This window comes from Fluoribacter dumoffii NY 23, from assembly GCF_000236165.1.
GTDB lineage: Bacteria > Pseudomonadota > Gammaproteobacteria > Legionellales > Legionellaceae > Legionella > Legionella dumoffii.
In genome coordinates this window covers 2,145,236-2,202,906 of the sequence record NZ_CM001373.1, presented here as the reverse complement: position 1 = coordinate 2,202,906, position 57,671 = coordinate 2,145,236, and the positions used below count along the sequence as shown (strand labels likewise).

The following is a 57,671-nucleotide window of genomic DNA, read 5'->3' as shown; positions in this document are numbered from 1 at the left end:
GAGGCATCCCTTGGGGGATAAAGATCATATCCCCTGCGGTAACAGTTGAATTTTTGCCATTGAGAATGGATTTAGCCTGACCTTCCACCACAAAAATGACTTGGTCAAATTTATGGGTTTCCATACCGATCTCATTTTTAGGGTTGGTCTTGGGGGTGATATTCATAAAAACAACTTGTGCTGCTTTCCCAGTCACAAGGGCTGCTTTCCAATATTCATTTTTTTTGGCCATCTCAAAAATTTTAGGAGAAATAACCGCATCAGGGCTATTTTCACTGGAGGTATCTTCAAGGGCAAATGAAGATGTAGCGATTGAAATGGACAAACCTAATGCAGCGATCAAAGATCCTTTTATTTTCATAACGTGCTCCCTAATTTTAGCTTTTTCTTTAAGAAAGATTTTTCTTTTGTACTGCACCTAATGCATATTTTTAATCTGTAATTCAACCCATCTTACCAGATCCTGAGATCCCATAACCCCGGCATTTCTCCCTATTTCCTTTCCACGATGAAAAAGAACTATCATGGGGATGCTTTGGATTGCATAACGGGAGGCTAAAGAAGAATGTGCTTCAATGTCGACTTTAGCTAACCTCATTTTGGGTTCCAGAAGACCTGCTGCAGATGCAAATTGTGGCGCCATCATTTTGCAAGGACCACACCATTCCGCCCAAAAATCCACAAGAACAGGGATATCATTATGTTCAAGGTAACGAGTAAATTGAGTGGTGTCGAGATTTACCGGTTTATTATTGAAAAGTGCTTGATGGCATTTTCCGCAGTTAGGGCGTTCCTCCAAACGGGAAGCAGGTAACTGATTAATGGTATTGCAATGAGGGCAGATGATATGAAGGCCTGTATTCATGAGCGAAGATTTCATAAAATGATGTAGGAAATGAATAACTTAACATAACCCATTTTATTGTTGCAACTTGATGGCTTATTAAGGTAGAGGTTACTCATTTTGTCCCTGCTAATTTATCCAATTAATTCTGTATTAATAAGAATTTTGGAGGTTAAAGTGCGATGTACAGGACACATGTTGGCAATTTCCAGCAATCTTGAACGCTGTTCTTCAGTGAGTTTTCCTCTAAGCTCAATCCTGCGCGTTATACGGTCAATTTTAGCACTTGCCTTCTCACAGCCAACACAATCCTCCACGTGAGTTTTTTCGTGGGTTAATTTCACGATTACTTGTTCCAGTGGAAATTTTTTATTCTCAGCATACATACGAATGGTCATAGAAGTACAAGAACCTAAGGCAGCAAGTAAAAAATCATAGGGTGACGGCCCCAAATCATTGCCGCCAAATGAAGTCGGTTCGTCGGCTATGAGATGGTGTTCTCCTATAATAATTTCCTGGGTAAATTTCCCCTTTTTTGATTCCTGCACGGTGGTTTCCAGCAGTTTATTGTTTGTTGATTCCATGATTACTCTCTTAAATCCATTTATGGGCCTGTGAATGCCAAGTCTATTTGAAATATTAGAAATTAGAATAAAAAATGCAAATGTTTATTGAGAATTTTAAAAAATAATGCCGTTTCCGAACAGCTTCAACTGCCCTTATTTTTAATCATCTTGTACAGTTCAGGAATTAAAAAAATAGGCAGGGCGCACAAGAGAATAACTCCCCAATGGCTAATAGATAAAGGTACTGTATGTAAAATGCGCTGAGGTCCAGGATTGTATATCGCCATGACGTGTAAACCCAACATGCTTAACAGCGCAATTAAAATCCATTTATTCGAGAACCAGCCTATTGTATAAATCGGTTTATAGAAGCTGCGGAAATTGAGTGTGTGGATATTAGCCAACACGACCAAGGAAGTAAAAGCAATGGTATTCGCTAATTCATACGATTGCGGAAAATACAATTGATATACTAAAAAGGTTACCATTCCAATATAAGCGCCGAAGGCAATAACCAGAATCAAAGACATGCGATCAAAAATGGGTTTGTCAGCTTGCCGTGGCGGCCTGTGCATGATTCCTTTTTCAGCACGTTCCACACTCAAAGAAAGGGCCGTTGCACTATCTGTGACCAGGTTTATCCAAAGGATTTGCACAGGAATGACAATTAATCCTCCACTTAAGAGCAGACTAATCAGGATAGCCAAAACTTCACCTAGATTTGAAGATGCCAAATAAAGGACAAATTTCCGCAGATTTGCATATTGGCGTCTCCCTTCCTCCACCGCATCAATAATGGAGGCAAAATTATCATCTGATAAAACGATATCAGCCACACTGCGGGCAACATCAGTTCCCCGTATTCCCATCGCAATTCCAATATCAGCTTGTTTTAAAGCGGGTGCATCATTGACCCCATCTCCCGTCATCGCTACCAATTGGCCTTGATCCTGGAACAGTTTCACGATCCGGAATTTGTCTTCAGGGATTGTTCTTGCAAATAAAACATTTTGCTTTAAAAGTTCCTTTAATTTGTGATCACTGAGTGTTTTTAATTCACTACTGGTTATCACTTTATCTACGTGCAAGCCAATCTGGTTGGCAATTGCTTTTGCGGTCACCGGGGAGTCCCCAGTAATCATAACGACTTTGATACCTGCATTTTTTGCTGTTGCTAATGCCCTGGGTATTTCTTCTCGTGGCGGATCCATGAAACCGACGAGTCCGATAAAGACTAAATTATTTTCAGCTTCTTTCCTGGATAGTTTAAGATGCTTGGGAACAATTTTCCTGGCTAGGGCCAGTGTACGAAGACCATTTTGAGCTAAATTAATGTAAGCATTTTCGATTTTGTTTCGCGAGTCGCTGTTTAGTTCGTTTTCCTGGGCTCCAAACAGATAATAAGTACACAAAGGCAAAATGACTTCTGGAGCCCCTTTGCTATGGATAATTTGAAAGTCCCCTGCATCTTCTATGACAGTCATCCGTTTTTTGATCGAATCGAATGTAAACTCTTTGACAAGAGCAGCGGGATGAGCGCAGCTGAGCCCGGATTTAACAGCAGCGACGAGCAGGGCTGCTTCGTCTGGGGAGCCAATGATTTTCCATTCCTCTCCCTCTTGATAGATGCGTGCATGATTGCATTGGTATCCTGTCTCTAACAATGTCATTAATTCTGGGAGGGATTGCGGATTAATCACCTCTCCATTGAGTATAAATTCTCCCTCGGGGGTATAACCGACTCCAGTGAGTTGCAGAGATTTTTCAAACAACCAAATTACCTGAACTTTCATTTCATTTTGAGTCAGGGTTCCTGTTTTATCCGTGCAAATGATTGAAACAGCACCCAATGTTTCTGCAGCCTGGAGATGCCGAAGGAGGGCCTTTTTTTTCGCCATGGCCCGGGCACCTAAAGCAAGGGCAATGGTCACCACCGCAGGCAGTCCCTCTGGAATAGCAGATACCGCAAGAGAAATGCCCGTCATTAGCATGCGGATGGGATCAAAACCCGCCAATACGCCAATTAAGATGACGCCAACCGAGGTAATAATCGCTAGCAATCCTAGGCGTTTCCCAATAAATGAAAGCTGCTTTTGAAGCTCTGTTTCTTCTTCATGAATTGAGCCTGTAAGCTCGGCGAGGCGGCCAAATTCAGTGTCCATACCAATAGCAACCACCAGGCCTTGCCCTTGTCCGCTCATCACATGGGTTCCCATGTAGGCCATATTTTTTCTATCTGTAATTAAAGTCTCTGCCGGCAAGCGCTCTGTTATTTTAGTGATGGGTTCCGACTCCCCTGTTAAAGTAGCTTCATTGATCATTAGATCGGCTACGGCGGTGATGCGGATATCTGCAGGTACTATGTCTCCGCCATCCATAAGCACACAATCACCAGGGACAAGTTTTTTTACATCAATAACTAGCTCTAGCCCATTACGAATAACCCGACATTGGCTAGTGAGCATGTTTTTTAAATTTTTAATGGCATTTTGCGCCTTCCACTCCTGGACAAAACCCAATAACCCATTAAATAGAACGATGGCAAGAATGGCCAGCGCATCAATAATATCGCCTAAAAAAAAAGAAAGCAGGGTAGCGATTAGGAGAACCAGAATAAGAATATTGGTAAATTGGCGCGCTAACAGGATAAACCAGCGTGAAGATTCCATATCTTTAATTTCGTTGACACTCAAATGTTCATTGTGTTTTGCAAGAACATTTTTAGTTTCCTCGATGGTTAAAGCATGCCATTGCTTCATATTTCTCCCAAGGCTATAACCATTTCAATAACAGCTGTTTTTCCATCTCATTTATTTATAGCAAGTTAGAAAGATTAAGCAAACATCCGGGCGGGGCATTTATTGTTTGCATCTTAAGCAGGAGCGCACAAGACCTGATATTCGTGCTCGCATTCCCTAAAAAATTTTAACAAAAAATAATAAACTCTTGCAAAAATGAAAGGGTCTGTATATGGTTTCATAACTATGCGCCCAGTTTAATTAAAAGGATGAATTTATGTGTCGCTTTAAGGAACTCCATTTCTACTTTTTTCTTTTGTTAATCATTCCGCTTCAATCCTTATGGGCTCAGGAATCACCCAAGACTAATGAAACAGCACAGTTAACCATAAGTGCAGGTAAGAAGGGATCCATTTGCTCGAAATCACTGCAAAATTGTTCCATACAGATTAGCCAGAATCTGCCCCAATGTATAGCCAGACCGGGTGCGATTACAATTACTAATAATTCCAAAATTGTGGCAAAGAATATACAGGCTTCATCTTCCGATGCTAATTTTAGGACTTATGTGGTGCAAAACAATGGTTGCCCTTCTTCATTATTGCCTGGGCGCAGTTGTACGATTACCTTTTCTACCAATACGTCAATCGCTTTTTTTATACCTAATGTAGTAGTCAAAGGTACAAACACTTCTTCGACTTTTTTTGATATGCAATCTTTAAGATGCGCCCCGCAAGCAACCATTAGTGCTCCTGCAAGGGCAATTATCCCTACTAATGATTCAGTAGGGATTGATATCACGGTACTCAATATAAGCAGCATCCCTGCCTCAAATGTTAGGGTCAGTCTCCCAACAACATGGACGAGCGTCACCAGCACCACATGTCCTGTTATTCCGGCCAACGGTTCGTGCACCATAACCCTGACTTCAAATTCTTCTATTCCATTCGCTCCCCGCGGCGGGATATTGGTTACAGGAGATAATGTCGCCTCCCCCCCTTCAATAGCGTTGGCTTTTTCCATCGAGGGGTATCTCGTGTTCTCGGTAAAAAATAGCACCTCATATGTGGTATCCGATAGCGAACCTGCTTTCCCGAGTTCCTGGAGCAGCGACAAGGTTAATGTCCCCGGAATCACGGAAACTTCGACCAGCCCTCCCGATAATTGTAACGGCGCTACCGATGGATACTGCAACACCAGTGAAATAACAAGCTTTGACCCAATGAGCCTTGCTGCCGGTTACTGCTTTTTTGAGTTGTTTCCTAGCGCCACCTGGTATTTGCCGTCTATTTGTGAGCTGGGAACTTCCGGAAGTGCAGGTTGCCCTGCCAATACCTCGAGCATTTACACTCTGTATAGCTTGGGATTTCTGACCGGTGTTTCAGGCCAATACTGGAGTTCTACGGAATCCAGTGCCAACCCTACGAATAATGCATGGTTTTTGAATTTTACCAATCAGGGCGCCCAAGGAATCAGTGACAAATTTACCTCGCTCAAAGTTCGCTGTGCACGTGCCTTTTAACCAGCTTGAGGTAGATAGCGCCTACAGCAAACAAGCAAATGGCACAAGTTTCAATAAATGCATCACCATTGCATGAAGTGGTGGTGCATTTTTTTAGTGGCCAGGGTTAATAGAGTAAACTATGGAAATTCTGCACTCCTCACGGTAGATCTAGCTTTATACCTTCCAGTATTTCAAGTCGGTACAACAATTATCCATCCCGTAGTAAATCTACCTTCGTTAGGAATTACAAAAGGTCTGAAAATTTGGAAGCGTAAGTGTTGCAATTGGAATGGGTGCTCATTTTTTTATCATTCTAGTTTTGACTATACTAGTATGAGTATTCTCTAAAAGGTTTAGATGAGTGTTCAAGGAGGATGGAACATGTTTAGAAATAATCGGGCTATGGTGTTAGCTTTAATTGTTGGTCTGGGTTTTCTTTTTTCAGAGGTGCAAGCAGAGACGGTAAATGTTGATAATCTATCCAAGTGCATGGCAAATTGTAAGGGAGATAAAACTTGTGTAGACAGTTGTGTTAATCGTTCAACAACTCGAGGTACAGCGAAAGAAGTTCTTCAATGTCTGGCAGGTTGTGGACTTGGAGTTACTTCAACACAGAGTACGGCCACTTTGAAAGAGCAAATCAAAGCGTGTTGCCAAGGCTGTTTAAAAGCCATGCATTAATTACGACACTCAATTCCTAATTCAATTAGTCTCAATACAACCTGGAGCGAAGAACCTTCCAGGTTGTTACTTATCAATACAGGTGGTTTTAGAGCAATCGATTGGAGCGATTGTTCCAGTCACCGCTTTGAAGAAGACTAGCCTTCATGCAGCAAGCGAAGAAGAGGATTATTCCCGCATCAAAATTATCACCTATTTAATTTCTTTTTATTATCAAAATTCCTCGCTTTGATAGTTTTCGTGTTGAGCAAATTTAGATCAAAGAGGAGAAAATTGTCTATAATATTTATAGATTTCCCTCAATGAGATCATATTATGTACACCGATCCAAATGCTAATCCATCCGCACCATACGATTTATTAATAGTGGGAATGGGCCCTGTCGGGCTGGCTGCCGCATATGAAACAGCAAAAAAAAATAAAAATAAGGACAATAAAAATAAGGTATTAATTATTGAAAAACGTTCAGAAAGTACGGCGGCAATTAGACCACAAGTAATCGTTCTGGAGCCAAGCAGAAAAGCACAATTAATGGATATGATTGGACAAGGAGAAAGCCTTGATGAGAGGGATATTGCTTTTCTAGATTCTTTGAGTACTTCTGCCGAGATAAAACTTTCCACCGTTCAACGATTCATTTTAAATCGAATTAAAAATCAGAGTCAAACTGGGGACATAGGACCGGTCGAGATTTTATATGAAACCACATTGAAAGAAGGAGTAAACCTTGGAGAGGGGGAAGCATCCATTATTACAAGAGGTCAGGAAAAACAGATTCGATTTACCCATCTGGTGGGCGCAGATGGCGCCAGTTCATCTACTTTGGACTTGGTTAATCCATCACTGGATGAGCCTGAAAGAATAGAGCGTACAACGCCCAGTGATATGCAACATTTGGAGAAAACTTTCCACTTAGGCGCCTATGTAAAAATATCATTAAAAAATGGTCAGGAGCTAGCATTACCAGAAAAGGAATTTGTATCATCTTTTTTGGAAAATGAAAATGATGCGCAAGTGACTGAAAGCCAGCTTTATTTTTTAAGATTTGATAAGAGTTCTCATGAAAAAAGCCAAAAAAAATCGGTAAAGCTGGGCTTTATTGGTGAAATACCCAAAGAAATATTTGATAAAATTCAAGGATTAAACCAGCAAATAAGCTTATTAGATAAACGGATTAAAAAGCTGCGGGAAACAATAAGCCCAGATCGGGCCAGTGAAAATTCGCTCGCTAATTTAGAAGTACAGCTAGCACGAACTAAGAACCAAAAACAAAATTTAGTTTTAAGCTATGTGAGAAGATCCGCCGCAGATTATTTAGGGATAAATGAAAACGAATTGGCTGTCACCATTACTGCAAGTAAAACGCGGGCTGAAAAAAACAACCTGAAAATTCTAACTTTCCAAGGGGGGAGTAAACAAGCAAATAAGGCCGCAACCCAAGCAAATGGACACGCTTTCTATTTAATTGGGGATGCCTATTTTACCCCAAACTATCCGGTTGGGCATGGGCTTAATAATGGTTTAGAGTCTGCAAAATTATTGGGAGAAGTTCCTACAGGTGGCTCTAGCGACTTACCAGCACATATGGCCCAATACGACAGCCTATGTTCCAAAAATGCCGCGTTCGCGCGTTTAGTCATGCAGGGTGTTCGCCGGTTCAGGAAATTGGATATAGGTCGCAATTTTGTAGCTGAACTGCTGGAAAATGCTGTGGAGAAACGTGAAAAAGGTGATAAAGTCGATTTGAAAAAAAATTTATCCCACACCATTTTTGCAGATGCTGCTAAACCGGAAGACAGTATTGAAATATTTCTAAAAGATAAATTTAATATATCCCATATTTCATCTTTAGTAGAAAAAGGTAACTTGAATTATGATATCGGGTTTATATCCGCGGATTGTCCTGAACTCAAAGGAAAAAGTGAGCCAGAAAAACTGCAATTTTTGCAAAAGCTATCTGAGCAAAATAACGGTATCCCAATTCTTATCAAGTCTTTGGATGCAGAAAATGCTCCAAAATATTCCTTATATCGGTTTAATAAAGAGTACTCCCAAAACGAGGCGGTAGATATTCTTAACGAAAGACTAGCCAAAGGACTTGATAATCTTTTGGAGAGGCATAAGGTTGCATTCACGAATGAATTAAATATCATTAACAATAAAACGGTCACCCAGGATTTAATTACTAAGATTTTCTCTAGTACTGTTAACAATGCCGATATACCGCTTCATTTTCTTCCTGCCGACAATGAAATCGAGCAAAAGATTCAAGAATGGGGGCGGTTTTTAACAAAGAATCCATCCATAGTAAAACAATATCGAGTAGAAATATCAGAGCAGCTAAAAGCGATTCAGGAAGTTTTCAGTAATTATAAAAACGAATCTGTAAATTTAAAATTTAAGGGACTCTATGAGAGATTCAATAGTATTGTCGAGAAACATAACAATGAATTAATTACTTTGGCTAAAAAAGGTCCGAATAAATGGGATGCTTCGGGTCGTAGCCCTTTATACCATGTGTTACAATATGGTGATCTCGATACCATAAAAACCATTCTGGGGTTTGGCGCTAATCCGAATAAAGCCTGCAAATACAGCTGTGAGACCATCTTTACCCGAAGGGTGCTGGAAAAGCCTGAGATTGCCCGAGTACTCCTTGTTCATGGGGCTAATCCATTTAATGATGCTAAATCTTCTTATTTTATAGCTTCCTTTCTTGGAGATAGACAATCCCCTTACTTTTGTCCTAAATTCGGTGTTGAATGCCTTTTAGCCCTGGCTGATCCGAATTGTAAAATAAAAAAGTCAGATGTTACCAAAATAGCCGAATCACAAATTGTACAGTTAAAGAAAACTCTTCAGGATAAGGCGTTATATGAACTTTACTTGGATAAACCCTATCTTCGGACAGCAGTGGCAAGAATAGCTGAGTTAAAAAATATTCCTGCTCCAGAGGATCAAGACGCTCAAATTGATTTAGTCAAAGAATTTGTTGATGAATCTCTAGATAAAATTCTTAAGGCCAAAAAAGCCATCTTTTCCAAGAATAGCTTCTTCCCTTCGCCAAAAGATACAGGTAGGGCGGAGACAACGCCAGAGATAGTTCTATCAGAGCAAACTTTAAAAGGGTAGATCGATCTTCATAATCAATAAAGGCGCCCAAATGGTGATTAAGCCTCGCTGCACTTAGCCTATGGTTCTCAGAATTACCGCCCATGTCCAGAATATTCTCGATGCAATTTCGAAAGCTGCCTCGTGTGATTTTTAAAAATACACGCCTGCATGAAAGACTTGTAAGGTAGCCTGGTTACTTGCAACCGTGATTAAAACAGTTGTTGTCTTACTAGATATAAAGGAAATAACTTAAAATGATTTGGGAAGGCAGGATGAAAAATTGTATTTAAAAAGCATTTTCCCGGTTGTACGCAACCGGGCTACGCTTGCTGCATTCTTATAACGTGGATGATGTGACAAGGGTTTCTCCGTCTAAAGTAGAGCTACAATTAGACTCAAATGTATCCTCACTATTCTGACTCGCAGCAAAAAACTTTATCCCCTTGCGCGATTTGTGAGAGTGTTCTGATGTTGGTAAAAGAGTATATTTGGGAAGTGCATCTGGGGTATGGTTTTGATCCCTTTTGTCTATCAAGGGCTTCTCCATTGAAGGATCTTGAGACGATTTTTTACTCTGAAAAACGGCAGGCCAAGTAAAAGCGACCGATACGAATACCAAAACGACTGGAGACAATATTGCCATAGTAATAGTTAATGCAAGCCTTGCCCCAATAGCTTCTCCCAGCGTTTCCCCAATATGAATTCCGCTTCGGATTCCTCCAGCTACAGAATAAGCAAGAGAATCTCCAATCAAAGCAAATAATTTGAGCATATTGAGGGCTACATGCTTTATCTTTTGCGCTTTGGTTTGGGATTCTTCCGGTGGTTGCTTTATTGATTCAAATTTTTCTTTCAGATCCACATACGTTTTCGGGTTAAAGACCTTATATACTTGTGAAAAAGTATTAACAACCATGGTTGTGGTAGTACATATCATGGCCAGGACATGTGCTAAAAAGGTATCAGGTTTCGCACCTAAAGCATTAAAAAGCTTGTTAACCCCTGAAACGGTAGTGAACCAGGTTAGCGTCGCATAGACAGCTAAAAAAACCGTACTTACTGCTCCTAATAAGACGCATCGCCAAAGACCATAAGGTTTTTTATAATCTTCAATAAAGAGATTTTTAAATTTTGTATAGTTTTCCCGTATGCCCACAGCTTGAAATGAATAAAAGGAGACAGCTGCAACCAAAGACAGCCCCACCGTAGCGGTTAAAACTAGCGGGTTGGAGGCAAGCATCCCAAGCCCCAGAAAAGAGAGGAGTCCTACGAGACCTGCATATCCGGAAATACCGGCAGAAATACAGGCCAGCAAGGTTACGATACCAAAAAATAATTTCTGACCCCTATCGTATATCGTTTTTTGTTCTAGGTTCTCTTCAAGGGTTTTAAACGTTTTTTGTTTTTGCGGTTGAAAGCCTGCACTATCAAGCATGGCTTTCCCACGGCTTAATAAACAAACTACTCCGTTGCATAAGGAAAGTACTATCGCCAAGGCAAGGCTTAGGGCAAAAGGAGCTCCTAAAGTACTTAATAATCCCAGACAAAATACCATACAAAGTGCCATGGAAGTAACGACCTTGCCAATGACTAATGGCACCCCTTTTATCAGCCTGTTTCTATTTTGGATCGGGGTTCTGGTAAATTCCTGGCCCTTGCTGGAACAGGTAGCAATTTGCAAGACTTCTTCCTTAGATAATCTTTTTCCACCCGCAAGAATTTCCCCCCACTTAAAGGTGAGGAAACTCCAAAAATAGTGGGAAAACGGGCGCTCCAGAAGATCGGTTACGCGAAGGTCCCCATTTAAAATGGCATGTTTGACTTTTGATAATTCTTTTTCATCAAAATCATATTGGGCGATAGAAGCAATAATCCACTCTTTTTGAGTACGAAATTTTCTTCTTAAAACCATTAAGACTTCAGGACGTTTGTAATTATCAAAGTCGATTTGATCTTGTTCTAATAAGTTAACTAGTTCTTTCATTTCAACAAATCCCTTTCACACAAATCGAGTAGCTTATTTATAATTACTCAATATTTCCATTGAAATTTTTAAAAAATTTATGATCAATAGGTCTAATCCCGCTATCTTTTTTTGTTAAAAAGATTTGACATACTGTGCGAGTTACATTCTAATCTTATTTTTTTCCGTGATATGGAAATCATGCCAGTGTTGAAATTTCTAAAGCCTGCTCCTTATCTTGATACCATTGAGGATAAAGCCATTGTTAACCGGCAATATCGTTATTGGCGTATCCGTACCTTTTATGCAATGTACATAGGCTATGCTCTGTTTTATTTCACCCGCAAAAGTTTTACCTTCGCGATGCCTGCATTACAAAGCACTTTGGGGATGACCAAAACTGAATTGGGAATGATTGCCAGCATTTTGAGTTTAAGTTATGGGATCAGCAAATTTTTGAGTGGAATTCTTGGCGATAAATCCAATCCCCGTTATTTAATGGCGATTGGGCTGATTCTGACAGGTATTTTTAATATTTTGTTTGGATTGTCTTCCACCTGGTGGTTATTTGCTATTTTCTGGGGATTGAATGGTTGGTTTCAAGGCTGGGGTTGGCCAGGGTGTACTAAATTATTAACCCATTGGTATTCTCAAAACGAACGGGGGCGTTGGTGGAGTATTTGGAATACATCGCATAACGTAGGTGGTGCCTTAATTCCCTTGATTGTTGCTATGTGCGCGCAATATTTCGGCTGGCGTTCAGCCATGTTTGTGCCAGGAATTATTTGCATTTTAGGGGGTATTTTTTTAATTAACCGTTTAAGAGATACCCCGCAGTCTCTAGGCTTGCCTGCCGTAGAACAATACCGGGAAGATTTTTCCGGTTCACATCACCACCAGGAAAAAACAGAGCTCTCAATTAAAGAAATTCTTTGGAATTATGTACTAAGCAATCCATATATTTGGATCTTGTCCGTTTCTTATTTATTTATTTATATTGTCCGCACGGCCCTTAATGACTGGAGTATGTTGTATCTGACAGAAGTGAAGGAATACTCCTTAATCACTGCCGGTAGTTGCATCATATGGTTTGAGGTTGGCGGCTTTTTTGGAAATCTCGTTGCCGGCTGGCTTTCTGATAAAGTCTATCAAGGAAAACGCAACCCGATTAATATTCTCTTTACAGCAGGGGTATTTGTCACTTTGTTACTCTTTACATTGACCAAATCCTATACACCATTCCTTGATTCCTTGTTCCTTTTTTTCTTTGGTTTTTTTATTTTTGGACCACAAATGATGATCGGTATGGCCTGTGCGGAGTTATCACATAAGAAAGCGGCGGCAACTGCAACAGGTTTTGCCGGATTCTTCGCTTACTGCTTAGGTGCTGTTCTGGCTGGTGCTCCTTTGGGTGCAATTATCAAAAATTACGGCTGGGATAATTTCTTCCTCACCTTGTTTATTTGCTGTTTAATTCCATTTTTTATGATGCTGCCGCTCTGGAATGTGAAATCCCGTCCAGGGTCTAGTAAACCAGAATTTTCAGGCAAATCCGAGTTTGCCTAGTTAATTGGCTTGCCTTGATAAGCCAATACAGATAAAGTTAGTGCAAGTAATAAAGCCGCCAGTCTGGGGCGATTTAGTAAATCCAGGGAATAAAAGAAAATTCCCTCACAAAATGCAACTCTTTCTCCAAGGAAAGCCCGGTTGCTCGCAACCGGGATTAGAGTTGCCTCTGTCTTGTATGCTGAAGTTCTTTATTAGAGTATATGGATCCCGCTGACAAGCAGTGGGACACAGGCACCGAGGAGAGCAGGGATGTATAGACTATACCCTCAACGGCTGGATACCTGATTGCGAATTAAGCCATGAAAAATCCTTGCCCAAAAACATCACGACTTGAAAACAGCAATCATAGCCTGGTTGCCAACATCGGCTACGCTTACTACCTATAATTGCGGTATTCAGAAGTGATATAATAAAATCTGGATATAAATTTTTTGCATGTCATTAAATGATCAAAAAACCCTTTACCCATGATTATCGTTTTGTCTTTAAACCAGTAAATAAATCACAAATGGCTCTTGTCCTTGAGTGGATTCATCAACCTCATATTAATGAATGGCTCCATGGAGAAGGGTTAAGTAATACTATCAAAGATCTCAATGAGTTTTTGAATGAAGGAGAACCTTGGGCAACTCATTGGATAGCCTATGATAAGGAGATCCCATTTGCTTATTTAATAACATCTGAATTAGAACGATCAGAGGAATTTCCAGAGGGAGGAATTACTCTGGATTTATTTATTTGCAGATTGGATTATATAGGGAAAGGGTTATCAGTTCGGATGATTCATGAATTTATCTTAAGCCAATTCTGGGATGCAAAGATAATATTCATTGATCCAGAAATTTCTAACACACGTGCCGTGCATGTCTATCAGAAAGCTGGCTTTGAAATTACTAGGGAATTTATAGCCTCGTGGCATCCGGTACCCCATTATAAGATGAGATTGACGGTTGATGAGTTAAAGAAAAAGCAAGGTAGCTCGGTTCCATGCAACCTGGATTAGAGTTGCTTCTGCCATTTATATCTGCTTATCATGTAATTCGGAAATAACAAATAAAAGAGGCTTTGTTCTTTCTTTATTTAATTGTTCCTGAATAAATGATTTAAGCCGTTTCATATAAGCTTCAGGAAGAACATATGGGTTATCATTAAATACAAATAAAGGCTGTATTTGACGTTCATCAAATATTTAGGCTGATTGTCATCCCACTCATTCAAAAGCATGTAGAATAGGACATGCTTCAGAAGTAGTTGTTCTGCATTCATCTATCAATTGATGCAGAAAATCGCGCGCCTCTTTTAATTCAGCCATTTTTTTATCGAGCATGGCAATGCGTTTTTGAGAAACCTCCCTTATATATGCACGATCATTTTTAGCATCACAGTCTAACAAGGCTTTGATTTCTTTAAGGGTAAATCCTGCTTTCTTCGCGGACAGAATAAATTTTAGACGTTGTGTGTCCTGTTCGCCATAACGCCTAATACCACTTGCGTCCTTTTTATGTTCTGGAATTTGTAGCAGTCCTTGTCGTTGATAGTAGCGTATGGTTTCTACACCCACACCAAACATCTTAGCGAATTCCCCAATTTTTTTATCAATCACCACTCACCTCACTTGACACCGTACTATAGTACGTACTCTATAGTATTACTATAGTTCATGATTAAGAGAGAATAAAATGAATCGAGCAATCGTTAAGAAAGCAGTGTTATACCGCATGGTCATGGGCAATCATGTCTGTCCCTATGGGCTTAAAGCCAAGGATTTACTGATGCGTCAAGGTTATGAGGTCGAAGATAAATGGCTCACCACGCGCGAACAAGTCGATGCCTTTAAAGAAAAGTACCACGTTAAAACCACACCACAAACCTTCATTAACGATGAGCGAATAGGTGGTTATGATGATTTGCGTCGTCACTTTGGGAAAACAATTAGAGACCCTAAGCAAAAAAGTTATCGCCCTGTTGCTGCTCTTTTTACAATGACAGCCCTTATGGCGATGGCAACCAGTTATGCCTTTTCTGGTAATCCATTCACGCCACAGGCTTTAGGATGGTTCATCGCCTTGAGCATGGCAGTCCTTGCGCTATTGAAACTTCAAAACATTGAGAGTTTCTCAACGATGTTTCTCAATTATGACCTTCTGGCGAAACGCTGGGTTCCTTACAGTTACATCTATCCTTTTGCCGAAGGATTGGCAGGGGTATTAATGATTTCAGGGGCACTTAATTGGGTATCCATTCCCATTGCCTTATTCATAGGAACAGTCGGTGCGCTCTCTGTATTTAAAGCCGTTTACATCGATAAACGTGAACTGAAATGTGCTTGTGTAGGTGGTGACAGTAATGTGCCTTTAGGCTTTATTTCACTTACTGAAAACTTAATGATGATAGGCATGGCGTTATTTATGTTGGTTATGTAATTCAATAAACTCAGAAAAATCCACAATGCGGTATTTATCAATGGTGTTACTATTAGGACTAATGACGCATCACGCTTATGCCAATGCGGCAAAAAATTATATTAAAAATCCCAACGATGTAGTTGTTGGGGACTTATGGTTAATCGTTAAATCCCAGCACAGAAATGGATATGAATTGATTGATTCTTGTGAGAAGGTAGATATTGGAATGGGAGCAAGCGTAGGTCGGGCGAGGCCTCCGACCTACGCTTGCTGAACTATTTAACAAATACAGGTTGAGGCGCATCAAAATTATAAATTATCCCAAAAGCCACTTGAGCTGTATTTGGATAAATTCTGGTACTCTTAGAAACTCCTCCAAAAGGCTCAAATACAAAACTTTTTATCTTGCTATAATTGATTTGACTGTAATCCATCATCAAAGTCCATCGCGAGAACATATTGTAACGAACGCCAGCCCCATAACGAACACCGCTACGATTTGATGTGGAGCTCTGAATTGTTGGATCGGATTCATTTATTTTGACCCGACCATTGGCATAACCGACTCTTCCATAGACTAAAAAAAGGTCTGAAAGAAAAAATCCAGGCAATAAACTGACGCCTTCACTGCTTTTTACGGAAAATGTGGTTTTGGAAAAATTCCTATGTAGGAGTTCGTCATTAACCAGTTTATATTCAACTGAGCTGAGATTCCCATTGATTTCTCCTGCCAGATAATACCGGTTATGGCGCCAACCATATCCTCCAAATAAAGTTCCAAATACTCCTATGCCGGAAAAGTGCTGTGTATCATAAACATTAAAAGTACCGGGCCTAACCACATGAGCCTTTTGGGTGAAATGAGCCCCTTCAGGACCAAATCCCGCACCAACATAAAACCCAGAAAAACAGGGACTCGCTAGTAATAAAGACGCTATGCCGAGCAGGTTTGCTTTCCTTAACATGATATTCCTTTAAAATTAAAAATCGCTACGCACTTAAGATTGACAATGCGTTTTCACAAAAAAGGCATCATAACAAGTATAATTATTTATGCATAGCATTCATTTAAATTGGAAGCAAAAAGGGAATAGTTTAGAAGATTTAGAAAATTTAGTATGGGGTTTTAGAGAAAGTTAAAAACCCAAAATTAGAAATTTTAAAAAAATTGGGCTTTTAAATAAGATTTCCGTATTTCAGGTTTTTTTAATTTGAGAATTTGATTCCATACCCATTTCTGTAAAATGCCGCTGTTCTTCTAAATAAAAGCTTTATAATCGTAGGGTTCGACAGATGAGGCCGCATTGGCTTATGAGATAATAAAAAGACCTATCGATAGGGATGAATCCTGGTATAAAAAATTGTGGAATATTAATCCCCCTGATGTGGTTGATGGACATGCACTTCGAATAACAATAATTGAGTTTCATTAATCAAAAACTCTTTAAATTTATCTTTCTTTAGAGTTCTTTCCTGAACATCTAAAGGAATAAAGCGTGATAGCTCATTATGGAATGCTTCGCTGTAGATGATTTTTTCAATATTTACTTATGGCGATTATTTTAATTAAGTATACGGTAATCCTATATTTATATAGCATTTCTGTATACTCGAATTTTTACGGCTGATTTCAGTTAATCAAAAAAATTGAATCGCTTGCATCGCTCATCCAGCAATTCGATATATTTCTCCTGCATCTGTTGAGATAAGAAACTGAAACCAATTAGTTTTCGCCATTCAGGTATTATTTGATGGAACTCTTGTACGATCCCATTGATGACGTTCTGATTTAATCCTAATTTTTCAACGGCAAAATATTTAAGAAAATCACTCTTTGTTAAATTATTTTTTTTCCCTTTTAGAGGTAAAGCTAGTTCTTCTTTGGTATTTTTTTGAGCGATGGTTGAGTTAAGTAAATCGTAGGCTGGTGATATGGAAATTTTTCTATCCTTAGTAATTAAGGAAAAATTTTTTAGATGCATATCTTCATTGCCGACCAGAAAGTTAAACAACGTCAGCTTAAATAATTTCACGAATTCAATTCTTGGGAATGTACAAAACTGCTGTATGACTGTAATTACTTTTTCCATAGAGCTTTTATATTTTGTATGTCGATCTTCACCTGATAGCTGTGCAAAATCTTCTAAAGCTAACTTTTTATTATGGCCTATTCTATCAAAGCGTTTAATGAAGTAGGTCAAACTGTTGTCTTTAGAATAAACCAAACCATGAACCGGAACTTCGAGGCCTATAGTTTTTGCAAGGGTCATAGTAATGGCTTCATTTTCAGGCAATTCTGGATAAATATCACTTTGTGGTTTTAAAATATACTGACCATATTGATCAACGATTTCAAAACCTCCCTCTTTAATCTTTAGTTTGGCACTTAGTTTCTTTTGGACGCCTTGAATAGACATCTTTCCTACACGAGCAATTGCTTCCTGTCGCTGCTCATCAGCACTTAAATCTAATGGGCTAAGATTTTTTAATTGAGGGGAAAGCAAATGTAATCCACGTTGCGAATAGTTTTCTTGGTCACTAATTACGTCATAAGTAATAGGGCAGCGTTTCATCTTAGTTCCTCAATAGTCACTGCACCAACGACATCTTGGCCAACTAGTATCAATTGACCAAAATAATCATTTTTATCGATTTTATATTTACGTAATAATGCTTCAAGCATAATGCCTTCAGGGAGTAATCCTTCAAAAAAGGGTGGAAATACGTCAAATTCATAGACCTTATTTTTCAACGGCATAGTGAGTGAAACAGGTGCGCCGTGATAATCCTCAAAGTAGGTAAATTGATAGGTTCCACCTTGTAATTCCTCTAATATTCCAGCCTTAATGCCATTCACTGATATGTATGCTTTTCTCATTAATTATTATCCGTTGTTTGAGGAAAAGGCGTTTCAAATTTCATTTGAATATTTAACACATCTAATACTTTTAGCAATGTATTTAGCCGCACCGATTCTTTCCCTTTTTCAATATCATAGATAACCGTCTTACCGACCCCCGCTAACCGGGCTAATTCTTGTTGTGATAAGCCGCTTTGTTTGCGGTAATAATGGATTAAATTGGCAATTTCGTGTTTGGGCATGGAACACCAAAAATTAATTATATATTACTGTTATAGCAGTAAAAATGATAAAAATAAATTTATTATTGCTTTTCTTTGCATTAATTCACCATAAATTACTGTTATGGCGGCAAATTTGATTGATTTCCTGATTTTCCCATATTTATTTATTATAAATTCCTAAAAATTACTGTTATCGCGGTAAATTCAAGGGGGGGGGAAGAACAAAAAGTCATGTTTAGCCTCAAAAATACGTCCATTATGGATTAAAGGTTCGTCCAAAATGGATTATATGTCCGTCTAATATGGAATAGAGCTTCGTCCAAAATGGAATGCAAATGAATTTTTCCGATTATTTAATGCTCATTGGTAGACGTATAAAAATATCCGGGACTAATGGGACACGGATAATTCTTGCACTTAAGTAATAAAACTAAAAGTTATGGTAAATTCGCGAATTGCGAATTTATGACGTGTTATATTTCATTTTCAGTATCAATCAATATCCTTCGATAACACATCTTTGAAATTGTTTTGTGCTTGACATTCTTTGAGGGAATACGAAATACTTTATCCAAGCTTAAGGAGTAAGCCCGATGTTCCAACAAAATGTAGGCAGTTGGAAGTCAAAGGATTAGGAGAAAAGAATATCAATCAATTGTTCAGGGTGATACTGGATGATGCATCGAGTTCTGTTCAAGGAAGATACATCTCGGCATTTGGCTGAGGTGTAAATAACTGAGGAATTTCCTATGACTTTAAAAACACCATCCCGTTTACATCTATTAAACGAATTTGAATCTGCGCCACATTCTGCGCTTTTTAATCAACAAACGATTGCTGCGGTATTAAGCTGCTCCACCCAGTTACTTGAACGTAACCGCTGGGCGGGTGGTGGTGTTCCCTATTTAAAAATCGGTCGTAAAGTGTTGTATCGAAAAAGTGATGTGTTGAATTTTCTTCAACAACAAAAAATTTATTACTCAACCAGTGACGAAGGTCAGTTACAGCTCGTTGAGAATGCATAAATTTAAATTCGTCAGAATGAATTTGCTTCATTCCGACGGTTTGACTGTTGTTTGGAGAATGAATTATGTCACAAAATCATGTTATTGAATTACCCAATACATCAAAGTAGCGTCCAGTTTTTTGCGATTATGCGGGTAAAAGGTATGAAGTAAGAGGTATCTCCTTTCTTAGTCAAGAGGACTTTCGTAAATTAAACTGTCAAAATTTGGAGGGAGTGAGCGATTCTTCAGAAAGAGAGATGTTAATTAAGAAAGCTAAGGAGTTTGCTCTTATTGCTGTTGCAACCTATAAAAATCCTTTTATTGCACTGAAGACCCATGGTTTTATTGTCAACATAGTTATTGCCTTTACTGCTCTATTTCACGCTGTTTTTGACAAAAGCTCAATTGCTTATCTTTATAAAGATAAGCAAGGAAATCAAATGTTCAAAGATGGTGAAGCTAAAGCTTGGGAACTTAGTAAATGTTGCGAACAGTATTGGAGTGGGCAATCGCCAGAAAAGTCTAATTTAAAATTCTTAATTAGTTTGCGTAACAAAATTGAGCATAGAAGTTTACCTTACTTGGATCTTATAGTCGCTGGATATTGTCAAGCTGCACTGTTAAATTTTGAAGAAATATTAGTTAATGAATTTGGTAATAAACATGCACTAATGGCTAATTTAGCTATGGCAATGCAAATGACTCGAGTGGCTAATGAACAACAAACTGAAGCAATGAAATGCTTCCAAAGAGAAAATTATAAAGTCATAAGAGAGTATATGCAGACTTTTAGTGATGACTTGAGTAATGAAATTATCGAAAGTCAAAAATATCGTCTAAGTGTATTTCTTGTGCCAAAGATAGGTTCCCGAGCTAGTGCGACAGATTTAGCTATAGAATTTGTAAATGTAACTAATCTAGATGGGGAAGAGCTAAGCTTACAATCACGCCATCGCTTTGATCAAAGGTGTGGAATCACAATATAAGTTGAGGCCAGGAAAAGTTGTTGAACAGGTTAAAATAAAAATCCCAGAATTTAACATGACTCATCATACTAAACTTTGGAAGAAGTATAAGGCAAGACCTTCCAAAAAAATGCCTAAATATAAAGGCAAATATTCAGGATATGTTGAGGGATTTGATGGTTATTTATATTCGCAAGATTGGGTAAACTTTATAATTGGAGAATTAAGCTAATAAAAGTAGAAAAAAGCTGTTATATACATAGCGTCTGTATTAGACGCAATCGTTTGCTCTAGCGAATGAAATGAGTTAATTATTTGGGATCTTAGATAAAACTGATTCTAACCAACTCCACGCTTCATCAATATCAAATGACTTGCTCCCATAATTAAGAGCACGTAATTCTTGTGACAAATAATGATCGTGCTTTTCAATCTTGGTATTAGCTACTGTATTGGCTAACGCACTAGTCGAAGGTTTTTTGCCATTTAGTATTTTAGTAATAGTTCCTTTTAAATCGCTTATTGAACACTTAGCTATTTCTATAACACCACCAGTACATCCAACTGTGAGATTTTGATTTCGAAGCAAGACTGAAATGGTATTTATTGTTCTATCACCTTTCCACGGAAATAGAAAGGTTGTAGCTCCATCCTGTATGATATTGCGCCCATCTAATTTCATAGTATGAAAAAAATCTACGCCTTCTTCAAATAGTCTTATTCCATTTGAATTCAAGTAAACTGGCAGTTCTTTGGTTGTGTAAATTCGATACATTTCTTTTCTAATAATGGCATGCACCATTTGTCCACCTCCATGGAAAATAGGAGGTTCTCCACCGCTGGATGGTGTCAATATAATTAATTTTTTTTCAGCATTTATATCAAGTATTTTCCAGCGTTTACCTGCAAAAATGATGAGTTGACCCTCAATCAACATATCATCTAGTGGTACTGTTCCTAAAGTTCTTCCTTCGCATTCCAATCGGTACTCTTGGGTTGTGTTAAATGCAGTATAAAAAGAATAGTGTTCAATAAGCTGCTCTCCTTTGGAGCCTAAAATAATTTCACCATCTTGCGTTTGCGAAATAAGATGTTCCTTTCCTAGATCTTTTAGAAATTTTCCATAGGTGGTGGCGTCAACAAGATGAAATGGTCCATTTTTACAGAGTAATGTCCAAAGTTGATTCGCACGTACACCGCCATATTGTCCAATCACTGATATTGTTTGCTGAATCAAAGTAGATAAATGGTATTGTTGCTTCTCGGGTGGTTCATACCATTTTTTAAGTAACAAATTAATCATGGCAATTGTTTGAATTGTTTCTAACCTTAATTTATCAACAAGATGAGTTTTGGCTGATATTTCTTTTTCTAATAGAAACACTCTAAGTATTGCTGGCTCTCCTCTACGCCCTGATCGTCCTAGACGTTGACGTAAGCTAGCAACGGAGTTTGGAGCAGTAACTTGGGCAATAGAGTCTACATTTCCAATATCAATTCCTAGTTCAAGTGTCATAGTACAAATTGCAGTAGTAGGAAATTGGGCATCTTGCAGCCTTTTTTCCAAACTTTCTCGAATTTCTTTGGAGAGATTTCCATGATGTGGAAAAAATTCGTTAGGTACACCATTTTTATTACAACGGTCAGTTAAACTAGCTGTAATTTCTTCTGTGAGGCCACGACTATTAGCAAAAACCAAGTTAGATTTGCCTCGAAGAATTTTATAAAGATCTTCGGTAAGTAAATTAAATGCAGACGGGGTATTTTCCTTAAAATGAGCTGGGTATAAGTAACCTCTCAATTGAATTTTTAAATCGGATCTGGATGTTGATGATTCAATAATTTTACAAGGAAAATTTTGTTGGGGGCGTAAATACTTTGCAACTTGTTGCATATCCCCGAGTGTAGCACTGAGTGCAATTCTTGGAACTAAACGTTGAGTTAAAAATTCTAGCCTATGCATCAGGGAAAGAAGCTGCATGCCTCTTTCTGTGCCAATGAAAGAATGAAACTCATCAATAATAATATGATTTAAATTAGCAAATGCTTGTGTGCACCAACCAGAGTGATGAAGTACAAGGGACTCTAGTGATTCCGGAGTAATTAAAAGAATTCCTTCTGGTTTTTTCCGCAAATTATTTTTTTTTGATTCAAGGGCATCACCATGCCATGAGGTTATAGAAATGCCAAGTATTTCTCCAAGTGATTCTAATCGGCGCTGTTGATCGTTAATTAAGGCTTTTAAAGGACTTATATACAAAATCCCAATGCCTAGTGACAAATTTTCAACTAATCGAGAGCATGCTGGGAGAAATGCGGCTTCTGTCTTACCAGATGCAGTAGTGGCACCAATGACAACATCGCAATTCCTTTTTAGTACAAAAGGGATAGCTTGTTCCTGAATATCTCGAAGGGCTGTCCAATTTTGTTTCCAGATCCATTGTTGGATCTTTTGATCTAATAAAGCAAACCCTTGAGAATTACTCATAAAAATCCTTATAGATTAAATGTAGCTAATCCATCATCTTCATCCTGAATCTCAATGTGGGGCATATCTGAATTATTTTCTTTTGTAATGGTTACTTGGGTAATTAATTGTTCCCATTTGATTTCAGGATTTTGTTCTAATACAGATAATAATTCTATGAATGCTTTAATTGTGTTACGTGGTGTTTTGAAATATGCATCGCCGATATTTTTGGAGCAATGGGCTAAAAAAGCCGATAAAGCTTCATCTGGAACAAGATATTTTTGAGGGTTTTCTCCAGCATAAACATGACGTAAGTTACGCAATAATATATACAATTCTTCTGGAGCAAGATTTGTTAGGTTTAAAGAAGTTGCTGAGTAATCAACTACACCAGCTTGATTAGCAAAAGAATTTGTAGCTAGTCTGGAGTGTAGTGCTTCGTAGCTATATAGTCCCTTACGTGGATCATAAAGGAAGTCCGGTGTTCCCCCTAATAAAAAACCAATATTTTCAGCACTTCCTTGCAGGCAATCATTCAATATACGCAAGATTTGTTCGTAATTAGAAAAACGAGCTTTTTGACTGGCTAACTTATAGAGATTAACCATCTCATCTATATTAACTAGAAGTCCTGTATAGCCAGCTTGTCTTACAAACAGACACATAAGTTTCAAATAATCATAAACGTTAGCATCATCTACAATTGACCTGACTCCTAAAGCGAGGCGGGCATCTGTTTTTGTAGTACACTCTCCTCGTAGCCAGCGAATAGCATCTAATTTCAATTGTTCATTATCTTCGCTATATCCACGCCAGTAGGCTGCAATAACATTTGCAAAATCATAGCCACCAACCATTTCAGTCAGATGAACCAAACGATCTTTTATTATTTGTTCTACACCCTGACTAGTTTGTTCAGATTGTTTACGAGCTTCTGTAATAAATTTTTCCACCACACTCCCAAGAGCATTACCTTCTGGTTTTGTTCGTGTAGATATATTTCTCATTAACTCCGCAAATAGATTTCTTGCATGCCCGCCAGTAGAATGTAATCTTCGATCAGGTGAAAGATCAGCGTGAATTGTAACTAATCCTTTTTCAAGCGCTATCGTGCGGATTAATTGCAGGAAAAAAGTTTTACCCGATCCAAACTCTCCAATAATAAGACGAAAAGTCGAGCCACCTTGAGTAATTCGTTCAATATCTTGTATTAAAGCAGCAACTTCTTTTGCTCTTCCAACTTGAATATGTTGTAATCCTGTGCGAGGTGTTACTCCTGCTCGTAAGGATTGAATTATGGCATCACGTTCTCTGGGTCGGAGCGAAGGCCTATGTTCGTTGTACATTCAATATCTCCTCAGCAAGATTAATATCAACATAGATAACTTCACCATCTTCAAGTAGCGGGGCATTGGTGAGGTTAAAAGCCCATTCATTAAGAATTTCCATGGCTCCATCGGTCATTAATCCCAGTTTTTTACAAACATCATGAACTTCGTTTTTATTCCAGTTTTCTTTAACTATTAATTGATTAAAAAGTGACTGATGATTTTGATCTAATAATAGTAATGGGTTGTTTTTACTGACATCTGTTGGGGGTGGAGCTTGATAAAAAGACACATCTTCTCGTTCAGTGAAGATTTCTTCTAAAATTCCTTTAACCTGTCTTGTCTCTTCCTCGCGTATTTTGACTAAATTTTCATTTAAAGAAAAAGATCCATGGAGTGTTTCATCAATTTGAGCTGAGGGTATTTGATAATGTATTTCTTTTTCACGAAATCCTACTGTAACTGGCTCATTTGCAGTAGTTAGTTGATGTATGTCACTAGATACAAGCTTTTTATCTAATCCTAAGGTGGTATATAATTTTTCAAGTTGTTTGATTTCTTCAGATTCTATTCGGCCATCAGCAAGTGCAACAGAAATTAAAATACTACTTATTGCTTGCTTCTCATATGTATTGGCAACTTCTAATTTTTTCTGAAGGCCAGCTGTAGTTTGGGGAGTTCTAAGGCACCAATATAGAAATATCATAAGAGATACTCTCTCAATACTACTTAATTGATTGTTTTCTCGAATAATTTTTTGCAGGGTGTTTTCTTCTTTTGAAGAAATTCCTTCACCAACTTGGGCTACAATAGAACCAAGTCTTATGATTGTGCCAATTATGTGAAATTCCCTCGAAGGAGTGAAGTCTTGTCCGTGCCCGCCTGTAAAAATAATGATTTTGCTATTTTCATTAAAACTAATATTGTAAAAACGAGAATCAGGTATTATGCCGAATCCTAAACCTTCAAGAGCTATAGCGAGGCTCTCAGTATCTTTAATGCTCATCTTAGCAGGCTTTGTTTCTCCAAAAATTTCATAAATTGTATTTATAGAAATGAACTCTATTTTTCCGCTGGTAATATCGGTAAGTTTATTTTGAATTTGCTTCAAAGGGGAAATTTGGCTTATAAGAATATTAGGTAACAAGGCTAAAGCATTAACCGAGAGGGGATTGGTGTTTTTTCGACTTAAGTATCTACTATACTGTTCTAGCTCATTTGTACATTCTTCAATCAAATCATATATACTTTTCGCTGGGGTAGTTAGAATAAAAGGGTTCGGAAGATTTATGTTTTCAAATCTGAGCATACGTAAAGAAGGGCTAGCGGCGCGATACTCTAGAATTAGTCGTGTTTTGTTGGGGGCTATTTTTAATCCATCCCCAAATTTTTCTCGATATTTATAACAAAATAAAGTTAGAAATTCTTTGGGGCAACGTCGAGCAGGGGTCTTAATACTGAAATCTGGATGTAAAATTAACCACTGAAGTGCAATATCTGCTGGAATTGATTTTCCTACAGCAACATATTGGGCAAGTAGAAATTGAAAAGCATGTAAACAATACCGATCGTTGAAGTCGATATAACTTGGGGGTGGCTTATCTCTATGATAGAGAATCCACTCTGTTGCTAGGAAATTATTAGCATAGCCTTTGAAAGAGCGATTATTGCCATAAACTGTTAAGAGACGTTTGACTTCATCAATAATATGATTTCGCTCCACATCATCAAGTTTATATTTTTGACCATCAATAAATATGCGGCGCTCAAGGCCATAGAAAAATAAAAATACATACCCTATATTGGCCTCTGGTTCTGAACGATTTGTGGTAAGCCAGTTAAGATATGCGCCCCGGCACTGTTCTGGGATTTGAGAATAACGCGGCCAATACCCTAATAACTCTCCATGCTCCCAAGATTTTGCAGGCAAAATGCCTAGTTTCGGGTTTATCAGGCTGGCATCATTCTCGTACTCATCTATATCAAGAAGCACTTCTCCAACATAAATTAAACCATCTTTAATGTTAATGTTATTAACAGTTATATCTTCTTTAAAACCATACCACTTAGCTGGTTTTCCTGACGGACGAGTTTGAATTATTTCGAACTGAAATTCGGTTAAATTCTCTTTTGAGTATGTTTTTTTATCTGTAGCAGTTTGTTTTTTATAAACAATATAGATAATGAAACATATTAATATTCCACCCAACAATTCCATAAGTTATCTCAAATGATAGTCCATTAGATTATTTAGAGTTTAGTTTATCTATTATTGTATCGACTAAAAAATTAAAAAATTAACCAAAATTTATACTTTCTTTGAGTATTCAACAAACCGAAAAGGCTTTTTCTCTGGGCTACAGAGATATTGTAAAGAATGATTATGAAACCAAGAGGAAAAACCACCTTCCCAATCTCCATTGCGTTGTTTATCGCAGTTCCAAACGCAGTCCTCTTCATTTTGTAACTTTGTAAGCCTAGGGCGTTTGATATGAAATGAGCACTAAAGAGCATCCAGCTAAATTATACAAAAATGTAGAAAGATATTACTTCTACCCCTTTTTTTATTACCTATAAATTCCTACTAAACTTAGAGGATTAAGGAAGAAAATCAATTATAAAGGGATTTTTATGATTCAATATATGACTAAGTCAAAATTCAAACTTTTGATGGAGTGCCCCACCAAGCTTTATTATGCCGATAAACAAGAATATTCAAATAAAAAAAGGGAGGATTCATTTCTTAAAGCTTTGGCTGAAGGGGGGTATCAAGTAGAGGCATTAGCTCAATGCTATTATCCAAACGGAATATTAATCCCATCTGATAATAATGAAGAAGCAGTGAGTTTAACAAAAGAATATTTAGATAATGAGCAAGTAACCTTATTTCAAGCCGCTATTCAACATGAGGGATATTTTATTCGTACCGATATACTTATAAAAAATAAAAATCATTTGAAATTAATTGAGGTAAAAGCTAAGTCGATCAATAAAGAACAGCACTTGAAAATTGAAAAAAAGGATGGCTTTATAAATTCTGAATGGAAGCCATATATCGCTGATGTTGCTTTCCAAAAATTGGTAATTCAGAAAGCTTATCCAGCTTATTCAATTTCTTCATTTCTTATGCTGGTAGATAAGGATAGCATTTGTCCCACTGATGGGTTAAACCAGAAATTTTTAATTAAGCGTGATAGTAATGGAAGAGTTAAAGTAGAAAAATCAATGTCATTATCAGCTGATGATTTATCTGTGCATATTTTAAAGGAAATAAATACTGATCTTTACATTGAAAAAATTTGGGGTGAGTGTGATGAAAATGGAGTAACTTTTAAAGATTTATTTAATCAATACTGTTTACATTATTTTGAAAACAAAAAGATAAAGCCTGTATTAACAAAAGAATGTGCTATTTGCCAATTTAAGACTGATCAATTTGATTTAGATTCTGGATTAAAGTCAGGTTTTAAAGAGTGTTGGCAAGAAATTCTCAATTATAACGATCGTGATTTTGATGAGCCAAACGTCCTTGAGTTATGGAATTATAGAAAAAAAGATCAATGTTTAAAATTGGGACTCATAAAACTTAAGGATTTTCATGAGGATGACTTGTCCGTAAAAGGAGACGGCAAACCTGGGATTTCAGCTAGTCAGCGTCAATGGCTGCAAATTACTAAAGCAAAAGAGAAAGATTCCAATTTTTGGATTGATATAGAAAACTTACAAAGTGAATTATCCTCTTGGATTTATCCTCTCCATTTTATTGATTTTGAAACAGCTATGCTTCCAATACCTTTTAAAAAAGGAGCTCATCCCTATCAAGGAATTGCTTTTCAATTTTCGCACCATATTCTGGATGAAAATGGTAAAGTTGAACATCGCGGCCAATTTCTTAACGCTAACCCCGGCGTTGATCCAACTATTGATTTCATTCGAGCTTTAAAAATGGAGTTATCATCTGATGCTGGTACTATTTTTCGTTATAGTGATCATGAGAACACATACCTTAATATGATATTAAAACAACTTGATTCATTAAGTCTTTTAGAGACTGAGAGGAATGAATTATCTGCATTTATTAAAACAATAACAAAATCTACCAATGATTCCCACGATAAATGGTATGGCGCAAGATGTATGGTTGATTTATTAGAGTTAGTTAAACGGTATTATTATGATCCAGTTATGAAGGGCTCAAATTCGATTAAAAAGGTATTACCTGCAATTTTACAAAGGTCGAAGTTTTTACAAAATAAATATGGAAGAGCGATTTATGGCGTAGAAAATGAGATTCCTAGTAAGAATTATGAAAATTATCAATGGATAATAATGAAAAATGGGGAAGTTAAAGATCCTTACACTCTTCTTCCGCCCTTAAATAAAGAGGCTACTAATGAGGAAATTGAATTCTTATTTGAGGATGAGCATTTAAAAGAGGGGGGAGCCGCAACAATAGCTTATGCAAAGATGCAATGCATGGAAATGAGTGAATTTGAACGAGAAGATATCAGAAAAGCTTTATTAAAATATTGTGAGTTAGATACTTTAGCAATGGTAATGATAGTTGAGGCTTGGATAGATATGCTTCAAAAGCAGTATGGAGATTAAAAAGCAAGCTATTCACATTGTAGGTACCTGAGAAATTATTTACAGCTTCTGATCGTTTTGCTTTTGAGGCAGAATATATGGTTGGATTGAAAGAAACCTCCTATTAGAGGGTATTCTTTTGTTAATAGGGCATCAAATACATCTCTTTTAAATAAGATTATTCTGGCAATAATATCGTGTCCATTCTGAAAGATACTAACTTGATGTTGACCAAAATTATCATTATGCAAAGTGTCAATATTTTCATTTATAGGGTATTTATTGAGAGTGACTAACTTGTAATTGGGTTTTAAGCCATACCTGATAAAATGTCTAAGATCATTGAAATAGTCTTTAATTGCATATCCATGTCCAAAAATATATGTGAAATAATTAAACCCAATTTTTGATACAACACGTATAATCCCTTCATCAACATAGGAGCTGAAAAGTAAAGGGCTATTTTGATCTAATGGGGGCTGTTTATTTATTCTTCCTCGTCCTATGAATTTTTGTATTTCTGCTGCCTGGAGAGCTTTTTCAATTTTTGATGTTTTTAATTGAAATTCATTGGGATTGATTTCCCGTCCAAGGAAGCTAAAAATAGGTGGGCGCATTGGAAGCCCAAGTGCATCTAATTGGCTTTTATGTGGTAATTGATCTACTGGATAATGAACACTTACTCCTTTAGTAGAGTTTAGAAAAATAAACTGGTCAGCTAAGCTGACCTCAAACAACGTATCTGGCGTTAATTCTAAATTAACCAAGACATGTCCATACTCAACGTGGTTATTCAGAATGTTACAAATTAGAGTATCAGCCAATTGTAGCAATTCCGACTTATTATAATCGCCTCAATCCTAAACCGGTTTATTATTCTCTTCAGCATCCATCTCTGTGCAGTTATTCACCCAAAGCAAGAAATGCATCAACTACTCTTTCAGATCTAATTGCTTTAATAGATGTTGTTCATAAATACCAAAAGGATTTTTCTTCACCAATTAGAGAATGTAAAAATACTATTCTTGAAGAAGTTTCTAAAATAACCAAGTTTAATTTTTATCATTCTATTACTGAAGAAAATAGCATTATCAAGTCACCGGAAATTATTCCGATTCAGGATGAGCGCTTCAGAGGTGAAATGAAATTTCCAATTAATGCATCATTTTTTAAGGGGTGCATTTCAATGATTTCAAATAGTATTTAGTGATTTTTCTTGGAAAAAAAATAAAATAAATAAGAAAAAGCCAAGAATGCCAGCCAAGATCCAACAGGCATTATAGCTATAATACTCCATTAGGAAGCCTGATAGGGTAGGGCCAACAACCAGACCAGACGAATAGGCGCTTCTCCATGCGCCAGTTGCCATCCCTTTACGCTTGTTTCCTGCGGATTCATAGCATTGCACAAAAGAAGTTGGCATAAATAACATTTCTCCTAAAATGAAGGTCAAACAGGCCAGAATTGCTCCTCCCACGCGGCTTACTACCGTCAAAGTAAATAAGCCTGTGCCTAATAATAATCCACCAATTGCTAACTGATGATGGATTTTCAATGCTGATACAATTTTTGTTATTTTGACTTGAAAGAAAGAAACAATAATAGGATCTAACCAGAAAAGGATTGCGGTGATTATAAAACTCGAGAACTTTTCATTTAAAAAAAGTGGATAGGCAATACGTTGCTGGGCATAGATAATTCCTGCTATAAACACTGCGCTGAGAGTAATATAAAGACGTTTATTATTCTCTTGCTGATTTGTTTCTTTTCCTTCGTTAGGTGAGTGTTCCAAGGGAGCTTTCCTTACACTCAGATATTTCATGGCATTCAGCGCAAAAAAAAGGAAAAACAGTCCTATCACTTCGAAAATTTGCCCATAGTATTGTGCCGCAAAGAACATAATCAATAGTATTGAACAGCTATTACCAAGGTTTTCACTGACCACTTTCATACTTTGTACCAAACGAAGGCTGTTTTGATCTTGAGGAGCTTTTTGCAACAAGAGGGTATTGTTCGTGGTGAGAAACATGCTTGTTGCAATGCCTATTATGAATGCACAGCCTGATATCGCCAGAAAATTAGCACTTTGAGGTAGGCAAAAAAAACTTAAGCCTAGAAAGAGCAAACTGATGACAATAATATTTTTACTATTCAGTCTGTCTGTTATGTATGTAGAGCATAGCGCGCCTGATAATGCCCCAAATCCAACAATTGAACCAACTTGGCCAATTTGCAATTTTGTTAATGGGGTAGATGTGCCTAAATATAATGATAAATAGTAGGCAATTCCACCTGCAGCACATTCCAGGAATGAAAAAAGAAGAAGTAAATAGCAAGTTTTTGATAGTTTGGGTAGTAAATTTAATCGATGAGATAACAGAGCAAACATATTTTTCCTTAAATATTAGTGCGTTAATTCTATGAAGTTATTTGATGCAGAATTTCTAAATCAGGGTTTCTCTGGGGAAGTGGAGGAATATATAGTGTAGAAAGTGTTGCAATAGTTTGATCTTCAATTTCATATAATGGGAATTGATGTATTCTTGGTTCCACGCTGGGGTACATCGACGCCTCATAAATGATACATATATGATCTTCTGGATAATATTTTTTTAATTTATGTTTTAGTAAGTTTAAATGCTTACTTTTTTGGTTTGATTGGGGAACCGAGCGGTTGCCAATCATTCCGGGCTGCCAAATGCAAAGGTGAGCTGTGGGGTCAATGATTTTGTTATACAGTAATAACTCGGTTGCTTCTACATGGAAACACCCGAATTGTCCCGGATCTATTTTAAGATCAGCATAAAGGCAATTTTCGATGGAAATACCTGGTAAAATAATTGTTTCAATCGAATTCATTGCAGCTGCAATTACAGATTGTAAACCTGGATCTGCGAAAATTGTAGGATGCCCATAAAGAACTACAGTGATAAAATCATAAGTTTCAAACTCAGCAAGAATTTTATCTTTTATTTTATCATATGAATTCTGCCGATCATTTTCAGAAAAATATATCGGCTCGAGGGATTCTGACAACCTGGAATAGCGTTCTATCCATTGTTTGGTAACAGGTTCGTTCACTAAATATAAAACTTTATCAGCACTGGTAGTGTACGTGCTAAATTCAGTTGTAAAATGAGATATAGATTTGATGCCTGAGCCAACTAAAGCTAATTTCTTAATGATAAATCCTATTACTATTTAACTACTCTGGTCATATCAGCAAATTGTTCAGAACCATTAGATAAAGCCATTCTTATTTTTTGATTATTTTTGGATTTAAATGTATCAGTCAGGCCAATTGATCGGAGAATGTTATTTTTATTACTGGAGAATATGGCCTGTTTAGCCAAGTTTTCAAATTTATTCAATACGCTCACAATATTCACCTTTATATGGCATGTTGCCAAGAGTATAAGTAATATGCAATAAAAAAACTATAGCTAAAAGTTAAAGTACTATTACATTTTTGTGCGCAGGTGGGCTTATTGTGAATTTTAATCTAGACCTCATCTTGATGCTGTCCTAGAGTAGGTGTAATCAGCAGGCCAGCCTTTGTGGATGCAGATAATAGAAGAGCAAATTCGACTGAGGTACTTACGCCGGGCTTGGTATTTTTTTCACATGTTATTCCCAATTTATTATCATGAGTCATTTTTTAATATCTTAAAAAATGCTCGAAAATAAGATAATCAAACAGGAACCAATTAAAATAACTGTTGATGACAACAATGCAAACCAAGTTAGTTTTCGGACCTGTTGTGCCATATCGCGAGCCTCTGCTAGGGAGGAAGACATCATTATTTTCATGGTCTGTATGGATTCATTGGTAGAATCTTGCATTAATCTGGCTATAGCTTCTTTACTGGAAAAGTATCTCGCCAGGCGCCTCGAAGAAATAAGACAGGCAACAGTCTATGGTGTTACGCCCTAAAAGAACATTCAAAGAAGCCGCGACTAAATTTCTGATGGAAAACCAACACAAACGTAGTATCAGTGATGATGCTGGCCGCTTGCGAGAATTGGTGAAGTACATTGGAGACATGTCTATTGAAGCAATTCATATTGGTAGTTTGCAATCCTTTATTGAAGGTCGAAAAAAGGATGGTGTAAGTATGCGAACTATCAATCATGGCTTGAAAATTGTTAGGCGTATATTAAATTTAGCGGCTAGTGAATGGATGGATGAGTTTGGTTTAACCTGGTTGAATTCAGCACCGAAGATAAAACTTTTACCTGAACCAGATTTAAGGAAACCTTATCCATTAAGTTGGGATGAACAGCACAAGCTGTTTCAGCTGCTACCTGAGCATCTGAAAAATATGGCATTGTTTGCTGTTAACACAGGATGTCGGGATCGTGAAATATGTGAGTTGCGATGGGATTGGGAAATACAGATTCCAGAACTACCTCATATCATCGTTTTTATTGTAGGTGAAGAGCGGTTGATTGTTTGTAATGAAACAGTTCGGGAGGTGATAGAAGGGGAGAGGGGTAAACATCCGACCCATGTCTTTAGTTTTAAAGGTCGACCATTAAGTCGTATGTTATCGACGGGCTAGCGACAGGCTAGAGAGAAGGCGAAATTGCCTGAAGTAAGAGTGCATGATTTAAAACATACGTTCGGTAGAAGATTGAGAGCTGCAGGGGTAAGTTTTGAAGACAGACAAGATTTACTTGGACATCGTTCAGGAAGGATTACAACCCACTATTCTTCAGCTGAGTTACAAAGTTTATATCAAGCTGCGAACAAGGTTTGTGAAAATCGTAAAAGTGGGGGTGATATTAACGTTATTGAGAAACCCAAAGAGTAGACCGGCCAGTCAAAATCCTCTAAGGGATAATCAGGTAAGTTTGTAAGTGCGTGATCTAATAACTTATTGATTTTGTTATAATTTATATCGTAGGAAACCACTACAAATTTCCTACGATGTATAACAGTGTAGTACTCAAATACGCAAATTCCCCACAATGCATTTTGGCTGATTTTGAAAATTACAAATACAGAATTATAATGACCGCATTGCAAATATCTCAAAATGAGATATAATTGTGTTAAATAAAGGATATTTTTTGTAATGCATATTATCACAAGAAGAAGAATTACAGAGGCAAAATCATCTTTTCCTCAGTGTGCATCAGCTCTCTCAGGGTGGTTGAAAATTGTTGAAGAGAACGAGTTTAAAAATTTTTCTGCGTTAAAAGCTACTTTTGGTAGTATTGATAAAGTAGGTGATTTGTATGTTTTTGATATTGGAGGTAACAAACTGCGCTTAATTTGCAGCATCCATTTTAATAGACAAAAATTATACATACGTCATATCTTGAGCCATCAAGAATATGACAAAAATAAGTGGAAGGAGTGAACTATGACCGCTTTAGCACGTAATCATTTAGAAGAGACAATCCAACATTGGAAGCATATCTCTCCTGTTATCCATGATCCGCAAAATGAAGATGAGTATGAAAAGCTAGCCAACATGCTCGATCAGTTGTTGGATATTGTAGGCGACAATGAATCTCATGAGTTAATGGGTTTAGTTGATGTGATTAGTTATATGATCTCTATGTACGATGAACAGCATACTGATCAGCTCAAAAAAGGAACCGCAACAGAAGCGTTACAATTTCTTATGGATCAGCATGGTTTAGATCAAAGTGATCTTAAAAATGAAATTGGAAGCCAAGGTGTTGTTTCTGAAATACTAAATGGAAAACGACAACTTAATATTTCCCATATCAAGAAATTAGCCGAACGGTTTCATGTTACCCCGGCTACTTTTATTGATTAATTTTAAAGTTACATATCTGCTTCAAAAGGATTTAGGGGCAAAAGCAAAAGGCAAGATCTGACCCCTTTGTGCTAGCGCTGGTTCTGACAAGAGTCGTTAGCCCTTTAGTCAATCTGATAGACGTGGCTGGAAGTGTTTATAATACGTTTACAACTGACTATGATTTCAATGATGGCAATGACTGTTTATTTAATATGATTTTAACATCTAGATGTTTGTTGGGTGGAATTCACCCAACAAGCCACACCCTCGCTTAAAAGAGGATTGAAGCCTATAATACTAGCAATACGATTTGAGTATTAAAAGATGACTTCCTCCGAAATAAACTCCAATACCTTGTATCTCATTTATGATGACGAATGTCCTCTATGTCGCAATACTGCTCACGCTTTAAATATCAAAAAAGCAGTCGGAGATCTGGTATTGCTCAATGCCCGCGAATCTCATCCCATGGTAGCCGCAGCCTATGCCAAAGGCTTTGATCCTGATGTAGGTATCGTTGTCATTTATGGCGATAGTTATTATTTTGGTGCCGATGCCGCGCATTTTCTTGCCTTGCTAAATTCATCATCTAGCACTTTAAATTCCATCGGCGCTTCTCTTTTCAAAGTAAAACCATTCGCCAAATTACTGTATCCCGTTGTTAAAACCCTGAGACGCCTGTTCATAAAAATAAAAGGGGTTGGAGCTATCGAGCAAAACCAAGGTCAGCCATTATTTGCCAGGGTACTCGGTGATGACTGGCAAAAACTATCTCCTTTTATGCAAAAACGCTTTGCAAATCGACCTTACACCAGTGATATGGTTTTAGTGAAAGGTGCGATGACTATAAGAAGCTCAAAGTGGATGAACCTGGTCAAACCCTCATTAAAAATGTCTGGCGCTTTAATCCAACAAGATGGAGAAAATATCCCAGTCACCGTACAATTTAAAAGCGAGCCCAATTCCGCAAGATATTGGTTGTTCGCGATTTCCAATTCCAACCACTGATTCATTTCAAATCCTACATGATGCCTGTTAAAAAAAATATTGTGATTGAATACATGCGATTCAATGTGGGATGGCGGGCCAAATTTTCGGTGAAGGGTGATAAACTCTTAATGTCGCATCATGGGTATGTGTTTCGTCTGTTTAATATCTATATACCGCTACCTATCGCATTAATTCTCGGTAAATGTAATGCGGTAGAGCGCCAAATAGCAGAAGATACCTTCAGTATGGAAATGAAACTAACCCATTTTCTTTTCGGCACGATTTATGAGTATCAAGGCACATTTAAAATGATTGAGGGCATTAATGAATAGGGTAATGATTCTGGGAGGCTATGGTCACTTCGGGGTAAAAATATCCGAGGCCTTATTAAAAAGTCAGATACCGGTGATTATTGTCGGTAGACATTTCGATAAACTAAATAACATGGTCGAACTTTTAAAACAAAAATATCCCGCAGATCTAATCTTTGGATCCTGTTTCGATATTTATGAAGATCTAAACGATAAACTTAGAGAATTAAAACCCAGCATTGTTATACACACCAGTGGGCCTTTTCAAAATCAAAACTACATCATTCCCCGATTGTGCATAGAAAATCAGGTACATTATATAGATATTGCTGATGCCAGAGATTATGTTCGCGATATATCAAGCTTAAATGATCAAGCGATACAAAATAAAGTAACGGTAATAAGTGGTGCAAGCTCAGTACCTGGCCTGACGTCTGCGGTTATTCAACACTACAAACCTGAATTTTCAAAATTAGATCATCTCAAGTTTGGCATCAGTTCCGGACAACAAACTCCAGGCGGAGTAGCAACCACCGAGGCGATTCTGAGTTATACCGGCAAAGAAATCCCAACTTATAAAGGTGCCAAAAGTCGAGTGATTGGTTGGCAGGGGTTACATCGCGTCGAGCTTCCAGTGTGTGGCAAACGATGGCAATCCAACTGCAGCATTCCCGATTTGGATTTATTTCCAGAGCACTATGGATTAAAGTCTATTGAGTTTTCCGGGGGAGTAGAGAGTAGTTTTCTGCATTTGAGCTTATGGTTGATATCCTGGCTGATTCGCTGGGGCCTGCCATTGCAATTAAATAATAATTCTAATTTATTTCACACGGTCGCCAAAAAATTTGAAGGCTTTGGTTCCGATGCGGGTGGTTTATATATTTTTCTAAGTGGAAAGGATTTAGCCGATAAGTCAAAAACAGTGAAATGGTTTATCATCGCGAGAAAAAATCATGGTCTATATATACCCACGATTCCTGCGATCGTATTGGCAAAAAGAATATATCGCGGAGAATACCAGGATATTGGGGCTAAACCCTGTGTAGAGTTAGTTTCTCTCGATGAATTACTAGCTGAAATGAAAGATTATGATATCTCTGTTTTTGATTAGGGATGGCTTGCCCACTTGAATGGATCCCTTGATGAAGCGCAGCGTAATCAAGGGATCCGTTATCATGGTAGCCTGATACGGTTTTACCTTAATTAGGCATGATGGGGTTAGAATTACCTAACATCGCTGAGTGCAGTCGATGGCTATTAACAAATTGCCTTAGCTGAGTAAAATGATCCACTGGTGAATAAAAAGCGCATAAATATCATGCTGTGTGCTCATCAAAAATCCTTGTCTAAAAAATCAGAATATTAATCGAATTAATGCAAATATCTAATTAGAGATAAGCAAATGTCATATAAAACAATAAGTTATAGTTATCAAAATACAGAAAATTGTGATTTTGTGGCTCTACCCCAAATAAGGGGGCACTTTAATCAAGTTAGTCTAGACTAACTAATTGATTTCGCGATCAAATTGGAGATTAAAGTGCCTAAGCATAATCTTATCTTAAATTTACTTGGTTTTACTATAGAAAAAGTGAGTGGTTACCAACCACTTATATTAGATATTTCGTATCATCGATTACCTCGTTGTGCCCATTGCTATAGTAAAGTGGTGCGTAAAAAGTCTTCGTATATACGAACAGTGGCTCATGAGTTAATTGGTAACCGTCGGACTTTATTGCGTTTTAAAGCATATAAACTTTATTGCAATACGTGCAAGCGATACGGTAATCAACAATTTCCTGGCATTAATAAGTATCAGCGCTCGACCTGGCGTTTACAAGCTGCTGTATTTCGTGACCATACTCGAGGCATTTCTCAAAAAGACCTTGCCCAACAATTTAATAAAGGAAAAGCCACTATAGAGCGTTGGTATCATCGCCATTATCAGGAGCAAGCACGAGAACTCATGAACACACCATGTCCCGTAGTGCTTGGTATCGATGAGCATTTTTTTAGTCGAAAGCAGGGGTTTGCAACAACGCTCTGTGACCTGAAAAAGCATAAGATTTTTGATATCGTTAAAGGACGAAGTGAGACAGACCTTTCCCATTATCTGGCCTCCTTGGTAGGGAGAGAACGCGTTAAAGTGGTCTGTATGGATTTAAGTAGCACGTACCGTTCTATTGTTAAAAAGCACTTTCCCAATGCAAAAATAGTGGCTGACCGCTTTCATGTCATTCGCTTACTTCAACATCAATGTATGATGACCTATCGTGAACTATCGAGCCAAATAAAAAGTAACCGAGGTATCTTGGCTCTACTACGTACACGACCTGACAGATTGACACCTCAACGAAAGCTTAAGCGTGATGCATTCCTTGAAGACAATCCAGCTATAAACGCCATATATCAGTTCCAGCAACAAGTTCATGCATTGCTCTTACACAAATCTATGAATAAAGATTGGTGTAAAAAAATGATTCCTCAGTTTTTAAATATGCTCGATGACCTGAAGAGTAGTCCATTTAAAGCATTGGCGGCTCTTGGAAAAACATTCTGTCAATGGAAAGAAGAAATAGTACGTATGTGGCGTTTTAGGAAGTCTAATGGCATTACAGAAGGGTTTCATAGAAAGATGAAGTTGATACAAAGAAGAGCTTATGGCTTTCGTAACTTTGAAAATTATAGAACCCGTGTTAGGGTGCTGTGTTGTTAACTGGTGAGTGCCCCCGTAATTGGGAAAGAGCCAATTTTTTTCGAACTACACGTAACTACTTGATTTAATTGGTGGGCCCACTAGGACTTGAACCTAGGACCAACGGATTATGAGTCCGCTGCTCTGACCAACTGAGCTATGGGCCCGGAAGTGGAGGTCATTTTAAACTTAATTGGCTTAATGTGCCAGTTTTTTTTGAGTTTTTTTGAATTTTCTGAGAGCGGTTAAAGAGGATGGGAGTTTGGGGGAGTGAAAAGGGCCCGTATTTATGTTGCGTTAATACGCGCCCCTTTAAGTCACTTTAACTGCAATTTTAGCCTTCGTCACCTTCCAGGAAGCTTCTCAGTTTTTCTGAGCGGGAAGGGTGGCGCAGCTTGCGGAGGGCTTTGGCTTCGATCTGACGAATCCGTTCACGGGTTACGTCAAATTGTTTGCCCACTTCTTCCAGGGTATGGTCGGTATTCATTTCGATACCAAAACGCATACGCAGTACCTTGGCTTCCCTTGGGGTTAAAGTTTCCAGGATTTCAAGAGTTGCTTCGCGTAAACCTTCGGCGGTGGCCATGTCAATTGGGGACTCGATGTTGTTGTCTTCAATAAAGTCGCCCAAGTGTGAATCGTCATCGTCACCAACAGGGGTTTCCATGGAAATGGGTTCTTTAGCAATTTTCAGGACTTTGCGGATTTTGTCTTCGCTCAATTCCATCTTTTCTGCCAATTCTTCAGGGGTGGCTTCACGGCCGGTTTCCTGAAGGATTTGTCTGGAAATGCGGTTGAGCTTGTTAATCGTTTCGATCATGTGTACCGGAATACGGATGGTACGCGCCTGATCGGCAATAGATCGAGTGATTGCTTGTCTAATCCACCAGGTGGCATAAGTAGAGAATTTGTAACCTCGGCGGTATTCAAATTTATCTACTGCTTTCATCAAGCCGATGTTGCCTTCCTGAATTAAATCAAGGAATTGCAAACCTCGGTTGGTGTATTTTTTCGCAATGGAAATTACCAGACGCAAATTCGCTTCGACCATTTCTTTTTTGGCACGGCGGGCTTTGGCTTCGCCAATGGACATTTTTCGGTTGATGTCTTTAATTTCGGCAATGGTTAAACCGTATTCGATTTCGAAAGCAACCAAACGGGATTGGATGCGTAAAATTTCCTCGGTGTATTCCTGGATTCGATTCAAATCAAGTTTTTTGCCGTGCTTGGCAATAATGCCATTGAGCCATTCCATATCCGTTTCTTGACCGGGGAAGGTATCAATAAACAGTTTTCGCGGAATACGCGCTTTTTCAATACAAAGGCGCATAATACTGCGCTCATATTCCCTAATATGGTTACGTAATTGACGGAAATGACGTGTTAAGCGGTCTACTTGTCTGGAAGTGAGCTTAAGCTTCAGGAACGATTCAGACATTGCTTCCAGGCACTTAAGTGTTTTAGCATGTTCCCTGCCATGCTCTTTCAAGGATACTACTGCAGTGTCATACGTATTACGCAAGTCATCAAAATAGATTTTTGCTTGTTCGGGGTTTGGACCGTCATCCACTTCACCTATGCCGCCTTCGCCTTCTTCATCTTCTTCATCTTCAGAAAGCAACAGGTCATCCATTTGCGCTTCATCCAGCATGGAGCCAATGTTTGCAGCAGGGGCTATTTCATCTTCAACATCAGAGAAACCACTGATAATCTCATTAAGACGAATTTCCTGGGCATTGAATCGATCATAATCATCAAGTACGAGCTGGACAGTTTCCGGGTAATGCGCCAAGGATTTAAGTACCTGGTAAATTCCTTCTTCAATGCGTTTAGCAATGCGGATTTCGCCTTCCCGGGTTAACAGTTCTACTGTACCCATTTCACGCATGTACATGCGGACCGGATCAGTTGTTCGGCCAGTTTCCTTGTCCACAGAGGCAAGTACCATTGCGGCTTCTTCGATGTCGGGTACTTCTTCTGTATTAAGCAGAAGCGCCAATTCATCATCACCAGGCGGTAATTCAAATACTTTGATGTTCATGCCTTCGAGCATGCTTATAATTACATCAAAATGTTCTGTGTCAACTATATTAGGCAACAGGTCATTGATTTGGCTGTAAGTCAAGTAACCCTGCTCCTTTCCCAAGCTAATGACTTTGGTTATTTGTGAGCTTTGCTGTTCTTGATCGTTCATGGTCATAGGCACTTCTCTAGGGACAATTGGACACAATCCTAAAAAATAAGCAATTGTACAGCATCTAACACTAGTTGGATAATAATTGCTTCTTTAGGATTACAAAATCTTATAATTATAAACCGAGAGTTTGCAACATACTAGTAATTTTTAATTGCTTCTTTTGGAACATCCTATTTATGAGGTTTTGACCTGGTTAGTCCAAGTCTCCATGTTTATATTTTAAGCAAAATATGCAAAAAAATCCATTAATTGCAAGTTCGCTCGCGGGTGCAACAAGGTGCTGCGAGGATCAGCTCAGATTCTATTAGTTTCCCATATGCCGTTCTTTGAGCATTTCCTGCAATTTTATTTTTTCCGCTTCAGTCAATCCTTGTTGGCGAGATTTATTAATCAACTGGCGTATGGTCAAATCACGATTTTGTTTTTGTAAAAAAACGATAATATCAATAAATTCCTTGACGAGCTCCTGCTCAGGAACCAGATGCTCCCAGGCAGCAAGTTTATTCAGGGAATCAAAATATGCATGGTTGCGCCATGATTCGATAAGTGTTGCTGTAGTTGCTTGCGGGTTTGCGGCCAATTGCTGCAACACGCTCAGTAAAATTTCATGTTCTTTGGCATCCAGTAGCTCAAGATTGATTTGCTGTTTGACTTGCTTGTAAATTTCTGGATTTTGTAAAAGCAGGGCCACGGCGATCCGCATGGGGGTGCGGGCAATGGTCATAGTCTGTTCTGGTTGGGTGTTTTTTACTTCCTCTGCAAGCAGTTGGCTTAAACGGTGAGTTTCAATATGGGTTAAACGAGCCAGATCTTCAATGAGGAGTTGTTTATAAGAGCCCTCATCCATTTTTTGTAAAAACGGTTTGACTAAATTAATGAGCTGGGTTTTTCCTGCTGGCCGCAACAAATTAAGATCTTTAGCCAAAGTGTCAAAAAGGAAACGATGTAATGGTGTGGCTTGTTTTATACGATTTAAAAATTGGTCTTTACCTTCTGCTCGCACCAGACTGTCAGGATCTTGTCCATCCGGCAAGAACATAAAACTGGCATCGAGGCCTAAATTTAAATGCGGCAAACTGCTTTCCAGGGCACGCCATGCTGCTTGTCTGCCGGCATTATCGCCATCAAAACAGAAAATTAACGATTTTGTATGTTTGGCAAGAAGTTGGATATGGTAGGTACTGGTCGCAGTCCCCAGGGTTGCTACCGCATTCATAATTCCATGCTGGGCTAATGCAATTACATCCATATATCCTTCAACGACAATGATGTACTCCACATTTTTTTGTTGGCTAAGAATTTGATGCAAACCATACAATTCCCTGCTTTTTTGAAAAATCACCGTTTCCGGGGAGTTGAGGTATTTGGGCTTTTGTTCCTTGTCCAATACGCGTCCACCAAAGCCTATGATACGCCCGTGGCGGTCATGAATAGGAAACATCACGCGGTTACGGTACCGGTCATAGATTTTCCCATCCTCATTTTTAATCAACATTCCTGTGGCAAGCAGTTCACGCTGATTACGGGGGAAAGCTTTTTCAAGATGGTGCCATCCATCGCTTGCAAAGCCTAATTGGTAGAGTTTAGCAATTTCACCGCTTAAGCCTCTGCTTCGCAAATACTCAATAGCAGCTTGCCCCTCATGTTTTAATTGTTTTTGATAATAGAGGCTCACTGCGGACAAGAGTTTGTAAAGATCCTGCGAGGGGTTATTTTTCTCAGGTTGTTTGTCGCGGGGAATGGTTAAGCCTGCGCGGGTAGCCAGGGTTTCAACTGCATCAACAAATCCCTGGTTCAGATAGTTCATGACAAAGCTGATGGCATTTCCTGACGCACCGCAACCAAAGCAGTGATAAAACTGCTTTTTGGCAACGACATTGAAGGAAGGTGATTTTTCGTTATGAAAAGGACAGCAAGCAATATGGCTGTTCCCTCGTTTTTTCAAGGGAACATAACTGTCGATTAATTCAACCAGATCCGTGCGGTGGAGAAGATCATCAATGAATGGCTGCGGTATTAAGCCAGACATGTTGGGGCCTTAGCTTAGTTTGGCCTTAATCATGGCACTTACTTGGGCCATATCTGCTCGTCCTTGCAAACTGGGCTTTAAGGCTGCCATAACTTTACCCATGTCTGCCATCTTCTCAGCTCCCGTTGAGGCAATGGTGTCTTGAACCATCTGCTCAATTTCCGCGGCGGATAAAGGTTCAGGCAAATACTTCTTGATGACATCAAGCTCATATTGCTCCTGGGCAACCAAATCATTACGGTTGGCTTTTTCATATTGGGCTATGGATTCTTTGCGCTGCTTGCTCATCTTGTCCAAAATGACCAACATGCGCTCATCATCTACCTCAATCCGTTCATCGACTTCGACCTGTTTTACTGCTGCAGTAATCAAACGAAGTACCGATAATAATTCTTTATCTTTGGCACGCATTGCATCTTTAACATCGTTATTGAGACGTTCTTTAATAGTCATTTTTTATTCCTTAAAATCTAATGAGCAGTTCGGCACTAATGTAAGGAACAGCTATCTGGCATATCTTGAACAAACCGAAGCATTCCTCAAGACTTAAAACTTTGAAAAGCGAAAGGCCACGAATACCGCACCATAATCATAAAAGCGAATTGTGACTATGCGAAGTACAGGTGGCCTTGGTAAAAAATACAGGACAGTAAAATCCTATTTACGTCGGCGTTTGCCGCCTTGTTGTTTTGCTGTCATATCACGAGAAATTTTCTTCAGATGACGTTTTACTGCAGCAGCTTGCTTGCGCTTACGCTCAGCAGTTGGTTTTTCATAAAATTCACGACGGCGTAATTCGGTTAAAATACCGGCTTTTTCACAAGAGCGCTTAAAACGGCGCAGTGCGTATTCTGGATTTTCGCCTTCTTTGACGCGAACTGTAGGCATTAAAATGGTCCTCTGGTTATTTGATCTTAATAGGTGGGCAATTCTAGTGCTAGTTTAAGCCCCCGTCAAGTTTTAAATGGATAAATTTTATTTTTGAACAATTAAAGCATGGATTGTGCATGGTGAGGAAGCGTGAACAGCCTCACTGCTGCCAGCTCCTTATTGATTTAATTGTAATCCCCCTTCATTCTGGGGCTGCTGGTCGAATTCGTCTTTCATTTCGAGTAGTTCAGTTTTCATATTTCTGCAACTGTCTGCATAATTTTTTGCTGAAGCAAAAAACAAACCACCACTAAGTTTATTCAAAATTAATTTAACTATACCCAATTCGTAAGGCTTAATTGCTTTCTTCACTTCTTCTTTATTTACAGCGCTCATAAATTCTTTAATAGCTGTATTATACTCTCCAAGCACTTTATCATCAAAACCTGGTATGGGTAAATTATTCTCAATTTGAAATGCAAATTCCTTAGAATATAGATCTATTTGAGTTTTTATATTGCCCAGATGTTCTTTGAGGTTTTTTATTGGTGCTAATATGATGCTTTCATTATCAAGTTTGGATTCAGAATGTTCTAATACTTGCAGCAAAAGTTCTACTTTTTCTTTTAATGTTTCAGGTGTGAACTCTTTAGGCTTTTTTAAATTAAAAATTAAACCTCTGGTTTGACCTGCACGAATTCCAAGTTTCTGCATGGGTTCTGTTAAAGCTATTAATTCATTATTAGAGTCCTTTAAAAGACTTTCTCCACGGGAATATAGTGCCTGACAATCTTTTAATAACTCCCAAAGTTGCTCTTTTTGAGGATGCTTAATTGCACCTTGAATTTTTTCTATCATTAATTTTGCTTGTTCATCAAATTCTTTTAAAGTAAGGTTTTCGGGTACTCGCCCAGGCTCTTGCCATCCAGTAGGAAAAATTCCTTTAATTTGTTCTTCTCGCATTATTGCATCTTTAAGCAATCCCATCTGTTCGAAAAGTTCCTTTTGAGTTTTGTTTTCAGGCACCTTATTGTTTTCATTAAAACATCCTGAGTAACAAGCCAATATGGCCTGGAGAAAATTTTCTGCGAAAAGTTTTTCTGCTTGCTTTAACTCTTTTTCAGCCAGCTCGGTTGCTTCGGTTGAAGCATGTTCTGTTGAATGCGGCACAATCTGGATTTTGTCCTCTTCCTTAGCGATATTTGTTCCATTGACTAAACGACAGTATTGCTCCACACCAATTGCTTTGATTACCTCATCATTAATTCGAGATTTATCTGGGGTCAGTAATGATTTTGAAATCTCATCTATGATGGGTTTCATATAGGCCTCAATACTTCCAGCTTCTGTCATCCTGGTTTTAAAGTCCTCCCTTGAAACACATGGTAGAGATAAGCGATCGAATATTCTCGATATTTTGGCATAATTATCTGCTGTGGCCTGGTTGAGCATTTTTTGTGCTGCATTCTCGCTTTCGATATCGGGGTTACTTAAATGGCTGATAAATACTTCATTAAAACCATCGACAAAACTTTGATCAATCTTTTGATAGGACATGATACACTCCGCAATTACCCCATAGAATTTGCTAATTGTGGGTTTGATTCAGCAAATTATATCTGGCGATAAAAACCGCACTAACTTAATTGTATCATAAATTGCACAAATAACATACTAAGTGCTCATGAGGGTCCTTTTTAATTCATAAGTGGCATAACAGTCTAAATTAATTAGATGTGGTACAATTCCTGATTTAGATTAATCTAGGCTTTATGTATGTTGGTTTTAGGTATTGAATCCTCCTGTGATGAAACCGGTGTAGCGATCTATGATGCAAATAAGGGTTTATTGGCGCACGCCTTGCATTCGCAAATCAACACTCATCGCATACATGGGGGCGTGGTTCCTGAGCTTGCTTCACGGGATCATATTAACTATTTAGTTCCCTTGCTGGATCAGGTATTGCACCAGGCAGGGCTCGATAAAAAAGCACTCGATGGTATCGCTTATACCGCCGGTCCGGGGTTAATTGGGGCATTATTGGTGGGTGCCTGTTTTGCCAAAAGTCTAGCATATGCATTACAAATCCCTGCGTTGGCCGTTCACCATTTGGAAGCACATCTTTTGGCCGCGAAAATGGAAACCCCCTCACTCGAATTCCCGTTTATTGCACTTTTGGTATCGGGAGGCCATTGCCAGTTAGTTGAAGTCCAAAAGTTAGGTGAATATCGCCTGCTTGGGGATACTCTCGATGATGCGGTGGGCGAGGCATTTGATAAAACCGCCAAGCTTATGGGCATACCTTATCCGGGCGGGCCAGTACTCGCAGCACTTGCGGATCAATGCGAATCCACGCCCTATCGCTTTCCACGTCCCATGACTGACCGTCCCGGTCTTGATTTCAGCTTTAGTGGTTTAAAAACCTTTGCTTTAAATACCTGGAACCAAAGTGCAAAAGATGAACGTGCGCGTACTGAAATTGCCAAAGCATTTCAGCATGCTGTAGTTGAAACCTTAATGATAAAATGCAAACGCGCGATTCAGGAAACAGGTTGCAAACAACTGGTGGTTGCAGGAGGAGTAGGGGCAAATCAAGCCTTACGTTCCGGTTTACGTGCGTGGATTCAGAGTATTGGGGGAACGATTTATTTTCCGGCTTTGGAATATTGTACCGACAATGGGGCAATGATTGCTTATACCGGATGTTTGCGAATGTTAAGGGGAGAGAAGGATTTAAGTACCAGCGTAGAAGTTAAGCCAAGATGGCCATTGGCTTAAATTTTTTTTATCGAATCTCTGAAAAATTTTTTGAATTTTTCAGAGATTTTTTCGGATTTATGCGGCTATGTTTATTCCTCTTTAGTCGGTTTCTTTTTCGCTTTGGGCGCAGTGGGTTTTTTAGCTGCTTTTGTTTTCTTTTCCGCCCCTTCAGTTTTTTTGCTGGTGGTTTTGGCAGTTGTTTTTACTGCTTTAGGTTTGTTTTCCCTGGGCCGGGTTTCTTTAGGCTTGGATTCTACAGTCTCCGTGATGGTGACCGTTTCTACTTCTATTTGTACCTCTGACACAGGGGGGGTGGTGTGTTCGGCAGGAACAATGGTTTCTTCCGGTTCATCCTGCATAATGTCTTGAATCACTGCGCTTTTTAATTTAATTTTGGGCTCTTTTTTATCGATAAGGCGCACAATATTCTCTTTATGCTTGTAAAGAACCAAAATAGCCATGATGAATATGGGAGGAAAAATGTCCAGGCGTTGGATTAGTAATAAGGAATAAAAAGGCGCCATACCAATAGCAGTGATTGATGCTAGAGAGGAATAACGTGAGAATTTGGCCACCAGTAACCATGTCGCGGCGACAAGAACACCGACAAGAAAATGAACCCCCAAGAGCGCTCCAATTGCCGTAGCAACTCCTTTTCCGCCTTTGAAATCAAAGAAAACGGGGTACATATGGCCAATAACTGCTGCTAATGCAGTAAATCCTACTGTGGCTGGGTCGGCATCCAACATTTTGGCAATAAGCACTGGAATGGTACCTTTGAGGATGTCGGTAACCATAACCATGGCAGCGTATTTTTTTCCTGAAAGCCGCAGTACATTGGTCGCACCAGGATTTTGGGAACCTTCTGTACGGGGATCAGGTAAAGAAAATGTTTTGCTGACAATGACTGCAGAGCAGATAGATCCCATCAAATAACCAAGAACTACCAAAAGTATGAATAAAATCACCGATTGCTCCTTTTTCGGAAAGTAACTTATTATTAATTAATCTTTATTTGCAAGCAAGTGGCTCATACTGGCATGCATGCAATTATCATTTTATTCTCAGCCAAGCAGAGGGGTTTTTGTTGCACCCGGGGGACACCTCTCTATAAGTATAGTGCCTGTAAGTCATTAGTGTAACGTCTGCCTAAAGAGGTTACTTGCCAGTGGGTTTTGGTCAAAGCAATCAGCTTTTTATGTTCTGCAATTTTGAGTTTGGGCAGCAAATAACTGAATGGTAGACCAGTCCTTTGGGTGAAAAGATCCAATGAGATAGGTTGTTGCAGGCGGGTGGTGTTGAGCATAAACTCAAAAAGGAGGTCTTGGGCCTCCACTGTTTCGATACTGGCGAGAAAGGGTTTGTTTTTATCAAGGTATTCTCTAGGTTGACGGTGTTTTCGTGTTCTGAGTATTCTATTTTCAACAGTAATTTTGCCGTGAGCCCCTGCTCCTATGCCCAGGTAATCACCAAATAGCCAGTAATTTAAATTATGGCGGGCATGACGGCCTGGTTTAGCAAATGCAGAAATTTCATAGCGTTCAAAACCTGATTTTTTTAGTAAAGCAAGTCCTTCTTCCTCAAGGAGCCAAGCTTCGTCTTCGGAAGGTAATGGAGGTTTTTCTTTGTAAAATACCGTATTTGGTTCTATGGTTAATTGATACCAGGAAAGATGTTCGGGTTGATGGGAGATTGCAGCTTGTAAATCGCTGATCCCCTGGGCAACACTTTGCTTGGGTAATCCGTGCATGATGTCCAGATTTAGATTACTAAACCCTGCATTACGGGCGGACTCAATGGCGCGATGGGCTTGTTGCTCATCATGGATGCGGCCCAAAGCACGTAGATGCTCCGGATTAAAACTCTGAATTCCCAGGGAAAGCCGGTTAATGCCAATTTCACGGTATTGGGTAAAACGCTGTTGCTCTACAGTACCTGGATTGGCTTCCATAGTAATTTCAATGTCCTGGGAAAATGGCAAAAGAGTCTTCAATTCGGTAAATAATCTATCGTAAGCATGTGCAGAAAACAGGCTGGGTGTGCCGCCTCCGATGAAGATAGAGGAGATTTCCCGGGCGTCTACGTAGGGTAAATCGGTTTCTAAATCAGCAATGAGGGCTTGAACATAATTTAGCTCTGGCAAAGAATCAGGACTTTTGTGGGAATTGAAGTCGCAATAAGGGCATTTGCGGATGCACCAGGGGATGTGAATATACAACGATAAAGGGATCATTACTCTTTTTATACTGGCGTGATTGGGAATGCAATAGTATCATGTTCCGAGTTTTGTAACAAAACTGTACGGGATATTGCGGTAACCTGGGTGCAGCGCAGCCAAAACCCGGGATATTTTTGTCTTTTCACATTAAAAAAGAATACGGTTAGTTAAGCCTGGTTTTCTGCGCTGGATTCAGGCTGGAAAAGCATAGAAAATAAGAGGAAAAATCACATGGCAAATAAACGCGTTAGAGTCGCTGTAACTGGTGCAGCGGGACAAATTGGTTATGCATTATTATTTCGGATTGCTTCTGGACAAATGTTTGGTCCAAACACTGAAGTGGAATTAAATCTGCTTGAGCTTGAAGCAGCACTTCCTTCTCTGGAAGGGGTTGCTATGGAGTTGGATGATTGTGCTTTCCCCTTACTGAAGCGTACTGTGTGTACTGCAGATATGAATAAGGCAATGGATGGGGTGAATTGGGCTTTATTGGTTGGCTCAGTGCCACGTAAACAAGGTATGGAGCGCTCCGATTTATTGCAAATTAATGGTGGTATTTTCACCAAGCAAGGGCAGGCAATTAATGACAATGCGAGTGATGACGTGCGTGTATTTGTAGTGGGTAACCCTTGCAATACCAACTGCCTGATTGCAATGCATCATGCCAAAGACATTCCCAATGATCGTTTTTATGCGATGACTACTTTGGATGAATTGCGATCACGTACCCAATTGGCTAAAAAAGCAGGCGTCGATATTACAGCAGTCACTGAAATGACGATTTGGGGGAACCACTCTTCCACTCAATACCCTGATTTTTACAATGCAAAAATCAACGGAGTTTCTGCAGCTCAGGTGATAGATGAATCCTGGTTGAAAGATACTTTTGTTTCTACCGTACAACAACGTGGTGCTGCGGTAATTAAAGCTCGGGGTTCTTCTTCTGCTGCATCTGCTGCAAATGCCATTATTACCGGTGTGAACCATTTGGTTAATGACACCCCTGCAGGGGAATCGTTCTCCATGTGCCGTAGTTCTCAAGGTGAGTATGGGGTAGATGAAGGCTTAATCTTCTCATTTCCTTGCAGACGTGAGCACGGTGAGTTGAAGGTAGTTGAAAATTTACCCTTAAATGCATTTGGCCGTGAGATGTTCGACAAAACTTTAGATGAGTTAAGACAAGAACGTGATACTGTTAAATCTTTAGGTTTATTGGACTAAAACTGATTTTGATTCACGTAACCCGGAGAATTCCGGGTTACGTTATATTGCATTCACATCTGTGGTTTTAATGCCTCAACTTCTGTGAAAGAAGGTCTTTCTTGCCAGTTTCTATATTCTTCACTTTGATAGATTTGAAAAAATTCAGAACGATTTAAAATATCTCTGGCTTCGGAATTACGTAACAGAGTCGAAATGGAACGCCCATTGGATAAAATTCCATTCAGTTTTTCTACGAGTTGCTCGGCTTGTGTAAAGGGATCGGAGTTTTCCTGAATCAGGTCTGGTAAAAATTGAATGATTGCTTTAGCTATTTGCTCATCTGTTAAGTAAAAAATTAAGCGTGTACTGGAGATTTCGATAAAGTTTTTCTTGGACTCCATAATCAGATTGGATAAAAAATTGGGATTATCTTTTAAATGTGAATTTAATTTTTGGCTAAACCCAAGATGTTCCCTGTGCGCAATTAACATGGAACGCAGGCTGGGGTCAGGGTGGGCAAAGGTTTCTTTGGATATTGTTTTCAACCAGAGGATGAAGTCTGGATCCTGCTCCTCCTTAAATTGAAAACCGGGTGAAATTTTAGGGTGAGTAAGGTACCTGTCCCAGTTAACAGCGGGCATTTTGTGTTGGGCAGCCAGAACATCAACCGAATTTTTTATAGGCTCAAAATTAATCCTCCACTTTTCAAAGTGAGGCAATGCTGCGCCTATGGCTTTTACCAGTCCAACGAAAGTGTGACGATCATCATCCTGATAGTTTTCAATTGCTTCCTTGAGCTGCTGGATTTCTGGATAGGCATATTTTCCATTTCTCATCGGTAATAAATGGAAAACGGATTTCATCGCTTCGTTCAAAGCAGAAAAAGGGTCATCCATAGATTCATCCTCATAAGGAGCAGGCCCTTCTTTAAAAGTAGATTATAAAGATTGAAAATGCCAAACTATTTTACATAATGTTTGCAAAAAAAATTGATTTGGTAAAAAAAATGCTTAAAATCAGTATATTTATGTGTGCGGTGCAGCATTTTAGTCTGCCTTAAAAAAACTCTTGGAGTTTTAGTTATCCTGCTTCCCAGAATGAATCCAAAGTGATTGTTCAGGATAGTTCTGATACAATAAGCCTATTATTTTTCTGAGGTAATGGTGAAGAACATGCAGTCTTTCAAAGTGAGCTGTGTCATTATTATTGCCATAGTTTTTTGGGCTTCAGCATTCGTGGGAATACGGATAGGTTTAACCGGCTATTCACCCGGGGCGCTTGCCCTTTTGCGTTTTATTGTTGCCTCACTGTGTATGTTGATTATCTACTCAAGCCTGGGCATTAAAAAACGGGTGGCCTGGAAGGACCGTTTGCAATTGCTTTTTGCAGGGATGGGCGGTATCGGGATTTATAACATTTGTCTGAATTACGGTGAATTAAGCATTTCTGCAGGTATAGCCAGTTTTATAATGGGTTTAATGCCGGTTATGACAGTACTTTTATCGCTGATTTTTTTAAGAGAGAAACTGACGCCTGGCGTAGGCTTGGGCATCCTTGTCAGTATCCTGGGCCTGACTTTATTGGCTCTAGGTGAAAATACCGAACCGGGAATGCAGCAGGGAATTTTGGCAATTTTGGTTTCGGCGCTCATGGGGGCTATTTTAACCATTATCCAAAAGCAATTTGTGAGTGTCTATCATCCTGTTGCCATAATTTCCTGGGTGATGTGGGGCGGTACTTTATTGTTGTCTGTCTTCTTGCCCGATATGCTCCAGCAAGTACGAATCGCCGATTTTCAAACCACTGCAGCAGTAGTTTACATGGGGATTTTCCCGGCAGCACTTGCTTATCTGGCATGGGGTTATGTACTAAAATATTTACCCGCTTCCAAGGCATCCATAACCCTTTATGCCCTTCCCATCGTGTCGACTCTAATGGGGTTTTTCTTGTTAGGCGAGCACCCTTCAATGCGTTCACTTCTTGGCTGCAGCATTACCTTGGCGGGTGCTTTTATTGCCAATCGCTTTCAGGTACGTCCCTCTTTTGCCCCAAAAGAGCAACTTTCCACTTAGGTTGCCGTCAAGTTTCTGATTTATTCTCTGTGAAAAGAGAGAAACAGGGTTTATACTTTTTATTTTGATGTCTTTGGTGAGAGTACTCATGGAATTGAGAATAGACAATACCCCGTTTAAAGCGTTATTTCAGCCTCTTGATTTAGGGTTTACCCAGTTAAAAAATCGTTTGTTAATGGGGTCAATGCACACAGGCCTTGAAGAAGACAAGGAAAGCTTAAATCGATTGGCACAATTTTATCGGGAAAGAGCGCTAGGAGGCGTGGGATTAATCACCACAGGTGGTTTTGCTCCCGATCGGGCAGGGCGTTTGGCACCTTTTGCAGCTAAATTGACCAACAGTAAAGAACAACAACGCCATGAATTAATCACGCACACAGTGCATGAAGCCGGCGGTAAAATTATTCTGCAAGCATTGCATGCAGGCCGCTATGGTTTCCATCCGTTTATCGTGGCACCCAGCGGCATCAAATCGCCCATTAGCCCCTTTAAACCCTGGGTAATGAGTCAATATCGCATTAAAAAGACCATTAAACATTTTGCCCGCTGCGCTCGTCTTGCCCAACTGGCTGGTTACGATGGCATTGAAATTATGGGCAGTGAAGGCTATTTAATTAATCAGTTTATCGTAACGCATACCAATCAACGCCAGGATGAGTGGGGCGGCAGTTATGAAAATCGTATCCGTTTTCCCATAGAAGTGGTCCGCAGTGTACGTGAAGCAGTAGGGGAAAAATTTATTATTATCTTTCGTTTGTCCATGCTCGATTTGATTGCCGATGGCAGCAGCTGGGAAGAAGTAGTGATGCTTGCCAAAGAGATTGAAGCGGCAGGGGCTACACTGATTAACACCGGTATCGGTTGGCATGAAGCCAGAATTCCTACCATAGCTACCATGGTTCCTGCTGCAGCCTTTGCCCCTCTTACCCAGCATTTAAAGCCGGAAGTTAAAATTCCAATAATTACCTCCAATCGCATTAATACGCCTGAGATAGCGAATGAATTAATCGAGTCAGGAGTAGCGGACATGGTGTCTATGGCCAGGCCATTCCTGGCTGATCCCTTATTTGCAGAGAAAGCCAAAAAAGGGGAAAGTGAGGCAATTAATGTATGTATTGCATGCAATCAGGCTTGTCTGGATCGCGTGTTCGTCAATAAAACAGCATCTTGTCTGGTTAACCCGCGTGCATGTAATGAAACTGAATTGATTTATGAGGTCACCGCGCAACCGAAAAATATTGCCGTAGTAGGATCAGGACCGGCAGGGCTCGCCTTTGCCACAGTTGCAGCAGAGCGAGGGCATCAAGTCACCTTATTTGAAAAGAATGAGCAAATAGGCGGTCAGTTTAATTTGGCAAAAAGAATTCCAGGCAAGGAAATTTTTCAACATACCCTGGACTACTTTAATTATCAGCTGCAGAAATTTAAAGTGACCATCCATTTAAATACCGAAGCCACAGTAGAACAATTACAAGGTTTTGATGAAATCGTTTTAGCCAGTGGAATCAAACCGCGTATTCCAACGATTAAGGGGATTGAGCATCCCAAAGTAGCAAGTTATATTGATGTAATTACAGGTAAAAAAGAAGTTGGCCAAAGAGTGGCTATCATTGGGGCCGGAGGAATTGGTTTCGATGTAGCTGAATTTTTGACCCACCAGCATCCGGTTCCCAAGGATCAGTTCTATAACGAGTGGGGTATTGATATCTCTGGAAAATTCAGAGGAGGACTTAAACCACCCGAAATTACCCCCAGTCCGCGGGAGGTCTATTTACTGCAACGCAAAAAGGAAAAAATGGGGCAGCGCTTGGGCAAAACCACTGGCTGGATTCACCGTTTAAGTTTAAAACATAAGCAGGTGAAAATGATTTCCGGCGTCCATTATGATGCCATAACTGATGAAGGCTTGCATGTTCAAGTGAATGATAAAGCACAGGTTCTTCCTGTGGATACTGTGGTAATTTGTGCGGGTCAAATTGAATTGGCTGATTTGTTCACCCCCTTAAAGGAAGCAGGAAAAACTGTGCATCTAGTAGGTGGAGCTTACAAAGCCTTGGAACTGGATGCCCGCCATGCGATTGATCAGGCGTGTCGTTTGGCTGCTTTAATTTAACCCAATCCTTATGGTGTTTGATAGTGCGTTTGTCTTGACTTAGCTGCCGGATTGTTCCTATTAATTGAAAAATAGCATATGATCCCCGTGAAGGCGGGGATCCATCAGCGCATGAGTTGTGCTAAACTAGAATCAGATTTTTCGTTATGCGGAAACAACAGTAAGCATCCATTTTGCTGTAATACCCCTAGATAACCAAACACCCAAAAAAGGGCTGAGGTATTGGATAATTTTATAAATATAGTGCATTATTTTGTTTATTTTGTTATTATACTGTTCAATTTTTATATCACTTAGCTTTTTCTAGGTAATCTTTTAACCGATCAGGATTTTTATGTCTCAAGAAATCACAAGCTTTGCGTCCTTTAATTTTTCCGATGCTTTAAACCAGGCACTAGAGGATATGAAGTTCACTACTCCTTCCCCGATTCAAGCTCAAACCATCCCTTTATTATTGGAAGGTCGTGATGCTATCGCCCTTGCGCAAACAGGAACAGGGAAAACTGCTGCGTTTGCGTTACCTATATTGCAAAATTTGTCTAATGTGCAGGGTACACAAGCTTTAATTTTAGCCCCTACTCGTGAACTGGCGATTCAGGTTGCAGAGCAATTTCAATTATTAAGCGCCAACCAACGTGGAACTACAGTTGCAGTTTTATGCGGTGGACAAGATTACGGCCGACAATTAAAACAATTAAAAGGCGGTGCCCAAGTTGTAGTTGGAACTCCCGGCCGTATTCTGGATCACATTGAAAGACGTACACTAAATTTAGATAATTTGCGTACATTTATACTTGATGAAGCCGACGAAATGTTGCGAATGGGCTTTATTGAAGATATTGAAACCATTATGGCAAAGCTGCCTGAAGAAAAACAAATAGGCCTATTTTCAGCAACTATGCCTTACCGTATTCGGCAAATTGCCAATACTTATCTGCATAACCCGGTATCCATTGAAATCCGTGCAGAAACCGCAACGGTAAAAAGTATTGAACAACGCTTTTTATTCGCTTCCGGGCATCAAAAGCCTGATGCCTTGTTGCGTGTTTTGGCTGTAGAGGAATATCAAGGGGTTATCGTATTTGTGCGCACCAAGAGCAGCACTGAAGAAGTTGCTGAAGTATTGCAGCAACAAGGTATGCGTGCCATGGCCATTCATGGTGATATTACCCAGGCTTTGCGTGAACGTATTATTGCCCAGTTCAGACAAGGGGCAATTGATATTCTTGTTGCAACTGATGTTGCTGCACGTGGTCTGGATGTGGATAGGGTAACCCATGTGATTAACTATGATTTGCCGCATGATAACGAAACCTATGTCCATCGTATCGGCAGAACAGGAAGGGCTGGGCGTTCCGGGGTTGCGGTTTTATTCGTCACTCCAAAGGAATCGCGTTTAATCAGCAGTATTGAGCGTCATACCCGTCAACGCATTGCGAAAGTGACGGTACCTAATGACCATATGATTCAGGTTGCGCGACAACAACGGTTTATGGCAAACATTACGGCACGTTTAGAACATGAACACCTACCTTCGTACAAACGCATTATTGAAGAATACATTAAAGAAAATGATGTATCTGCTGTGGATGTGGCTGCAACGCTTGCCTTGTTGTTAAACAAAGACCTGCCTTGGCAAAAAGAGCAAGCTTTACCCAAACCAATTCGTCAAGGTAAAGAAGCCCATGTTGAACGCAGCGGTAAATTTGAACGCTCACGAGATGATCGCAAAAGTTTTGCAGATAAGAAAGGCTCGCGGGACGGACGTAAAAAATTCAATGATGAGCAGGTGGAACAAGATTTGTTTAGAATCGATGTAGGTAAGGTCCATGGTGTAAAACCAGGCAATATTGTTGGTGCAATTGCGAATGAGGCGGGTTTGCAAAGTAAATATATTACCGGCCTTAAAATTCATGATGACTATTCAACTGTGCGCTTGCCTAAAGGCATGCCTAAAAAGGTGATGAGTGATCTGACCAAAGCCTGGGTTTGTGGACGCCAGCTGAAAATTACTTTAATCAGCAACGCTTGATGGGTCGCCTGGGTTAAGGCGATGCCAAAGCCCAGGGATTAAACGCGTAGTTGAAAGCCATGCTTAAAAGATGTCCCTTTATTCACTATGTTCTGTAGGATAATAAAGCTACGGTTGTTGCTGCGGCCAGTACCACAAGTCCTGCTGTAACCGGAGTAAAAAAAGCATGGGGATTTTCTCCTTGTCCTAGTTTTTCCCGCAGTTCCTTTTTAATTTGCCCAATCTTTTTCTTTACCGAGTTTATCCGATCACTGGGGTCGGTATTTACAGTTATAGCAGGTAAATATCGTTCCAAAAATTCGGTATTGGCACAGTGTATTTCATGCGCTCGCCCGTCTTTTTCTGAGTAAAAAAATAAAGAGGCACGGGCAATGGCCTCAAATGCAGAGGCACTTAAGCGCAATTTATCCGGTTCACTCCAGTGTGAAGAATCCGTAATTTTGGAGTTAAGCTGGTAACGCGGATCCTTTATTTTATTTTCAGTACAACCTTTGATGGCTTCTTCTAATTCTTGTACATCAGTAAGAATATGTTCCATATAATCCAGACACTTGAGGATAAAATTGTGTTCAAAAGCCATTGCCTAAGCCTCCCTGGCGAAAAATACTCATATAAATAGCATTTTTTTGGGGGGCAATCAAAAAACGTATAGGTTTTTTTTTGTCCATGAAATAAACATAATTTTGTTCTATCTCGATGTTTACAAGAATTTTTATTTGTTTAACTAATTGATAAATATAAAAAAATAGATATAAATGAGCTTTCGTAAAAAAATTGCTTATCAATGATCTTTCATACTATAATGCGAAAGGCATTTGTTTTTAAAATAACCAGATAAACTCTTCAAAAATCAGTGCGGTAGCCATCTTAAAATGAAAGATGCCACTGCTTTTTTTAGGGATTAGAACTTAAGGGTATTCATGAAATTATTAGCAACTATAGGGGCTTTTTTATTTTCTGGGATTGTTTCAGCTACACCTCTTCATAATATAGTTGTATTTGGTGATAGTTTGTCTGACAACGGTAATTTATATAAGTTTATGAAATATCAATTACCCCCATCCCCTCCTTACTTTCAAGGCCGTTTTTCTAATGGGCCTGTCTGGATAGAACATGTAATTGCTTCTTATTTTCCCAAGGATTCTGCGGCTCATTTAATGGATTACGCATACGGGGGAGCGGGGGTTTCGGAGGAAGAAGGGGCCGATGATGTTTTGTTTACATTAAGAAGAGAAGTGAACAACTATTTAGCAGAGCATCATGATAAAGCAAGTGAAGACAGCCTTTATGTGATCTGGATAGGTGCTAATAACTACCTTGCCTTTCCTTCTGAAATCGAACAGACATTAACCGAAGTACATACGGGCATTATCCACAGTATTGAGCGTTTAGTAGAAAAGGGCGCAAAGCATATTTTAGTGGTTAACTTGCCGGATTTGGGGCGTACTCCTGCTGCAATTGAATTTGGTTCTGTGGATGAAATGACGTATTTCGCCAGAGAACATAATAATTTACTCAATAAATCCATTGATGAATTAAAACAAGCGCATCCCGATGTAGAGTGGCTGTATTATGATTTGCA

General features: G+C 39.0%; 51 protein-coding genes and 1 tRNA gene (2 of these 52 running past the window's edge). 25 read left to right on the top strand and 27 right to left on the bottom strand.

The features are described from left to right. From KYQ_RS09890 to KYQ_RS09875, 4 genes are all read right to left on the bottom strand, one after another. On the bottom strand, nt 1-361 hold the 5' portion of the coding sequence (locus tag KYQ_RS09890) for a cupin domain-containing protein (protein WP_019349959.1). 116 nt of this gene lie to the left of the window's left edge; only the first 361 of its 477 coding nucleotides appear in the window; it begins with the start codon at nt 359-361; the stop codon falls past the left edge of the window. A gap of 57 nt (nt 362-418) precedes the next feature. Beyond that, nucleotides 419-865 (bottom strand): thioredoxin TrxC, encoded by a 447-nt coding sequence (gene trxC, locus KYQ_RS09885; protein WP_019349958.1) that lies wholly within the window; start codon nt 863-865, stop codon nt 419-421. Nucleotides 866-978: 113 nt separating this feature from the next. Beyond that, nucleotides 979-1,428 carry an OsmC family protein gene (locus KYQ_RS09880; RefSeq protein WP_010652649.1) on the bottom strand — a complete coding sequence of 150 codons (450 nt, stop codon included), beginning with the start codon at nt 1,426-1,428 and terminating at the stop codon, nt 979-981. A 125-nt stretch (nt 1,429-1,553) separates the two neighbouring features. Beyond that, entirely contained in the window at nt 1,554-4,169 is a 2,616-nt protein-coding gene (locus tag KYQ_RS09875) for a cation-translocating P-type ATPase (protein ID WP_019349957.1), read from the bottom strand. Nucleotides 4,170-4,425: 256 nt separating this feature from the next. Here KYQ_RS09875 and KYQ_RS09870 point away from each other — a divergent pair, with 256 nt between their 5' ends. The 3 genes from KYQ_RS09870 (at nt 4,426) to KYQ_RS09855 (ending at nt 9,465) form a co-directional block, all read left to right on the top strand. Beyond that, nucleotides 4,426-5,670, top strand: a complete 1,245-nt coding sequence (locus KYQ_RS09870) for an Lcl C-terminal domain-containing protein (protein WP_019349956.1) — start codon at nt 4,426-4,428, stop codon at nt 5,668-5,670. A 363-nt stretch (nt 5,671-6,033) separates the two neighbouring features. Then, nucleotides 6,034-6,333, top strand: coding sequence for a hypothetical protein (locus KYQ_RS09865; protein WP_010652653.1), 300 nt, complete (start codon nt 6,034-6,036; stop codon nt 6,331-6,333). 315 nt (nt 6,334-6,648) lie between these two features. Further along, the gene (locus KYQ_RS09855; RefSeq protein ID WP_019349954.1) at nt 6,649-9,465 is read left to right on the top strand and encodes an FAD-dependent monooxygenase family protein; all 2,817 of its coding nucleotides are present in this window, start codon (nt 6,649-6,651) and stop codon (nt 9,463-9,465) included. A gap of 319 nt (nt 9,466-9,784) precedes the next feature. Here KYQ_RS09855 and KYQ_RS09850 read toward each other — a convergent pair whose 3' ends face one another. Further along, nucleotides 9,785-11,431, bottom strand: coding sequence for a hypothetical protein (locus KYQ_RS09850; RefSeq protein WP_019349953.1), 1,647 nt, complete (start codon nt 11,429-11,431; stop codon nt 9,785-9,787). Between the two features lie 180 nt (nt 11,432-11,611). On the opposite strand from KYQ_RS09850, the gene uhpC reads away from it, so the two are divergent. Both uhpC and KYQ_RS09840 read left to right on the top strand, forming a co-directional pair. Next, nucleotides 11,612-12,976, top strand: coding sequence for an MFS transporter family glucose-6-phosphate receptor UhpC (uhpC, locus tag KYQ_RS09845; RefSeq protein ID WP_010652656.1), 1,365 nt, complete (start codon nt 11,612-11,614; stop codon nt 12,974-12,976). A 448-nt stretch (nt 12,977-13,424) separates the two neighbouring features. Further along, nucleotides 13,425-13,982, top strand: coding sequence for a GNAT family N-acetyltransferase (locus KYQ_RS09840; protein WP_019349952.1), 558 nt, complete (start codon nt 13,425-13,427; stop codon nt 13,980-13,982). Between the two features lie 207 nt (nt 13,983-14,189). Here the strand turns inward: KYQ_RS09840 and KYQ_RS09835 are convergent, their stop codons facing one another. Further along, nucleotides 14,190-14,582: a MerR family transcriptional regulator gene (locus KYQ_RS09835; protein WP_019349951.1), complete on the bottom strand. Its 393-nt coding sequence runs from the start codon at nt 14,580-14,582 to the stop codon at nt 14,190-14,192. A 76-nt stretch (nt 14,583-14,658) separates the two neighbouring features. Between KYQ_RS09835 and KYQ_RS09830 the strand changes: the two genes are divergently transcribed. Further along, nucleotides 14,659-15,402, top strand: a complete 744-nt coding sequence (locus tag KYQ_RS09830; RefSeq protein WP_019349950.1) for a glutaredoxin family protein — start codon at nt 14,659-14,661, stop codon at nt 15,400-15,402. 40 nt (nt 15,403-15,442) lie between these two features. Then, complete coding sequence (locus KYQ_RS09825; RefSeq protein WP_019349949.1) at nt 15,443-15,658, top strand: hypothetical protein; 216 nt, start codon at nt 15,443-15,445, stop codon at nt 15,656-15,658. A 1-nt stretch (nt 15,659) separates the two neighbouring features. Here the strand turns inward: KYQ_RS09825 and KYQ_RS09820 are convergent, their stop codons facing one another. From KYQ_RS09820 to KYQ_RS09805, 4 genes are all read right to left on the bottom strand, one after another. Further along, on the bottom strand, nt 15,660-16,349 hold the full coding sequence (locus tag KYQ_RS09820) for an outer membrane protein (protein WP_019349948.1): 690 nt from the start codon (nt 16,347-16,349) through the stop codon (nt 15,660-15,662). A gap of 669 nt (nt 16,350-17,018) precedes the next feature. Beyond that, a complete protein-coding gene (locus KYQ_RS09815) occupies nt 17,019-17,957 on the bottom strand; it encodes a HipA domain-containing protein (protein WP_010652663.1) in 939 nt (312 codons plus the stop codon). After that, nucleotides 17,954-18,262, bottom strand: coding sequence for a HipA N-terminal domain-containing protein (locus KYQ_RS09810; RefSeq protein WP_010652664.1), 309 nt, complete (start codon nt 18,260-18,262; stop codon nt 17,954-17,956). The genes KYQ_RS09815 and KYQ_RS09810 overlap by 4 nt, the downstream gene beginning before the upstream one ends. Then, nucleotides 18,262-18,486 (bottom strand): helix-turn-helix transcriptional regulator, encoded by a 225-nt coding sequence (locus KYQ_RS09805; RefSeq protein ID WP_010652665.1) that lies wholly within the window; start codon nt 18,484-18,486, stop codon nt 18,262-18,264. Before KYQ_RS09805 ends, KYQ_RS09810 begins: the two co-directional genes overlap by 1 nt. 731 nt (nt 18,487-19,217) lie before the next feature. Between KYQ_RS09805 and KYQ_RS09795 the strand changes: the two genes are divergently transcribed. The 3 genes from KYQ_RS09795 to KYQ_RS19515 all read left to right on the top strand — a co-directional run bounded on the left by KYQ_RS09795 (nt 19,218) and on the right by KYQ_RS19515 (nt 20,672). After that, a complete protein-coding gene (locus KYQ_RS09795) occupies nt 19,218-19,493 on the top strand; it encodes a MerR family transcriptional regulator (RefSeq protein ID WP_019349947.1) in 276 nt (91 codons plus the stop codon). A gap of 215 nt (nt 19,494-19,708) precedes the next feature. Then, a complete protein-coding gene (locus KYQ_RS18330; RefSeq protein ID WP_231294539.1) occupies nt 19,709-20,461 on the top strand; it encodes a DUF3644 domain-containing protein in 753 nt (250 codons plus the stop codon). Beyond that, nucleotides 20,445-20,672, top strand: coding sequence for a hypothetical protein (locus tag KYQ_RS19515; RefSeq protein WP_050799692.1), 228 nt, complete (start codon nt 20,445-20,447; stop codon nt 20,670-20,672). Before KYQ_RS18330 ends, KYQ_RS19515 begins: the two co-directional genes overlap by 17 nt. 75 nt (nt 20,673-20,747) lie before the next feature. Here the strand turns inward: KYQ_RS19515 and KYQ_RS09785 are convergent, their stop codons facing one another. The 3 genes from KYQ_RS09785 to KYQ_RS09775 are packed head-to-tail and all read right to left on the bottom strand — an operon-like array spanning nt 20,748 to nt 26,456. Then, nucleotides 20,748-22,928, bottom strand: coding sequence for a DEAD/DEAH box helicase (locus KYQ_RS09785; protein WP_019349946.1), 2,181 nt, complete (start codon nt 22,926-22,928; stop codon nt 20,748-20,750). A gap of 8 nt (nt 22,929-22,936) precedes the next feature. Further along, the gene (locus tag KYQ_RS09780; RefSeq protein ID WP_019349945.1) at nt 22,937-24,256 is read right to left on the bottom strand and encodes an ATP-binding protein; all 1,320 of its coding nucleotides are present in this window, start codon (nt 24,254-24,256) and stop codon (nt 22,937-22,939) included. Next, the gene (locus tag KYQ_RS09775; protein ID WP_019349944.1) at nt 24,240-26,456 is read right to left on the bottom strand and encodes a tellurite resistance TerB family protein; all 2,217 of its coding nucleotides are present in this window, start codon (nt 26,454-26,456) and stop codon (nt 24,240-24,242) included. Before KYQ_RS09775 ends, KYQ_RS09780 begins: the two co-directional genes overlap by 17 nt. A 413-nt stretch (nt 26,457-26,869) precedes the next feature. Here KYQ_RS09775 and KYQ_RS09765 point away from each other — a divergent pair, with 413 nt between their 5' ends. Then, nucleotides 26,870-28,846: a DUF2779 domain-containing protein gene (locus tag KYQ_RS09765; protein WP_019349942.1), complete on the top strand. Its 1,977-nt coding sequence runs from the start codon at nt 26,870-26,872 to the stop codon at nt 28,844-28,846. A 35-nt stretch (nt 28,847-28,881) separates the two neighbouring features. On the opposite strand, the gene KYQ_RS18325 is transcribed toward KYQ_RS09765, so the two are convergent. From KYQ_RS18325 to KYQ_RS19760, 4 genes are all read right to left on the bottom strand, one after another. Beyond that, entirely contained in the window at nt 28,882-29,592 is a 711-nt protein-coding gene (locus KYQ_RS18325) for a hypothetical protein (RefSeq protein ID WP_019349941.1), read from the bottom strand. 425 nt (nt 29,593-30,017) lie between these two features. After that, complete coding sequence (locus tag KYQ_RS09755; RefSeq protein WP_019349940.1) at nt 30,018-31,214, bottom strand: MFS transporter; 1,197 nt, start codon at nt 31,212-31,214, stop codon at nt 30,018-30,020. A gap of 29 nt (nt 31,215-31,243) precedes the next feature. Next, complete coding sequence (locus tag KYQ_RS09750) at nt 31,244-32,008, bottom strand: SAM-dependent methyltransferase (protein WP_081466368.1); 765 nt, start codon at nt 32,006-32,008, stop codon at nt 31,244-31,246. A gap of 483 nt (nt 32,009-32,491) precedes the next feature. Then, nucleotides 32,492-32,668, bottom strand: a complete 177-nt coding sequence (locus KYQ_RS19760) for a hypothetical protein (protein ID WP_081465854.1) — start codon at nt 32,666-32,668, stop codon at nt 32,492-32,494. Nucleotides 32,669-32,742: 74 nt separating this feature from the next. Between KYQ_RS19760 and KYQ_RS18320 the strand changes: the two genes are divergently transcribed. The 8 genes from KYQ_RS18320 (at nt 32,743) to KYQ_RS09695 (ending at nt 38,616) form a co-directional block, all read left to right on the top strand. Next, complete coding sequence (locus KYQ_RS18320; protein ID WP_019349937.1) at nt 32,743-33,387, top strand: site-specific integrase; 645 nt, start codon at nt 32,743-32,745, stop codon at nt 33,385-33,387. A gap of 24 nt (nt 33,388-33,411) precedes the next feature. Further along, on the top strand, nt 33,412-33,639 hold the full coding sequence (locus KYQ_RS19510) for a tyrosine-type recombinase/integrase (protein WP_019349936.1): 228 nt from the start codon (nt 33,412-33,414) through the stop codon (nt 33,637-33,639). Nucleotides 33,640-33,903: 264 nt separating this feature from the next. Then, nucleotides 33,904-34,191 (top strand): type II toxin-antitoxin system HigB family toxin, encoded by a 288-nt coding sequence (locus KYQ_RS09720; RefSeq protein ID WP_010652673.1) that lies wholly within the window; start codon nt 33,904-33,906, stop codon nt 34,189-34,191. A gap of 3 nt (nt 34,192-34,194) precedes the next feature. Continuing rightward, nucleotides 34,195-34,617: a helix-turn-helix domain-containing protein gene (locus tag KYQ_RS09715; protein WP_010652674.1), complete on the top strand. Its 423-nt coding sequence runs from the start codon at nt 34,195-34,197 to the stop codon at nt 34,615-34,617. A 306-nt stretch (nt 34,618-34,923) separates the two neighbouring features. Then, complete coding sequence (locus tag KYQ_RS18665; protein ID WP_019349935.1) at nt 34,924-35,607, top strand: DCC1-like thiol-disulfide oxidoreductase family protein; 684 nt, start codon at nt 34,924-34,926, stop codon at nt 35,605-35,607. Between the two features lie 17 nt (nt 35,608-35,624). Next, on the top strand, nt 35,625-35,921 hold the full coding sequence (locus KYQ_RS19625; protein WP_010652676.1) for a DUF4166 domain-containing protein: 297 nt from the start codon (nt 35,625-35,627) through the stop codon (nt 35,919-35,921). Next, nucleotides 35,914-37,011, top strand: a complete 1,098-nt coding sequence (locus KYQ_RS09700; RefSeq protein WP_019349933.1) for a saccharopine dehydrogenase family protein — start codon at nt 35,914-35,916, stop codon at nt 37,009-37,011. Before KYQ_RS19625 ends, KYQ_RS09700 begins: the two co-directional genes overlap by 8 nt. A gap of 429 nt (nt 37,012-37,440) precedes the next feature. Beyond that, nucleotides 37,441-38,616, top strand: a complete 1,176-nt coding sequence (locus tag KYQ_RS09695; RefSeq protein WP_010652677.1) for an ISL3 family transposase — start codon at nt 37,441-37,443, stop codon at nt 38,614-38,616. A gap of 69 nt (nt 38,617-38,685) precedes the next feature. Here the strand turns inward: KYQ_RS09695 and KYQ_RS09690 are convergent. From KYQ_RS09690 to KYQ_RS09665, 6 genes are all read right to left on the bottom strand, one after another. After that, a tRNA-Ile gene (locus KYQ_RS09690) sits at nt 38,686-38,762 on the bottom strand. Between the two features lie 167 nt (nt 38,763-38,929). Further along, a complete protein-coding gene (rpoD, locus tag KYQ_RS09685; protein WP_019349932.1) occupies nt 38,930-40,795 on the bottom strand; it encodes an RNA polymerase sigma factor RpoD in 1,866 nt (621 codons plus the stop codon). Between the two features lie 301 nt (nt 40,796-41,096). After that, the gene (gene dnaG, locus KYQ_RS09680) at nt 41,097-42,821 is read right to left on the bottom strand and encodes a DNA primase (protein ID WP_010652679.1); all 1,725 of its coding nucleotides are present in this window, start codon (nt 42,819-42,821) and stop codon (nt 41,097-41,099) included. Nucleotides 42,822-42,830: 9 nt separating this feature from the next. Further along, entirely contained in the window at nt 42,831-43,274 is a 444-nt protein-coding gene (locus KYQ_RS09675; RefSeq protein ID WP_010652680.1) for a GatB/YqeY domain-containing protein, read from the bottom strand. 204 nt (nt 43,275-43,478) lie between these two features. Continuing rightward, a complete protein-coding gene (gene rpsU, locus KYQ_RS09670) occupies nt 43,479-43,709 on the bottom strand; it encodes a 30S ribosomal protein S21 (protein WP_010652681.1) in 231 nt (76 codons plus the stop codon). A 159-nt stretch (nt 43,710-43,868) separates the two neighbouring features. Further along, a complete protein-coding gene (locus tag KYQ_RS09665; protein ID WP_019349931.1) occupies nt 43,869-45,248 on the bottom strand; it encodes a hypothetical protein in 1,380 nt (459 codons plus the stop codon). A gap of 219 nt (nt 45,249-45,467) precedes the next feature. On the opposite strand from KYQ_RS09665, the gene tsaD reads away from it, so the two are divergent. Next, nucleotides 45,468-46,469 carry a tRNA (adenosine(37)-N6)-threonylcarbamoyltransferase complex transferase subunit TsaD gene (gene tsaD, locus KYQ_RS09660; protein WP_010652683.1) on the top strand — a complete coding sequence of 334 codons (1,002 nt, stop codon included), beginning with the start codon at nt 45,468-45,470 and terminating at the stop codon, nt 46,467-46,469. A 71-nt stretch (nt 46,470-46,540) separates the two neighbouring features. On the opposite strand, the gene plsY is transcribed toward tsaD, so the two are convergent. Together plsY and hemW are read right to left on the bottom strand one after the other, a co-directional pair. Then, nucleotides 46,541-47,419, bottom strand: coding sequence for a glycerol-3-phosphate 1-O-acyltransferase PlsY (gene plsY / locus KYQ_RS09655; protein WP_010652684.1), 879 nt, complete (start codon nt 47,417-47,419; stop codon nt 46,541-46,543). Nucleotides 47,420-47,559: 140 nt separating this feature from the next. Further along, nucleotides 47,560-48,684 carry a radical SAM family heme chaperone HemW gene (gene hemW / locus KYQ_RS09650; RefSeq protein ID WP_010652685.1) on the bottom strand — a complete coding sequence of 375 codons (1,125 nt, stop codon included), beginning with the start codon at nt 48,682-48,684 and terminating at the stop codon, nt 47,560-47,562. 216 nt (nt 48,685-48,900) lie between these two features. Here hemW and KYQ_RS09645 point away from each other — a divergent pair, with 216 nt between their 5' ends. Beyond that, nucleotides 48,901-49,890 (top strand): malate dehydrogenase, encoded by a 990-nt coding sequence (locus KYQ_RS09645; RefSeq protein WP_010652686.1) that lies wholly within the window; start codon nt 48,901-48,903, stop codon nt 49,888-49,890. 53 nt (nt 49,891-49,943) lie between these two features. Here the strand turns inward: KYQ_RS09645 and KYQ_RS09640 are convergent, their stop codons facing one another. Then, complete coding sequence (locus tag KYQ_RS09640; RefSeq protein ID WP_010652687.1) at nt 49,944-50,768, bottom strand: hypothetical protein; 825 nt, start codon at nt 50,766-50,768, stop codon at nt 49,944-49,946. Between the two features lie 276 nt (nt 50,769-51,044). On the opposite strand from KYQ_RS09640, the gene KYQ_RS09630 reads away from it, so the two are divergent. From KYQ_RS09630 to KYQ_RS09620, 3 genes are all read left to right on the top strand, one after another. Further along, entirely contained in the window at nt 51,045-51,944 is a 900-nt protein-coding gene (locus KYQ_RS09630) for a DMT family transporter (RefSeq protein WP_010652688.1), read from the top strand. Between the two features lie 88 nt (nt 51,945-52,032). Next, nucleotides 52,033-54,057: an NADPH-dependent 2,4-dienoyl-CoA reductase gene (locus KYQ_RS09625; RefSeq protein WP_010652689.1), complete on the top strand. Its 2,025-nt coding sequence runs from the start codon at nt 52,033-52,035 to the stop codon at nt 54,055-54,057. A gap of 334 nt (nt 54,058-54,391) precedes the next feature. Further along, a complete protein-coding gene (locus KYQ_RS09620; RefSeq protein ID WP_010652690.1) occupies nt 54,392-56,089 on the top strand; it encodes a DEAD/DEAH box helicase in 1,698 nt (565 codons plus the stop codon). An 85-nt stretch (nt 56,090-56,174) separates the two neighbouring features. On the opposite strand, the gene KYQ_RS09615 is transcribed toward KYQ_RS09620, so the two are convergent. Further along, nucleotides 56,175-56,669, bottom strand: coding sequence for a hypothetical protein (locus tag KYQ_RS09615; protein WP_010652691.1), 495 nt, complete (start codon nt 56,667-56,669; stop codon nt 56,175-56,177). Nucleotides 56,670-57,009: 340 nt separating this feature from the next. Here KYQ_RS09615 and plaA point away from each other — a divergent pair, with 340 nt between their 5' ends. Continuing rightward, on the top strand, nt 57,010-57,671 hold the 5' portion of the coding sequence (plaA, locus tag KYQ_RS09605) for a GDSL family lysophospholipase PlaA (protein WP_010652693.1). It continues 265 nt past the right edge of the window; the window shows 662 of its 927 coding nt (coding positions 1-662); it begins with the start codon at nt 57,010-57,012; its stop codon lies beyond the right edge, outside the window.

Coding starts and splice junctions, on each gene's coding strand:
- hemW (WP_010652685.1), bottom strand. CDS start 48,684: ATGATCCCTTTATCGTTGTATATTCACATCCCCTGGTGCATCCGCAAA.
- KYQ_RS09830 (WP_019349950.1), top strand. CDS start 14,659: ATGAATCGAGCAATCGTTAAGAAAGCAGTGTTATACCGCATGGTCATG.
- KYQ_RS09785 (WP_019349946.1), bottom strand. CDS start 22,928: ATGAGTAATTCTCAAGGGTTTGCTTTATTAGATCAAAAGATCCAACAA.
- KYQ_RS09755 (WP_019349940.1), bottom strand. CDS start 31,214: ATGTTTGCTCTGTTATCTCATCGATTAAATTTACTACCCAAACTATCA.
- KYQ_RS09645 (WP_010652686.1), top strand. CDS start 48,901: ATGGCAAATAAACGCGTTAGAGTCGCTGTAACTGGTGCAGCGGGACAA.
- trxC (WP_019349958.1), bottom strand. CDS start 865: ATGAATACAGGCCTTCATATCATCTGCCCTCATTGCAATACCATTAAT.
- KYQ_RS09875 (WP_019349957.1), bottom strand. CDS start 4,169: ATGAAGCAATGGCATGCTTTAACCATCGAGGAAACTAAAAATGTTCTT.
- KYQ_RS09855 (WP_019349954.1), top strand. CDS start 6,649: ATGTACACCGATCCAAATGCTAATCCATCCGCACCATACGATTTATTA.
- KYQ_RS09620 (WP_010652690.1), top strand. CDS start 54,392: ATGTCTCAAGAAATCACAAGCTTTGCGTCCTTTAATTTTTCCGATGCT.
- KYQ_RS09780 (WP_019349945.1), bottom strand. CDS start 24,256: ATGTACAACGAACATAGGCCTTCGCTCCGACCCAGAGAACGTGATGCC.
- tsaD (WP_010652683.1), top strand. CDS start 45,468: ATGTTGGTTTTAGGTATTGAATCCTCCTGTGATGAAACCGGTGTAGCG.
- KYQ_RS09675 (WP_010652680.1), bottom strand. CDS start 43,274: ATGACTATTAAAGAACGTCTCAATAACGATGTTAAAGATGCAATGCGT.
- KYQ_RS09665 (WP_019349931.1), bottom strand. CDS start 45,248: ATGTCCTATCAAAAGATTGATCAAAGTTTTGTCGATGGTTTTAATGAA.
- KYQ_RS09700 (WP_019349933.1), top strand. CDS start 35,914: ATGAATAGGGTAATGATTCTGGGAGGCTATGGTCACTTCGGGGTAAAA.
- KYQ_RS09720 (WP_010652673.1), top strand. CDS start 33,904: ATGCATATTATCACAAGAAGAAGAATTACAGAGGCAAAATCATCTTTT.
- KYQ_RS19760 (WP_081465854.1), bottom strand. CDS start 32,668: ATGCAAGATTCTACCAATGAATCCATACAGACCATGAAAATAATGATG.
- KYQ_RS18665 (WP_019349935.1), top strand. CDS start 34,924: ATGACTTCCTCCGAAATAAACTCCAATACCTTGTATCTCATTTATGAT.
- KYQ_RS09715 (WP_010652674.1), top strand. CDS start 34,195: ATGACCGCTTTAGCACGTAATCATTTAGAAGAGACAATCCAACATTGG.
- rpsU (WP_010652681.1), bottom strand. CDS start 43,709: ATGCCTACAGTTCGCGTCAAAGAAGGCGAAAATCCAGAATACGCACTG.
- KYQ_RS09865 (WP_010652653.1), top strand. CDS start 6,034: ATGTTTAGAAATAATCGGGCTATGGTGTTAGCTTTAATTGTTGGTCTG.
- dnaG (WP_010652679.1), bottom strand. CDS start 42,821: ATGTCTGGCTTAATACCGCAGCCATTCATTGATGATCTTCTCCACCGC.
- KYQ_RS09625 (WP_010652689.1), top strand. CDS start 52,033: ATGGAATTGAGAATAGACAATACCCCGTTTAAAGCGTTATTTCAGCCT.
- KYQ_RS09630 (WP_010652688.1), top strand. CDS start 51,045: ATGCAGTCTTTCAAAGTGAGCTGTGTCATTATTATTGCCATAGTTTTT.
- KYQ_RS09765 (WP_019349942.1), top strand. CDS start 26,870: ATGATTCAATATATGACTAAGTCAAAATTCAAACTTTTGATGGAGTGC.
- KYQ_RS09850 (WP_019349953.1), bottom strand. CDS start 11,431: ATGAAAGAACTAGTTAACTTATTAGAACAAGATCAAATCGACTTTGAT.
- KYQ_RS09615 (WP_010652691.1), bottom strand. CDS start 56,669: ATGGCTTTTGAACACAATTTTATCCTCAAGTGTCTGGATTATATGGAA.
- KYQ_RS09825 (WP_019349949.1), top strand. CDS start 15,443: ATGGTGTTACTATTAGGACTAATGACGCATCACGCTTATGCCAATGCG.
- KYQ_RS18320 (WP_019349937.1), top strand. CDS start 32,743: ATGGTGTTACGCCCTAAAAGAACATTCAAAGAAGCCGCGACTAAATTT.
- KYQ_RS09775 (WP_019349944.1), bottom strand. CDS start 26,456: ATGGAATTGTTGGGTGGAATATTAATATGTTTCATTATCTATATTGTT.
- uhpC (WP_010652656.1), top strand. CDS start 11,612: ATGCCAGTGTTGAAATTTCTAAAGCCTGCTCCTTATCTTGATACCATT.
- KYQ_RS09805 (WP_010652665.1), bottom strand. CDS start 18,486: ATGCCCAAACACGAAATTGCCAATTTAATCCATTATTACCGCAAACAA.
- KYQ_RS19625 (WP_010652676.1), top strand. CDS start 35,625: ATGATGCCTGTTAAAAAAAATATTGTGATTGAATACATGCGATTCAAT.
- KYQ_RS09840 (WP_019349952.1), top strand. CDS start 13,425: ATGATCAAAAAACCCTTTACCCATGATTATCGTTTTGTCTTTAAACCA.
- KYQ_RS09870 (WP_019349956.1), top strand. CDS start 4,426: ATGTGTCGCTTTAAGGAACTCCATTTCTACTTTTTTCTTTTGTTAATC.
- KYQ_RS09880 (WP_010652649.1), bottom strand. CDS start 1,428: ATGGAATCAACAAACAATAAACTGCTGGAAACCACCGTGCAGGAATCA.
- KYQ_RS09795 (WP_019349947.1), top strand. CDS start 19,218: ATGACTTTAAAAACACCATCCCGTTTACATCTATTAAACGAATTTGAA.
- KYQ_RS09815 (WP_010652663.1), bottom strand. CDS start 17,957: ATGAAACGCTGCCCTATTACTTATGACGTAATTAGTGACCAAGAAAAC.
- rpoD (WP_019349932.1), bottom strand. CDS start 40,795: ATGACCATGAACGATCAAGAACAGCAAAGCTCACAAATAACCAAAGTC.
- KYQ_RS09810 (WP_010652664.1), bottom strand. CDS start 18,262: ATGAGAAAAGCATACATATCAGTGAATGGCATTAAGGCTGGAATATTA.
- KYQ_RS09640 (WP_010652687.1), bottom strand. CDS start 50,768: ATGGATGACCCTTTTTCTGCTTTGAACGAAGCGATGAAATCCGTTTTC.
- KYQ_RS09820 (WP_019349948.1), bottom strand. CDS start 16,349: ATGTTAAGGAAAGCAAACCTGCTCGGCATAGCGTCTTTATTACTAGCG.